53 protein-coding genes and 2 pseudogenes (1 of these 55 only partly in view) are annotated in these 56,670 nt (G+C 58.3%); 27 read left to right on the top strand and 28 right to left on the bottom strand.

Going from position 1 to position 56,670, the window contains the following annotated elements:
• Nucleotides 1-80: the start of a hypothetical protein gene (locus BXA01_RS27115; protein ID WP_177345029.1), read on the bottom strand. Its footprint begins 316 nt before the window's first position; only the first 80 of its 396 coding nucleotides appear in the window; it begins with the start codon at nt 78-80; its stop codon lies beyond the left edge, outside the window.
• 78 nt (nt 81-158) lie between these two features.
• Between BXA01_RS27115 and chrA the strand changes: the two genes are divergently transcribed.
• From chrA to BXA01_RS11970, 6 genes are all read left to right on the top strand, one after another.
• Entirely contained in the window at nt 159-1,364 is a 1,206-nt protein-coding gene (gene chrA / locus BXA01_RS11995; protein ID WP_076564214.1) for a chromate efflux transporter, read from the top strand.
• A 10-nt stretch (nt 1,365-1,374) separates the two neighbouring features.
• Nucleotides 1,375-1,680, top strand: coding sequence for a PadR family transcriptional regulator (locus BXA01_RS11990; RefSeq protein WP_076564213.1), 306 nt, complete (start codon nt 1,375-1,377; stop codon nt 1,678-1,680).
• A 34-nt stretch (nt 1,681-1,714) separates the two neighbouring features.
• Nucleotides 1,715-2,257, top strand: a complete 543-nt coding sequence (locus BXA01_RS11985; protein WP_157115963.1) for a hypothetical protein — start codon at nt 1,715-1,717, stop codon at nt 2,255-2,257.
• Complete coding sequence (locus tag BXA01_RS11980) at nt 2,254-2,574, top strand: hypothetical protein (RefSeq protein WP_231991031.1); 321 nt, start codon at nt 2,254-2,256, stop codon at nt 2,572-2,574. The genes BXA01_RS11985 and BXA01_RS11980 overlap by 4 nt, the downstream gene beginning before the upstream one ends.
• Nucleotides 2,567-3,082, top strand: a complete 516-nt coding sequence (locus BXA01_RS11975; RefSeq protein WP_076564211.1) for a hypothetical protein — start codon at nt 2,567-2,569, stop codon at nt 3,080-3,082. The genes BXA01_RS11980 and BXA01_RS11975 overlap by 8 nt, the downstream gene beginning before the upstream one ends.
• Before the next feature lie 254 nt (nt 3,083-3,336).
• On the top strand, nt 3,337-3,822 hold the full coding sequence (locus BXA01_RS11970; RefSeq protein WP_076564210.1) for a GIY-YIG nuclease family protein: 486 nt from the start codon (nt 3,337-3,339) through the stop codon (nt 3,820-3,822).
• Between the two features lie 166 nt (nt 3,823-3,988).
• Here the strand turns inward: BXA01_RS11970 and drt4 are convergent, their stop codons facing one another.
• The 5 genes from drt4 to BXA01_RS11945 form a co-directional block, all read right to left on the bottom strand.
• The gene (gene drt4, locus BXA01_RS11965) at nt 3,989-5,638 is read right to left on the bottom strand and encodes an antiviral reverse transcriptase Drt4 (protein WP_231991030.1); all 1,650 of its coding nucleotides are present in this window, start codon (nt 5,636-5,638) and stop codon (nt 3,989-3,991) included.
• 781 nt (nt 5,639-6,419) lie between these two features.
• Nucleotides 6,420-7,865 carry a site-specific integrase gene (locus BXA01_RS11960; protein WP_076564209.1) on the bottom strand — a complete coding sequence of 482 codons (1,446 nt, stop codon included), beginning with the start codon at nt 7,863-7,865 and terminating at the stop codon, nt 6,420-6,422.
• Nucleotides 7,862-8,461, bottom strand: coding sequence for a hypothetical protein (locus tag BXA01_RS11955; protein WP_076564208.1), 600 nt, complete (start codon nt 8,459-8,461; stop codon nt 7,862-7,864). The genes BXA01_RS11960 and BXA01_RS11955 overlap by 4 nt, the downstream gene beginning before the upstream one ends.
• On the bottom strand, nt 8,448-10,601 hold the full coding sequence (locus BXA01_RS11950) for a site-specific recombinase (RefSeq protein ID WP_231991029.1): 2,154 nt from the start codon (nt 10,599-10,601) through the stop codon (nt 8,448-8,450). Before BXA01_RS11950 ends, BXA01_RS11955 begins: the two co-directional genes overlap by 14 nt.
• A complete protein-coding gene (locus BXA01_RS11945; RefSeq protein ID WP_231991028.1) occupies nt 10,555-12,717 on the bottom strand; it encodes a hypothetical protein in 2,163 nt (720 codons plus the stop codon). The genes BXA01_RS11950 and BXA01_RS11945 overlap by 47 nt, the downstream gene beginning before the upstream one ends.
• Before the next feature lie 165 nt (nt 12,718-12,882).
• Here BXA01_RS11945 and hrpB point away from each other — a divergent pair.
• Nucleotides 12,883-15,030, top strand: a pseudogene (gene hrpB, locus BXA01_RS11940) (ATP-dependent helicase HrpB); the annotation flags it as partial.
• A 29-nt stretch (nt 15,031-15,059) separates the two neighbouring features.
• Here hrpB and BXA01_RS11935 read toward each other — a convergent pair.
• The 5 genes from BXA01_RS11935 to BXA01_RS11915 form a co-directional block, all read right to left on the bottom strand.
• Entirely contained in the window at nt 15,060-16,253 is a 1,194-nt protein-coding gene (locus BXA01_RS11935) for a hypothetical protein (RefSeq protein ID WP_076564204.1), read from the bottom strand.
• 113 nt (nt 16,254-16,366) lie between these two features.
• Complete coding sequence (locus BXA01_RS11930) at nt 16,367-17,641, bottom strand: aminotransferase class V-fold PLP-dependent enzyme (RefSeq protein WP_231991027.1); 1,275 nt, start codon at nt 17,639-17,641, stop codon at nt 16,367-16,369.
• Between the two features lie 92 nt (nt 17,642-17,733).
• Entirely contained in the window at nt 17,734-18,630 is an 897-nt protein-coding gene (locus tag BXA01_RS11925) for an EamA family transporter (protein ID WP_076564203.1), read from the bottom strand.
• 115 nt (nt 18,631-18,745) lie between these two features.
• Nucleotides 18,746-18,916, bottom strand: a complete 171-nt coding sequence (locus tag BXA01_RS11920) for a hypothetical protein (RefSeq protein ID WP_231991026.1) — start codon at nt 18,914-18,916, stop codon at nt 18,746-18,748.
• A gap of 203 nt (nt 18,917-19,119) precedes the next feature.
• Complete coding sequence (locus BXA01_RS11915) at nt 19,120-20,382, bottom strand: MFS transporter (protein WP_076564202.1); 1,263 nt, start codon at nt 20,380-20,382, stop codon at nt 19,120-19,122.
• Between the two features lie 148 nt (nt 20,383-20,530).
• Here BXA01_RS11915 and BXA01_RS11910 point away from each other — a divergent pair, with 148 nt between their 5' ends.
• Nucleotides 20,531-20,986, top strand: coding sequence for a winged helix-turn-helix transcriptional regulator (locus BXA01_RS11910; RefSeq protein WP_076564201.1), 456 nt, complete (start codon nt 20,531-20,533; stop codon nt 20,984-20,986).
• Nucleotides 20,987-20,999: 13 nt separating this feature from the next.
• Here the strand turns inward: BXA01_RS11910 and BXA01_RS11905 are convergent, their stop codons facing one another.
• Both BXA01_RS11905 and BXA01_RS11900 read right to left on the bottom strand, forming a co-directional pair.
• Nucleotides 21,000-22,079, bottom strand: coding sequence for an endonuclease/exonuclease/phosphatase family protein (locus tag BXA01_RS11905; protein ID WP_076564200.1), 1,080 nt, complete (start codon nt 22,077-22,079; stop codon nt 21,000-21,002).
• A gap of 75 nt (nt 22,080-22,154) precedes the next feature.
• Entirely contained in the window at nt 22,155-22,829 is a 675-nt protein-coding gene (locus tag BXA01_RS11900; RefSeq protein ID WP_016773061.1) for a YciC family protein, read from the bottom strand.
• Nucleotides 22,830-23,006: 177 nt separating this feature from the next.
• Here BXA01_RS11900 and BXA01_RS11895 point away from each other — a divergent pair, with 177 nt between their 5' ends.
• The 5 genes from BXA01_RS11895 (at nt 23,007) to BXA01_RS11875 (ending at nt 27,828) form a co-directional block, all read left to right on the top strand.
• A complete protein-coding gene (locus BXA01_RS11895; protein ID WP_076564199.1) occupies nt 23,007-23,768 on the top strand; it encodes a DUF2076 domain-containing protein in 762 nt (253 codons plus the stop codon).
• Between the two features lie 285 nt (nt 23,769-24,053).
• Nucleotides 24,054-24,533, top strand: a complete 480-nt coding sequence (locus BXA01_RS11890) for a LabA-like NYN domain-containing protein (protein ID WP_056790604.1) — start codon at nt 24,054-24,056, stop codon at nt 24,531-24,533.
• A gap of 35 nt (nt 24,534-24,568) precedes the next feature.
• Nucleotides 24,569-25,174 carry a 3'-5' exonuclease gene (locus BXA01_RS11885; RefSeq protein ID WP_076564198.1) on the top strand — a complete coding sequence of 202 codons (606 nt, stop codon included), beginning with the start codon at nt 24,569-24,571 and terminating at the stop codon, nt 25,172-25,174.
• A gap of 325 nt (nt 25,175-25,499) precedes the next feature.
• Entirely contained in the window at nt 25,500-26,435 is a 936-nt protein-coding gene (gene yedA, locus BXA01_RS11880) for a drug/metabolite exporter YedA (protein WP_076564197.1), read from the top strand.
• Between the two features lie 52 nt (nt 26,436-26,487).
• Nucleotides 26,488-27,828 carry a DEAD/DEAH box helicase gene (locus BXA01_RS11875; RefSeq protein ID WP_024014423.1) on the top strand — a complete coding sequence of 447 codons (1,341 nt, stop codon included), beginning with the start codon at nt 26,488-26,490 and terminating at the stop codon, nt 27,826-27,828.
• Nucleotides 27,829-27,897: 69 nt separating this feature from the next.
• Here the strand turns inward: BXA01_RS11875 and BXA01_RS11870 are convergent, their stop codons facing one another.
• Nucleotides 27,898-29,145: a TIGR03862 family flavoprotein gene (locus tag BXA01_RS11870; RefSeq protein WP_076564196.1), complete on the bottom strand. Its 1,248-nt coding sequence runs from the start codon at nt 29,143-29,145 to the stop codon at nt 27,898-27,900.
• A 293-nt stretch (nt 29,146-29,438) separates the two neighbouring features.
• Nucleotides 29,439-30,359, bottom strand: coding sequence for a histone deacetylase family protein (locus tag BXA01_RS11865; protein WP_076564195.1), 921 nt, complete (start codon nt 30,357-30,359; stop codon nt 29,439-29,441).
• 82 nt (nt 30,360-30,441) lie between these two features.
• Between BXA01_RS11865 and BXA01_RS11860 the strand changes: the two genes are divergently transcribed.
• The 3 genes from BXA01_RS11860 (at nt 30,442) to BXA01_RS11850 (ending at nt 32,582) form a co-directional block, all read left to right on the top strand.
• Nucleotides 30,442-31,011, top strand: a complete 570-nt coding sequence (locus tag BXA01_RS11860; RefSeq protein WP_024014420.1) for a GNAT family N-acetyltransferase — start codon at nt 30,442-30,444, stop codon at nt 31,009-31,011.
• Nucleotides 31,012-31,122: 111 nt separating this feature from the next.
• Nucleotides 31,123-31,992 carry an acyl-CoA thioesterase II gene (tesB, locus tag BXA01_RS11855; RefSeq protein WP_076564194.1) on the top strand — a complete coding sequence of 290 codons (870 nt, stop codon included), beginning with the start codon at nt 31,123-31,125 and terminating at the stop codon, nt 31,990-31,992.
• The gene (locus BXA01_RS11850) at nt 31,989-32,582 is read left to right on the top strand and encodes an HAD family hydrolase (RefSeq protein WP_076564193.1); all 594 of its coding nucleotides are present in this window, start codon (nt 31,989-31,991) and stop codon (nt 32,580-32,582) included. Before tesB ends, BXA01_RS11850 begins: the two co-directional genes overlap by 4 nt.
• Nucleotides 32,583-32,698: 116 nt before the next feature.
• On the opposite strand, the gene BXA01_RS11845 is transcribed toward BXA01_RS11850, so the two are convergent.
• Together BXA01_RS11845 and ypfJ are read right to left on the bottom strand one after the other, a co-directional pair.
• Entirely contained in the window at nt 32,699-33,652 is a 954-nt protein-coding gene (locus BXA01_RS11845) for an alpha/beta fold hydrolase (protein WP_076564192.1), read from the bottom strand.
• Nucleotides 33,653-34,537, bottom strand: coding sequence for a KPN_02809 family neutral zinc metallopeptidase (gene ypfJ / locus BXA01_RS11840; RefSeq protein ID WP_076564191.1), 885 nt, complete (start codon nt 34,535-34,537; stop codon nt 33,653-33,655).
• Nucleotides 34,538-34,928: 391 nt separating this feature from the next.
• Here ypfJ and BXA01_RS11835 point away from each other — a divergent pair, with 391 nt between their 5' ends.
• A complete protein-coding gene (locus BXA01_RS11835; RefSeq protein WP_016773077.1) occupies nt 34,929-35,807 on the top strand; it encodes a DMT family transporter in 879 nt (292 codons plus the stop codon).
• A gap of 131 nt (nt 35,808-35,938) precedes the next feature.
• Here the strand turns inward: BXA01_RS11835 and BXA01_RS11830 are convergent, their stop codons facing one another.
• Nucleotides 35,939-37,276, bottom strand: a complete 1,338-nt coding sequence (locus BXA01_RS11830; RefSeq protein ID WP_056790566.1) for an MFS transporter — start codon at nt 37,274-37,276, stop codon at nt 35,939-35,941.
• A gap of 274 nt (nt 37,277-37,550) precedes the next feature.
• Between BXA01_RS11830 and quiC the strand changes: the two genes are divergently transcribed.
• Both quiC and BXA01_RS11820 read left to right on the top strand, forming a co-directional pair.
• On the top strand, nt 37,551-39,452 hold the full coding sequence (quiC, locus tag BXA01_RS11825; protein ID WP_076564190.1) for a 3-dehydroshikimate dehydratase QuiC: 1,902 nt from the start codon (nt 37,551-37,553) through the stop codon (nt 39,450-39,452).
• 101 nt (nt 39,453-39,553) lie between these two features.
• The gene (locus BXA01_RS11820) at nt 39,554-40,231 is read left to right on the top strand and encodes a TetR/AcrR family transcriptional regulator (RefSeq protein ID WP_076564189.1); all 678 of its coding nucleotides are present in this window, start codon (nt 39,554-39,556) and stop codon (nt 40,229-40,231) included.
• A gap of 117 nt (nt 40,232-40,348) precedes the next feature.
• Here the strand turns inward: BXA01_RS11820 and BXA01_RS11815 are convergent, their stop codons facing one another.
• The 4 genes from BXA01_RS11815 to BXA01_RS11800 form a co-directional block, all read right to left on the bottom strand.
• Nucleotides 40,349-41,203, bottom strand: coding sequence for a shikimate dehydrogenase (locus BXA01_RS11815; protein ID WP_076564188.1), 855 nt, complete (start codon nt 41,201-41,203; stop codon nt 40,349-40,351).
• A gap of 5 nt (nt 41,204-41,208) precedes the next feature.
• On the bottom strand, nt 41,209-41,649 hold the full coding sequence (gene aroQ, locus BXA01_RS11810; RefSeq protein ID WP_076564187.1) for a type II 3-dehydroquinate dehydratase: 441 nt from the start codon (nt 41,647-41,649) through the stop codon (nt 41,209-41,211).
• Nucleotides 41,650-41,844: 195 nt separating this feature from the next.
• Entirely contained in the window at nt 41,845-42,924 is a 1,080-nt protein-coding gene (trmA, locus tag BXA01_RS11805; protein WP_076564186.1) for a tRNA (uridine(54)-C5)-methyltransferase TrmA, read from the bottom strand.
• Nucleotides 42,921-44,216: an NCS2 family permease gene (locus BXA01_RS11800; protein ID WP_016773083.1), complete on the bottom strand. Its 1,296-nt coding sequence runs from the start codon at nt 44,214-44,216 to the stop codon at nt 42,921-42,923. Before BXA01_RS11800 ends, trmA begins: the two co-directional genes overlap by 4 nt.
• Nucleotides 44,217-44,436: 220 nt before the next feature.
• On the opposite strand from BXA01_RS11800, the gene BXA01_RS11795 reads away from it, so the two are divergent.
• A complete protein-coding gene (locus BXA01_RS11795; protein ID WP_076564185.1) occupies nt 44,437-44,883 on the top strand; it encodes a DUF4879 domain-containing protein in 447 nt (148 codons plus the stop codon).
• 66 nt (nt 44,884-44,949) lie between these two features.
• Nucleotides 44,950-45,501, top strand: a complete 552-nt coding sequence (locus BXA01_RS11790; RefSeq protein WP_076564184.1) for a DJ-1 family glyoxalase III — start codon at nt 44,950-44,952, stop codon at nt 45,499-45,501.
• 4 nt (nt 45,502-45,505) lie between these two features.
• Here BXA01_RS11790 and BXA01_RS11785 read toward each other — a convergent pair whose 3' ends face one another.
• The 3 genes from BXA01_RS11785 to BXA01_RS11775 form a co-directional block, all read right to left on the bottom strand.
• Complete coding sequence (locus BXA01_RS11785; protein WP_016773085.1) at nt 45,506-45,793, bottom strand: HigA family addiction module antitoxin; 288 nt, start codon at nt 45,791-45,793, stop codon at nt 45,506-45,508.
• Nucleotides 45,794-45,807: 14 nt separating this feature from the next.
• Complete coding sequence (locus BXA01_RS11780) at nt 45,808-46,086, bottom strand: type II toxin-antitoxin system RelE/ParE family toxin (RefSeq protein ID WP_041477766.1); 279 nt, start codon at nt 46,084-46,086, stop codon at nt 45,808-45,810.
• A 100-nt stretch (nt 46,087-46,186) separates the two neighbouring features.
• The gene (locus tag BXA01_RS11775; protein WP_076564183.1) at nt 46,187-47,422 is read right to left on the bottom strand and encodes an MFS transporter; all 1,236 of its coding nucleotides are present in this window, start codon (nt 47,420-47,422) and stop codon (nt 46,187-46,189) included.
• Between the two features lie 471 nt (nt 47,423-47,893).
• On the opposite strand from BXA01_RS11775, the gene BXA01_RS11770 reads away from it, so the two are divergent.
• The 3 genes from BXA01_RS11770 to BXA01_RS11760 all read left to right on the top strand — a co-directional run bounded on the left by BXA01_RS11770 (nt 47,894) and on the right by BXA01_RS11760 (nt 50,602).
• The gene (locus tag BXA01_RS11770) at nt 47,894-49,339 is read left to right on the top strand and encodes a cytochrome ubiquinol oxidase subunit I (protein ID WP_076564182.1); all 1,446 of its coding nucleotides are present in this window, start codon (nt 47,894-47,896) and stop codon (nt 49,337-49,339) included.
• 3 nt (nt 49,340-49,342) lie between these two features.
• On the top strand, nt 49,343-50,350 hold the full coding sequence (gene cydB, locus BXA01_RS11765) for a cytochrome d ubiquinol oxidase subunit II (RefSeq protein ID WP_076564181.1): 1,008 nt from the start codon (nt 49,343-49,345) through the stop codon (nt 50,348-50,350).
• 84 nt (nt 50,351-50,434) lie between these two features.
• Nucleotides 50,435-50,602 (top strand): DUF2474 domain-containing protein, encoded by a 168-nt coding sequence (locus tag BXA01_RS11760; RefSeq protein ID WP_016773090.1) that lies wholly within the window; start codon nt 50,435-50,437, stop codon nt 50,600-50,602.
• A gap of 72 nt (nt 50,603-50,674) precedes the next feature.
• Here BXA01_RS11760 and BXA01_RS11755 read toward each other — a convergent pair whose 3' ends face one another.
• Together BXA01_RS11755 and BXA01_RS11750 are read right to left on the bottom strand one after the other, a co-directional pair.
• Nucleotides 50,675-51,799 carry a methyltransferase gene (locus BXA01_RS11755; protein ID WP_076564180.1) on the bottom strand — a complete coding sequence of 375 codons (1,125 nt, stop codon included), beginning with the start codon at nt 51,797-51,799 and terminating at the stop codon, nt 50,675-50,677.
• Between the two features lie 174 nt (nt 51,800-51,973).
• Nucleotides 51,974-52,684 (bottom strand): annotated as a pseudogene (locus BXA01_RS11750) (autoinducer binding domain-containing protein).
• Nucleotides 52,685-52,997: 313 nt separating this feature from the next.
• Between BXA01_RS11750 and BXA01_RS11745 the strand changes: the two are divergent.
• Entirely contained in the window at nt 52,998-53,774 is a 777-nt protein-coding gene (locus BXA01_RS11745) for a ferredoxin--NADP reductase (RefSeq protein ID WP_076564179.1), read from the top strand.
• 43 nt (nt 53,775-53,817) lie between these two features.
• Here the strand turns inward: BXA01_RS11745 and mscL are convergent, their stop codons facing one another.
• Nucleotides 53,818-54,231: a large-conductance mechanosensitive channel protein MscL gene (mscL, locus tag BXA01_RS11740; RefSeq protein WP_024014404.1), complete on the bottom strand. Its 414-nt coding sequence runs from the start codon at nt 54,229-54,231 to the stop codon at nt 53,818-53,820.
• A gap of 285 nt (nt 54,232-54,516) precedes the next feature.
• Between mscL and katB the strand changes: the two genes are divergently transcribed.
• Together katB and BXA01_RS11730 are read left to right on the top strand one after the other, a co-directional pair.
• Nucleotides 54,517-56,058 (top strand): catalase KatB, encoded by a 1,542-nt coding sequence (gene katB, locus BXA01_RS11735; protein WP_076564178.1) that lies wholly within the window; start codon nt 54,517-54,519, stop codon nt 56,056-56,058.
• Between the two features lie 58 nt (nt 56,059-56,116).
• The gene (locus BXA01_RS11730; protein WP_076564177.1) at nt 56,117-56,662 is read left to right on the top strand and encodes an ankyrin repeat domain-containing protein; all 546 of its coding nucleotides are present in this window, start codon (nt 56,117-56,119) and stop codon (nt 56,660-56,662) included.
• The last annotated feature ends 8 nt before the right edge of the window (nt 56,663-56,670 follow it).

Here is a 56,670-nt window from a genome sequence, read left to right as displayed (position 1 = left end):
ATCGTGCCCAGCCCGGAACCGGAGAACAAGGTCAGTCCAGATGCCAGCAGGGCCGCAATCCCGATTAGTACGAGTTCCATGGTGCTCACCCTATATCGTGTTTCGATATCGTAATACGATTATTAGCGTCCAACACTGCTACAGATGAAGGAGTAACCATGGCCGATACCACTGGAATTGACCGCAGCCCTTGGGCTGTCTTTCTGATCTTCTTACGATTGGGCCTTACCTCTTTCGGTGGCCCCATTGCCCACTTGGGCTACTTCCGCGATGAATTCGTGACGCGGCGGCAGTGGCTGAGCGAGCGCAGCTATGCGGATTTGGTAGCTCTCTGCCAGTTCCTGCCAGGGCCAGCCAGCAGCCAGGTCGGGATCGCACTCGGGCTTTCCCGATCTGGCTATGCCGGGGCGTTGGCCGCGTGGGCGGGCTTCACTCTGCCGTCTGCGATTGCCCTAATTCTGTTTGCTCTGGGCATCGCCAGTTACGGCGATGCGATGCCTACTGGCGTTCTGCATGGTTTGAAGGTGGTGGCCGTAGCCGTAGTGGCACAAGCTGTATGGGGGATGGCTCGCAATCTTTGCCCGGATGCGCCGCGCATCACTATCATGGCTGCTGCGGCCTGCTTCGTTCTTCTAATGCCGACTGCATTGGGACAGTTAGGGGTCATCGCCATCGCAGCGATAATTGGGCTCTCGCTGTTCAAGCCTCAGCAAGACTCAGTGCATGATCCTCTGCCGATTGTTGTCAGACGTCGAATTGGCCTCCTGTGGTTGACGCTGTTCTTTGCCCTGCTGATGGGATTGCCGTTGCTGTCGGCCGTGTTCCCGAATCAGACGCTGTTGATGGTGGATGCTTTCTACCGTGCAGGGGCACTGGTATTTGGTGGCGGGCATGTCGTGTTGCCACTGTTGCAAGCCGAGGTCGTGCCTACCGGCTGGGTCAGCAATGAATCATTTTTGGCGGGCTATGGTGCGGCGCAGGCCGTCCCTGGGCCTCTGTTCACCTTTGCGGCGTTTCTCGGTGCCTCAATGAACAATGCCCCCTCCGGCTGGTTGGGTGGCCTGGTCTGTTTGCTAGCGATCTTCGCGCCATCCTTTCTGCTGGTAGTGGGGGCGTTGCCATTCTGGGAGCGCCTGCGCCGTAACGTCCGCACACAAGCTGCACTTTTAGGCATTAATGCTGCCGTGGTTGGCCTGCTGCTGGCAGCCCTTTATAACCCTGTATGGACAAGTGCGATTCACGCTCCACAAGACTTTGGATTAGCACTTGTGGCTATGGTCGCCCTGATGTTCTGGAAGCTGCCGCCGTGGCTGGTTGTGGTCGGTAGTGGCGTCGTGGGCGGGCTGTTGAGTATCGTTTTGTGAGGTGCAACGAATGACCGACAAAGACCTTTACGGCGGGCTGATCCGTTTGCACATCCTGCACCACGCCGCAGAGGAACCCATCTTCGGACTAGGCATCATCGAAGAGCTGCGACACCACGGTTACGAACTCAGTGCGGGTACGTTGTATCCGATGCTGCATAGCTTGGAGAAGAAGGGCTACCTGCGCTCGCACCATGAACGCACCGGGCGACGTGAGCGGCGCATGTACGAAATAACCGATGAAGGTCGAGTCGCGCTGGCGGATGCCAAGGTCAAGGTCAGAGAGTTGTTTGGGGAGTTGATCGAGGGGCACTAATGGCACTTATCCAGAAGTGCCTGGGGCTAGTTCCTTGTATCAACAAAAAAGCGTATCTCGGAAAGCATTGCAAAATCAGCAGAATGTGGAAGTGATGAAGAAGATCAAATGGCTAGCGGTTTCAGCTTTGACAGTCGCCCTCGTGGGAGGAACGGCATGGTACATATTTAGCTTGGAGAAGCGGCTCACGCACAGCTTCCGCATGGTCGATGTGATGGCCGACTACCAGCGCTATGCGGACAAGCTCTACTTTGCCGGAACAGAAGAAAACTGGGAGCTGGCGGGGTGGTACCTCTGGAAGCTGCGCAAGGCGTCTTGGGTAGTAGCCGATGGCTCCGTCATCGAATATCGCGGCGTGGAAGATTACGATGTAGCCACCCTGACTCAATCCATGTTGTGGCCTGTCCTGAATCATCTGGACAGCGTCGTTGAGGCGAAAGATCCAACCGCATTTCGGAACGCTTATGAGACCCTTGTCAACACCTGCAATGCGTGTCACCACGTAACCCAGCATGGCTTCGTAAAGATCGTGAAGCCCGAAACGCCGACTTATGGGAATCAGCAGTACAGCAAGTGATTAGCTGGGTCAAAGACAGTGGTTTCGGAGAGGTAAACGACCAGAGAATTCGCTCCAGTGGCATTGTAAAACCTCGCGATGCGGAGGTAATTATCTTCAGTGCCATCAAGGGTTATAAGATTTCTCAAAAACGTGCGGACATTAATGATTTCCTACAGCAAGCATCAGGCGTAGTCGTCCCTCTTCTCGAACGAGTTAAAAAGGCACGAGAGGTGTATCGGATGAGTAGTCGAGGAGAATATGACATCGTGACGGCAGCCAACCTGTCTGAGCTTGCCAAGCTGCTCACTGCGCTCGAGGCGTTTGCAGATGACTGAACTCAGTCATGGCAACGAACCTCAGCAGGCTGCATTGATTCAGGATGAAATCCTAGAGATCTTGAAAGAGGCCAAGGTGCTCGCGCGTAGATTCTATCGCCTGACCGGCAAGCCGCTGGGCGTGACAGGCGAGATCGCAGAGTACGAAGCTGCTACAAGACTCGGCCTGTTACTACATCCTGCAAGGCAGGCAGGTTACGACGCTACAGAGACGCTGGAAGTTGGCGTCGCGAGAATCCAGATCAAGGGGCGCTGTATCCTGAACCCGCAAAAGATTACGGGCCGTATGGGTGCAATTGATCTACGACAACCCTTTGATACTGTGCTCTTGGTACTGCTTGATTCTGAGTTCAACGCATTTGCAATGTACGAAGCGACTCGTGCCAAGGTAGAGGTAGCACTGACCTTGCCTGGCTCGAAAGCCAGAAATGAACGGGGAGCGCTGGCGATTAGGCAATTCATGTCGATAGCTGCGTTGCGCTGGGCTCGTCATGAGCCTAGCGACTAAGAGTATTAACCGCCGTCTGGACGCCGAGTGCTGCGGATATGTCCCGTGTGACGAGCCAGGCTAACGTCCCTAATACGGCACATTAACCATAATTTTTGGGCTTAATGGCCCTATTTGGGGACATTAAACTGAGCGAATAACGCGGCCAATAATGACGATGGCCCCTGCTGCGTGCACTAATACATCACCAGGGCAGAAGATCTCTTTGCCGATGCTGAAAGACAGGGAATCGCAGGCGTAAGAAAGGAGCGGAAATGATCTATTTTTTCATTGAAGATAGTAATGAGAAGGTCAAGATAGGTCGGGCCAAGGACATCGAGCGCCGCAGAAAAGGCCTTCAAACCGGGAATCCGAGGAAGCTTTTACTTCTGGGGTGGATTCGTACAGATGATGACGTGCGACTGGAGAAGGAGATCCATCAGAACCTCTCTCACCTTCGTCGTACTGGCGAATGGTTCGATCTGGATCCTTCCGACATCTTGCCGATCCTTGAGCATTTCGGCATCGATGGTTTTGTCGGTACGACCGACGATTCTTTCGAAGTCATCGGTAATGATCGGGATGGCGTGCCCGAGTATCTCGGCGTCTGGAGTTGGGGCAACCAGGAATGGAACGAGTGCTGCCCTTTCTGCGGAAGTTTCTGCGGCATGCACTTTCAAGACGCGTCGAGTATGTACCACTGCCTAAACTGCGACACGCTTACCACCTTTGATTTTCTGAGTCATCAGGAGGAGGAGTGACAGCTTGAATATTAGCCATATTGGATGAATTCTCGAACAGCTATGCAACGTCGGGCGAGAAGCGACAGGGGAGGGCGCTTCTCACATTGGCAAAGGCCTCTTCGGGCCAAAGCCTGACGGCAGAGGGGGCACGGCAAGCGTGCCTTGGTTGTGAAAAAAGCAATGGTCAATACTTCCCGTCTAGGTAATCCTGGAACCCTACCGGTAATTCATTTTCTTCTCTAAATGGGTTCGAGTAATAAAAGCAATAGTCTTCAGCCTTGGAAGCTTTCTTAGGAGGGTTGAGGAACTGGACGTCATGCTTTTTAAGAATTTCGAAGGTAGGATCATCCATGTAGGGATTCTCTATTTTTTCATAGAGGAAAAGCTGATAAAGCAGAATCCAATTTTGATCAAGTTCGTACAGGGTGCAGTTTTCAATCACCTGGCGAGCATGCGCAACTACAGCATCTGTAGCGGATTCGAAAATACTGAGCAGAGCAATCGCTGTTGCATCACTCGTCTGAATAACCAATTCGATGTTTTCAGCAGTTGGGCGTGAGCTTAGCTGCTTCAAATAATATAGCGCCCAGCACATACCGTCCGAACGGCGATGTAACGCATTGGTTTCGAGGATTCCATTTAGCTTTGCAGTGACGGCCTCTTTGTCATAGTAGTCCGAAGTAGCGTCGATCTTTTCAAGAAGTGGCAAGAGTATTGGGTAGTGCCAGCTTAGGCTGAGAATGTATTGAAATACTGTGGCGGCTGTATCACCCTGAGCTCTATGGCAAATTAGTCCTGCAGCTAGCTTCAATACACTACCATCAGGCACTGCCCTGTTTAAATGTACGGCATAGTCAAGAAAATTTATGGCCTCATGAGTGAAGAGGGTCAAGACTCCGTTGGAATCGGTTCTCCACGGGGTGGCATTAGCTAATTTGGTAACCCAGGAGTCCACCAGCGGTTCCGGTAGCTCGGTTATTTTTGTTTTGCTGAGATTTAGCGTTAAACGGTATCGAGACAGGGCGATGCTCAGGGCACGAATGAATTCCTGAGCCTGAATATGTGTTTCGCAATAGGCCGTATAATCATCAATGTAACGTACAAAGCGAAACTTTCCCGCGAGCTCTCTATCAACCGCAGCCAGAACTATTTCCACCGCAATGCTTGAGGAGCTAGGGCCAACAGGTAGGCCGGAAGTCTCGTTGCGTTTCGCGTTGCGCAGCGATATGTCGAGGGTCGAGCTCCAGTGCTTTTCTCCTCCACGTTCTTGTAGCCGCTCTTTGGCCTTTTCATAACCTTGAATGGCCCATTCTAGAGAGTGTGTGTAGATAGAACCAAAGCAATTGGCTACGTCAGCATGAGCTCTAAAACTCGCACCAAAACTAATTTCCAAAGTGTTTTTTGTTTTTGTTTCATGGTCTTCATAATTCATGATAAACATGCGGCCATCATTATGCTGTTCGGCAGTGATGATGCTGTTTTCATCTTTCATTGATTCGAGTATTTCTAGCCTGTTTTTCTTCAGGTTTGAATATATCCTTGCGTAGGCGAGGGGATGTATAAGGCTGAGCACCCGTGGAACATTGTTAAATCGTGTGGCCTTGTATTCCACAAGGTCGAACCAGTAGGTTTTTCTCTCTCGGCTTAAATTTATGGCTGCTAGCTCCTCAGCAATTTCTGGAGTGAATCTACTTGTTGAGAAGCATGGAGGTAATTCAGTTGCGGAATCTTTTTGATTTGGAAAATAATTCCAACGTGTCAAGGCCTCTAGGAAATGTCTTTCCTCATCGTGAAATACGGCAATATTTGACACCAGACTGGTGAATTCTTTCACTGATTTTATTGCTCCTACGATTTTTGATCGGCAATCGGCTAGAGTTGCACGGCAACACTTGGTAGTTCGGCTGCCATTCTAAAAACAGCCGTACGCGGAGTTAAGATAGTCGCTCGTGCTTGCTGGATTGTCGATCTGGTATGAGTGAGATCGAGAATCCTAGCCCACAGGTGGCTATCACATCACGAAGCGTTAAGGCTCTATGTAGGGGAAGTCTCTAAGTCTCTTTTTGAGCAAATTCTCGCTTAGATTAAGTGCAGGCTTGGTGGGCGCGTAACGTTGTGAGTCAGAGCTCATTTCTCATTTTATAAGGATGTCGGAGTCATCCTGTCGCATACCTACCGTGACGAAGTGTCAATCCTGTCCCGCCTATGCCGGAGGTCGCGCTGGATCGAGTGTCAATCAGGCGGCGTGCCTATTAGATTTCTGTCAATCAGTGTCGCATGGGTTGACGGTCAATCAGTGTCGCATATTGATTCGGCAATGGCCTTATTTTTAAGGGGTTGCAAGCTGTCAATCTATAGAGCGGTCAGTTGATACCAAGCACTATTGGCCCGAAAATCCCCTTGTGGCAGAGGCCACGGCGCGGGCGAAGCCTCGCGGGACGTAATCGTTCTCGTATGTGATTTTGTCGGGGGGAATGTCCACGTTCCGAGGATATTTACCATGCTATTCAGTCGCCGCAGAGGGTTCTGCTCAGGCAGCTTTTAACCTTAGAAAGGCCCTCCGGTGTTCCTAGGATGAAGAAATGAGTTCAATGGGGGGATTGTCGGTAACGACACTACTCTGGGAATAGCGTGCCGGAGGTGCCATCTCTGAACCTGGTCTCTAGTTCTTCGGCGCCCTCGTAGTCAGAATCGCGTGCGGCTCTTAGCGTGGCCAGTGCACTATAGAACTTATCTTTGGACATTCGGCCATCGGTGTAGTCTGAAAGCAAACGATCAAAATAATCATCGAATTGTCTATGGATTCTTAACAGATCAGCAGCAGATACGGATGCTGTATAGTTATTGACACGTGCGAAGGCTATATTGATGTAGGTGTCTAATGCCGCGAGGGTCTTTTGCCCCGTCAATTGAAGGATTTGATGTTTGAAGAACGTATCGCTTATGAACTGGTTCTTGAAACTACCCTCATCTTTGAAACGGTGCCTCTCGATCATTAGCGCAAATAGATTTGTAATGAAGGCGTGTCTAAATAGGTGAGCAGTGGCCGGCTCGCTTATATTTGCCTTTTTCCTAAGTAAACGGATTTCATTGGTGATGCTATCCGGGCTGTAGGGCTGTCCAGTGGTCTCGGCAACCAGAAGAAAGCCGTGATCTTTTCCCTTTAGACACCTGTCAATGACGTCTATCCTATACAGCTCAATATAGTTGTATACTTCATTCAGCAGCATGCGACTGACCGGCACTGTTCTGACATGTGGCTTGCCCCGCTTGAGTGTGATCATTTTCAGGCTGGGAAACTTCATTGTCATGGCCTCTAGAACGCTTTCTACTAATACTTCCGCTAATTCATCTCTACGGCACCCGAGGTTCTCAAGCATCGATATTATAAGTTGCGTTCGCGCGGCAATATGGTCAGATGTTGGAAGTTTGTTTGCTGTTTCACGTAAATCTTTTACTGTTCGCTGATCTATAGGTTTACGTTTCTCACCTGCCTCGCCAGAACTGAAAGAGTGATGTCTCCAGACAAATATGTCGTATCCTGCGGGATTTTTGACCTTTTCTTGGTAGGCTTTGATAATCCCATTTTTTGCGACGAATCTGTCATTCTCAAATAGGGAGCCTATAAATTCAAGAAAATAAAGGCACGCGCTGCCTATGTCGTGAAGAGTGTTTTCGTTCCTGGCGAGTTCAGAGGTGTATCTTTGGCTTTTTTCTACTCTAAGATCTTCAATGAAGTCGCTAAACAGTCCGTCATTCAAATCAGTCAGATCTATTCCTAGATAAAAAGCAAATTTCAGTAATTTATTTATTTTGTGTGCATATCCACCGATCGTACCACCTCCTTTACCTCGACGCGCCAGTCCGCTTCTGCGGCCCATGCTGACGCGATTTCGTAGCGAGATCATGTAGAGATTAGCGAGGTGGCAAGGCTTACCGTTGGGCCAGTAGAGAAATGTGAGATTATCAGCTTCCTTGACGGCAAGACGGTTCAGGGAGTAATGGCCGAAGAGCGTAACTTTCTTGACAATTCTTCGGGTCTTAATCGAGTCTGTGCTCATTTCTTTGCCCGCCCTTTCCCGATGGGGGTCACGTTAGTGTCTGATACGGGGGAGTTAAAAGGTGGCTTGTTTATGCTGAGTGCTGCTCTCAATGTTGCACTCGTATCAAGAATTATTTTTTCTCGTTGTTGCCTATCTTGTTCTGTTCGAACAGATTCGAGAGCACCCATGGCTATAGAGACGCACTGCAAAAGGACAAAGTTTGAATTTATCAGCGATTCAACTTCACCCTCAAGGGTCGTCTTTTGTCTCTTCAAGCCCTCTTTGGTCAATTTCTTTGCAGGAGCGGCAGCCAAGGCTGAAAGTGTTGAAAGGGCTTCAGCTCGAAGCTTTTCAAGGGTTTCAAAGCCTTGAGGTAGACAAGTGGACGCATGTTTTTTAGCGGTGTTGAGTGACATGGGGACTAGCTTGATCGATCCCTTTTTTGTGTCGATCTGGTCGTTGAGCGAAACCATGCCCCCTTGGCTCCCAAGGGCCTTAACAAGGTCTGCACGGGCGTTGAATTCCTCCGGATTGGAAATAACGTAATACAAGAATTCCCTGAGTGAATTGATTGCGGCCTGGCCCTCGGCTCTGTATTTCTCAGTCCTGTTCATGAATATTTCTCCGGACTGTCGTCACAATTCTCAATTTGGTGCCACCTGGTTGCAAAATGAACTCAGGTTCAGCATCGACCAAGCCGTTGTTCACCAACTGCTCGATGCGCTCTTCCAGCTTCGCCGCATCACCTTTGATATAGGTCTGCGTGCCGTAGGTTTCATTGATCAGATCCATGAGGTCTGTGTAACCCTCTTCGCCTTTTGTATAGATCTGTTGTGCGAGGTGGTGCGCCTTGGCGCCGGCCAGAATCGTGCCATCAATATTTTCGTTGATATAGTGCCACAGGTGTTCCAGGTCAACGTGCCCCAGCATCCATCGGATTGTCGACTCATCGCCATCTTGGGCGCAGTGAAAGAACAACATGGCGAAGAACCGACGGAGCTGGTGTTGACGCAGGTAGTAGCGTTTGCCGTCGCAAAGGGCCGTCTCAAAGTAGTCGCAGAACAGATCAAGATTTCTCAGGTAGGCGGACACTCCGGAGCTGATCGTGCCCTTTGCAGTCAACGCGGGAGACGAAAACAGCGGCAGGTCTTTATCGGTGAAACCAGTCTCAAGAAGCGTCTGATGATACGCTTCGAGATTGCCAATCATCTCCGCAGCCACAGGCTCAACGGGGCGCATGATGCTTTTACGCCGCCCCATCATTCCTCGACTGCTTTTGCGCAGCCAAAACTTCAACCATTGCCGACTTTTGTCCAAGCTCCCTTTGGCTGGGAGATCGGTCAACTCCCCAAGCCGCCGGGCGGTCATTGCCCCAGTGACGATTTGTACGCAGCCCACATAGACGCCGAATAGCTCCAGGAAGCCAACATTCGCCCTGAGCTTCTTGTAATAGTTTGTTCGACTGCCCTTTCGGTTGGCCGAGACGGGGCCATAGGGTGAGCCTACGTTTAGCGCGGTGATACCCAGCTTTTTTACTCCCAGCGCCATCAGTGACTCGGGGCAGAGGCTCATGACATCTTTGTCGGTGATCTTGTTGAGAGTCACGTTTTCCGATTGGCATTTTTTAAGCAGTCTGTTCATCAACAAGACAATGTCACTGCCATATTTATAATGGAATTCGATAGCGTTTTTAACGCTGCTTAGCACCACCTCTGAAGGGGCTGTTCGAAAAGACCCTCCAACCTTGCTATTGTGAGCAACGAACTTTTGGACTGCTTGTAAGCTTTTAGGTGACGGTGCATCGGCTCCGAGCTTGTGAAGTGTACCCATGGAGTACAGCACTTTTCGATACGCCAGGAAAATATTGTCGGTCATTTTGCTGCCTTCGGTCGTGGATACCGGCATTGCCTCGTATTCTGTACGGTAGAAGTCATCGTTATCTATATCTAAAATCGAATAAATAGGTTTTTTAACATCCTTTGCTTTCACAGTTGATGATAAAATGTGATGGCTTATTTTTGGTATGTTGACGAACGAGGCTTTCGCCTCTGGTGGCCAACTAGATGCATAACCATTGAGAATTAAACTGGCCCGGATTGCAGGTACTTCATCCATCGGAATTGGAAGGGGGCTCAGTTCAATTTGCTGCTCGGTGACCACCGAAAGGTGAGGGTAGGATGCGAGCAGTTGGTTGATCGCACTATCGGAGGTAGCCGAGCGGAGTTTTAGCAAAAATGAGGCGAGACGTTCAGGCCATTCATATACCGACTCTGCAGACGAGCTACTCTGAGCAAACTGATTCAGCATCCCCGTGAGATTCTGGTCACTAAGTCCAGCCAGTCCTGTCACTAACAGGCCATAGGCCTCGGCGTTGAGCAGAAGATGATCGATTATCTTCAGGGCAATGCTGTAGCTGCGCACTTGGGTTTTAAGGCCATTGGTGTGTGCGTCATAATAGCCATAATTACTCGTGGCGATAATCACGAAGTGCTTGAAGCTACTCAGAAGTCGCTCATGTTTCGGCTCAGTTAGCACTGTTCCATCATATAACTTCACGCACCAGTTTAGGTGTTTAGGTTCCTTGTATTCAAAATTCACATGCCAAATGTTTTGACTGAAGTCATTCAACAGCCAGGGGGCTTTTCGATAGCCTTCGGAGGAAGGCCTCTTTAGCAGCTTCAGGAATGAGAGCTTCTCCGGGATTTCCCTATGCGGCTTCATAAATAAACTCTTCAGCCAGGTCAGCGTTTGCATGCGTACGTGCAGTCTCCAAGTAACCCTTCAACACTCGGTCATGACTTTTGTTGATGTCATTCACAAGCGCTTTGCAAAACCGAGTCCAGTACGCAGCGTAGCCACTGATGACATGTGACGCTGTAACGGTATCTTTCCTTGCTCGCTCGACAGCCTTTTCGAGGGACAATAGGATAGTGAGAACGCCGACGCTGACATGAACGTAAACGGTATCGGGGATTGTCGTCGCGGACTCATTCCTTTCGGGATCTTTCATGTGATAAGGGATTTCGCTCAGCGCGTGATTCTTCAGGAACGTGTCGAGCTCTTCCATATTTTTGAAATGGCTGGCCTGCAAGAGGTAAGGGCTATCCTCCATCGCCAGGCATACCATGTTTCGTTGGAATATGCGCACCCACCGGACTTCAAAAAAGTCAAGAATCGCCTTTGGAAGATAATGGCCCAGCGTCACAGTACGAGATGTGTGGCCAAGGGCTTTCGCCATTTTTGAAATACTGCCCGTTTCGATGTAGACGTTTAAGCCAACTGTGGCCCGTACACTGGCCAAGCTAACCCTGCACAAGAAATTGAAAAGCTCCTCGCCCCGTTTGGCAGTAAAATACGAGAATTGCGAGAGGAATTTTTGCCCGGTAGAGGTTGAAAGAGTCACCTTGTTGAGCTGGGTGGGGGATAATTTTTTCGGGTACTCCATGGCCGTGCCGCAGGTGAGGAACAAATATCGCCAAGCGTAATTGCCATCTTTTTTGAGTCGGTCACGTAGCGGCTGAGTGATCCGGATCACCTGCATGACAAGTTTGGCAGCGGCAGTAGTTAGTTCTAGGGTTTGTTCGGCCTTCTTAGGCCCTAGGCGATCCTTCCGGCCAGTTAAATAATATACGCCGTCAATACGTCTGAAGCCGTAGGGGTCTCCGTTTGGTTTGAACAATCGCAGGTCATAAAGAAAAGTTGGTGTTATTGCAGGTTGCTGATTAACAAGTAGCAATTGAAAAGGGAAGAGGCTATGGCTGATGGGAAGACCGAAGTTGCAGGACAGCTCTGCCTTCAGATACTTGCCATATGTGGCGTTGATGTAATTAGTCTCGCTGCTGAAACCGTCGGTTTCAAATGTCCGGCACTCAGAGATGTACCCAGGGCTGTGATCTGCCAGCACCGTATTGGTGTCTGATCTTGTCCCGATATACCTACGAAGCACAGCACGCTCTCTCAGGTTATGGGCTCTGTCTTGCGCCCAGTCCAGCACGGTTTTCAGGTCAGACTGAACGTCCTCGAACAAGATTTTCATGGCTTGCTCATCGGTGACCTCGACGGGAACACGAGTGATCGTTTTGCCAATGAACTCGCCGCCGTCTTTACCTACGCGGTGCCAGTGGCGAGTGTCGCTTCCGTTCATCGGGGCTCTGGGTAAGCCATCGTAGGGGGCCGCCCAGATGTCTCGGGCGATTAGCGACTGCTCAAAGCACAACATGCTGGTGTTCCAGATGCGGGCGTACGCATCGGTATCACGCTCACGGTCATACATGTCCAGGAACGAGTCGTTCATCACGTCCGTGAAAAGCTCGCTCACCCTGTCGGGGTCTTGAAACGCATCTACCGGCCATTTGTCTTGGTTCAGGGCGATGTGATTGAGGACTCGGTTGTGAACCGCGATGGCGGGCCTTGCCTGTTTCAGGTAGTAGCTGTGCAGGGCTCCGTAGACTTGCTCGGCGAAGGCGCTGCCATGGGAAATCCAGACCTGCTGGATGTTCAAGTACTTGGTGTGGCGCTTCCGGCTGAACAAAGGCCAACCATTCCAGTACCGCAGAGTGTCTTTCGGGCAGGCAGCAAGCATCTGTTCCCAGTCTTCTGTAGCCCCGTCTGAGAGGTGCTCCGAGTCGAATGAGCTGTCATTGCTCGGATCAGTCACGAGTAGCGATGTGAATTTTTTAATGTACCTGCGGCGTATCAGCGTGCCTAACTCTACGAGGCTGCCGTCTTTAAGGGCCGCCACAAGCAATCCAACCACCTTTTCAATGGAGCCATCAGTCAGGCAGGTCGCACCCAGTGGTGTCTCCGACACGTGGGCGACGCACTCGATCAGGCGTAGAGCTTGGCTGTCCGAGGCGTCTGCATCGACCATCTGCGCTCCGATTATCTCCTCAGCTTCCGCCGATACCCACTGGAGAGGGTAGTTGGGTAGAGATCTTGAGTATTTGATGACTGTCATTGAAATTGGTAGCCCATAGTTCTATCTTGTGGCCATACTAGACGGGTTTGCTAGGTTGACAAGAAAAGACATTGTGGGGAAATGTGCGAACGCAGCCTCGACGCCGATCTGGCGCTGGCGCTCAGTCTGAACGGTCGCGAGCTGTTTCGCGCTGAACAGCCGCTGAAGATTCTGCTGATGTCGGCCACCCTCGAAGGCGAGCGTCTGGCCGGGTTGCTCGATGACGCGCCGATCCTGCGCAGTGAAGGGCGCATGTATCCGGTGACAATGCGCTGGGGCCGGCCGTTCCAACCGGGTGAATACATTGATCAGCGCGTTACCCAAATCGTGCTCGAAGCGCTGCACGACGAGACCGGCAGCCTGTTGGTGTTCCTGCCGGGACAGGCGGAGATCCGTCGCGTGCATCAGCAATTGGCCGACGCCATTGGCGAGCGCAAAGACATCTTGCTGTGCCCGTTGCACGGCGAACTCGACCTCAATGCGCAACGCGCGGCAATCGATCCGGCGCCGCCCGGTCAGCGCAAAGTGGTGCTGGCAACCAACATCGCCGAGACCAGCCTGACCATCAACGGCGTGCGCGTGGTCATCGATGCCGGGCTGGCGCGGGTGCCGCGTTTCGACCCGGGCAGCGGCATGACCCGCCTTGACACTCAACGCATCTCCAAGGCCAGCGCCACCCAGCGTGCCGGCCGCGCCGGGCGATTGGAGCCGGGCGTGTGTTATCGCCTGTGGTCACAGGATCAGCACGAACAACTGGCGGCCTATGGCAGCGCGGAAATTCTCTCGGCGGATCTGGCCAGCCTCGCTTTGCAACTCGGGCGCTGGGGCGTGACCCCGGGCGAACTGGTCTGGCTCGACATACCGCCCGCCGCCGCGTATGCCCAAGCGCAGGATCTGCTGCAACGCCTCGGCGCCGTGCACGGCGACACGCTGACGGCCCACGGCCAGGCCATGGCCGAACTGCCGGCGCATCCGCGCATTGCGCATTTGCTGTTGCGCGGTCAGGCGCTGGGGCTGGCGGCGATGGCCTGCGATGTGGCGGCGCTGCTCGGCGAGCGCGATATCTTGCGCGGTGCCGGTGCGGATCTGCACAGCAGGCTGGTGCTGCTTTCCGGCGAAGAGCGCGCCGGTCGTGGCGCGCAGGGCGGGGTGCAACGTGCCCGGCAATTGGCTCGGCAATATCGCGGCTACTTGCGCGGCAAGCCGAGCGAGCCGGTCAGCGATGCCGAGCATCCGCGCTGGCTCGGCGCGCTATTGGCGCTGGCCTACCCGGATCGCGTCGCCCAGCAACGGCGTGCCGGGGGTGCCGAATACCGGTTGGCCAACGGTCGCGCCGCGCTGTTCGCTGAGGCCGACAGCTTGATGAAGCATGAGTGGATTGTCATCGCCGACCTCGGCAGCCGTCAGGGCCAGCGCGAAGAACGCATCTATCTGGCGGCGGATTTCGATCCGGCGCTGTTCGATTCGGTGCTCGCCGAGCAAGTGCGCAGCGTTGACCAACTCGATTGGGATGAACGCGAAGGCGTGCTGCGTGCCGAGCGCCAGCGCAAGGTCGGCGAGCTGATTTTGAGCCGCGAACCGTTGACCGGTCTGGATGAAAACGCGCGCAGTCAGGCACTGGTCAATCTGGTGCGACGCAAGGGGCTGGAATTGTTGCCGTGGACGCCGGAACTGCGCCAGTGGCAGGCGCGAGTGGCGATGTTGCGCCAGCTCGATCTGAGCACTCAGGACGACAGTCAATGGCCGGATGTCAGCGATGCAGCGCTGCTCAATACCCTGGAAGACTGGCTGATGCCCTATCTGGGCAAGGTCTCGCGGCTGAGCCATTTCGCCAACCTCGACCTGTCGAACATCGTGCGCAATCTGCTGCCGTGGCCGCTGCCGCAGAAGCTCGACGAACTGGCGCCGCATCATTTGAGCGTGCCGTCGGGTTCATCGATTCGTCTGGATTACAGCGAACATCCACCGATTCTCGCGGTGCGCTTGCAAGAGCTGTTTGGTCTGGCCGATACGCCACGGATTGCCGGCGGCCGGCAAGTGGTCAAGCTGCATCTGCTGTCGCCAGCGCGGCGGCCGGTGCAGGTCACGCAGGACCTGGCCAACTTCTGGCGCAGCACCTATGCCGAGGTGAAGAAGGATCTGAAGGGGCGCTACCCCAAGCATTACTGGCCGGATGATCCGCTGGTGGCTGAAGCCACAGCGCGGGCGAAACCCCGGGGCACCTGACCGGGGTTACGCCAATGCCGGGCGCTGATTCAGGCGCCTGCGGCAGCGGTGTCTGCCTGACCTCGGGCGAAACGTGTAGCCGAGGTCTGCAACAGCAACGCGGCACTCAATGTCACCAGCAGGAAGGGCAGCAGCCAGGCGTTTTCGATCATGGCCAATTGCAGGCTGAGTATCAGCAGCAGCACGGGTGTCGCCAAGGCGTTCGCCCGGCTGACACACAGACCCACCGCCGCCTCGCTGTACCGGCAGGCGATGGCGACGCGGATATGCACGCGCGCACCGCCAAATGCCATACCGAGGATCAACAGGCTCAGCGACTTGAGCATCAGGTTGTCCGGCAGCAGCAACCACATCGAAGTGGCGATCAGCGCCAGTGCAATCAGGCCTGACAGATAGGCCGTCAGGTTGCGACCGGTATTGGCAATGATTACCAGCACCCCGATTAGCGCCATGCCCAGGCCGAAGACGGCATCGAGTATGCCCAGTTCGAACAGTGCCCAGCCGTGGCTCGCCACATACACTGGCAGCATGAAGTTGAATGCGCCGAGGATCGGCCAGATCAATACCATCGGCACAAACAGCGTCAGCGGCAACCTGGCAGGTGCAGCAACGTCGGCCGTTGCCTGCACCGCTATAGGTTGACTGTCGCGGGTGAAGCAAATCGCCGCAACCATAAAAAAGCCAGCGCTGAGCACTGTCGAGAAACCCATGCCGGGTAGAATCGGCATCAAGCCTGCCGCGAGCAAAGGTCCGATCATCAGCGCGGCCTGACTGGTAGCCGTGGTTGCACCACTGATTCGCCGGACCTTGGTTTCATCCATGCCGCGTTGAATCTGGGTGAACCACATATCCAGGCTGGCTTCGAGCGACATGACCATCAGCCAGGCAAACAGGTTGGTGATCAGCAAACCGACAGTAAAATCTCGCGACACGCCCGATATCAGCGCGATGCCGGTCAGCCCAAGCACAAACCAACTGCTCATCTGCCGACCGTTCATGCGCAGCGACAGGCGCCTGATCATCGCAGGCGTGATGAACGCCGGAATGAACGAGCAAAAAATCGCTAGGGCCAGTGGCAGATATCCGCCTTCTTCCTGGTTGAGGATGGTCCATGTCAGCGAGACCATCAGCGCACCGGAAAACAACCGATATACCGTCGAGCAGAACAGGAACATGGCCAGCTCTTTTGCAGCTTTTTGGGGGACGGCGTTTATTTCATTCATTTGATCGATCCTTGCCCTTGAGTACGCGGCGATTCTTCAACTGGAAGGCGGACGCGAGCGACCCGCACCGGCCTTGACCAGGTGCAGGCAACTGACGTCGGTTCGGGCGGATGTCAGACCAGAGTGCGCATCACTTTGAGGGTCTTTTCGATGTCTTCGGGCGTATTGATGATCCCGGCGGAAAAGCGCACGGTCGAATGCCGATAGGGCGTGGCGCTGGCGATGATTTTCTGCTCTTTGAGCCTGGCGACGATCTCTTTGGGGTCGCGGTCTTTGACATCACAGCAGACAAACCCGGCCGAGAACTCTGCAGACCGCGGCGTGTGCAAATACACGTTGGGCAGCTTCGCCAGTCCCTCCTTCAACTGCCCATTGAGTTCGGCGACCCGGTCGGCAATGCGCTTGCGGCCGATCTGCTCGATGAACTTGAACGCCTCGATCATGGCCCACTGGTTTTCGAACGCGAGAAAGCCACCGGGACTGACCCAGGCTGCCTGCGTCTGGCCCTGTGGATCGCGCTGTTGGCGCCAGGCATTGGCGGGTTCGGCGGCCATAATGGTGGGAATGGTCGGTGTGATGTGCGCCCACTGACCTTCGCGAGCCCAGACCAGACCGGTCCCGTGCGGGCCGAGAATCCATTTGTGTGTACCGGCGCTGAAAAAGTCGCAACCCAGGCTCGCCACCTGCGCCTCGGAACAGCCGAAGCCGTGCACGCCGTCGATCACGTAGATGATTCTGTCCGCTTCGGACCGATCACGGTTGATCCTCGCTACCAGTGCACCGATTTCTCGCGCCGGCAAGCGTACGCCAGTGCCCGAATGCACCCAGGTCATGGCAAGAATGCGGGTTGCCGGTTTGATGGCTTTTTCAATGCGCGCGACGATGGCGTCGACACTGACATCGTCTGGTCCTTCATACAGATCGATCCGGCGAATGCTGCCGCCCCACTTGAGGACAGCCAGACGCATCGCTTCGTCGTGGGTGTACCACTCGTGGTTGGTCGTCAGGATTTCCTGGTGGGGGGCCAGTTTCAGTCCGTTGTAGATCATCGACAGACCCTGCGTGGTGCTGGTCGTCAGTGCGATGTCCTCAGCGCGTCCGCCGGTATAGTCGGCAGCCGCGGCGCAGACCTTGCGCCAGACCATGTCCTGCGGTCTGGCGAACATGTTGTCTTCGAGGTAGGTGTACGGATTTTCGTCGAATGCCTGCCGGTGGCGCGCCATGGCATCGCGAACCGGCTTGGGGTTGGAAGCGAGAAAAAAGTTGGAAATGTGCACGAATTCAGGCGACAACTTGAACTGCGCTCGCACGGATGCCCAATCGTTGGGGTCCAGCACCGTCATCACGTCATTCTGAACAGGCTTGTTACCCGCCTGTGCGTTCGTCACACCTGCAATCATGCTGCCTCCAACCAGGGTCGCGCCAACCGAGACCCTCACGAATTCACGTCTTCCCAGACTCATACCTACTCCCTGTCGATTCATATTGAAGTGCGCGCAGGACGCGCAAACATAGCATTGAAAATACGCTGCCCATAGAGGCCGACGGCCAGGCCGAGCACAATCAGTACCACCGCCATCACCTTGCTCGCCGGCACTTGCTCATGAAAGATCAAGACCGAGCCGAGCATGCCGAAAATCGGCACCAGCAGCGACAGTGGCGCGACGGTGGAAACCGGATAGGTTTTGAGCAGCGAGTTCCATATCCAGTAGGCGAACAATGTGTTCGGGTAAACCTGAAACAGGATCGACAGCACGGCGGTCGTATCGACCTGATTGACAAACGTGGTGTAGCCGGAGCTGCCGTTCACTGCGTAGTCGAGCGCGAACAACGGGATTGGTGCGAAGGCGCTGGACCAGACCAGAAACGCGAAGACCTCTTTGGTGCTGGCCTTTTTGTTGATGATATTGGCGACGCTCCATGAGGCTGCGGCCACCAGCACCAGCAGCACACCCGGCAGACTGACCGAACCGTCGCTGATCATGATGATGCACAACAATCCACCGAGTGCGATCAGCATGCCCAGCACCTGAAAGCGTGTCAGCGCTTCCTTGAACACCCAGCCGCCCAGCAGAATCGTGAAAAACGCGCTGAATTGCAGCACCAGCGAAGCGATGCCTGCCGATAGCCCGGCCTTGATGCCCAGGTTCACGATGCCCCACAGGCCGATGCCGAACACCAGTCCGTAACCGATGATGTAGCGCCACGGCACATTCGGTTTGCGGATGAAAAAGATCGCCGGTAACGCACAAAGACTGAAGCGGATGCCCGCCAGAATAAAAGGGTCTACTGTGGCCAGTCCCAGCTTGATGACCGAGAAGTTGACACCCCAGATTGCCGTGATCAGGACAGCCAATACTACGTGCAGTGGTTTCATTGCTGTGTCGCCTTCATGAGGGTGGGCGGTGTCATGCGACGGATGTCAGGTTTGCCGTCAGGCGTACCCGGGAAAACATTTCATGCAAGCGGTCTCGAAGCGAAAAAGACAGGGATCAGGACGCAAACTTGAGGAGCAACCCGGACGATAGATTGCGCTCCAGCACAAGTAGCCACTGCTCGCGCAGCACTCGCACCAAGTCGCGGATATCTACCGATGAGTCATGCAGGGCAACGCAGGCATGGGCGACGAAGTCACTGTTGTCGCGGGGAGTGGCATGAATCAACCGCGTCTCACCAGCGACCCACGCCGTTTATCGGTGAATGGGGAATTAGTCGGCAACACAAACTCAAGTTGATGCGATGTGATCGTTAATGTGTGCAGTGCCATACATGCCTCATGTCATTATTAAAGTTTGTGTGGCAGGCACACAGTTTCTCACCACGTATATTCGGGCTATGCAAGAACGTTTCAGGGGGTGGCTGGAACTTAGCCGGAAGTTAGCTCCAGATATAACCAGTACAACAATGCTGTTGCGCTGAAGGCTGCGCCTAACAGGCAAACTGCAACCCAGCCCAAGTGCACATACGTGTAGGTCGCCGTAATTGCGCCAACACCGCTGCCCACGGAGTAAAAGCACATATAGGCGCCCACCAGCCGGCTTTGCGCATCGGGCCGGGCGGCGAAGATCAGGCTTTGGTTGGTCACATGCACCGCTTGCACAGCGAAGTCCAGCAGTACCACGCCGATGACCATGGCCAGCAGTGAGCTTTCAACAAACGCGGTGGGCAGCCATGACATGGTCAACAGCGCCAGCGCGATGCCTGTCGTGCGATTACCCAGGCCTTGATCGGCCAGCCTTCCGGCCCGTGCTGCAGCCAGCGCGCCGGCTACCCCGGCCAGACCGAACAGGCCTATCTGAGTGTGTGACAGCGACAGGGGAGGTGCGCTCAACGGCAATACCATTGCGGTCCACAGTACGCTGAATGCGGCGAATATCAGCAGGGCGAAGGTGCCCCTGACGCGCAGCGTCCGTTCGGTGAGATACAACTGCAGGACCGACCGCAGCAACTGCAAGTAACTGCCCTTGGCCGGTGGTGTGGTCGATGCTGGCATGGTGCGATACAGCACCAGTGCCATGCCGATCATCAAGGCTGCCGATACGAAGTAAACGCCGCGCCATCCAGCCAGATCGGCTACCGCGCCCGATACGAAGCGCGCAAGCAGAATGCCCAGCACGACGCCACTGGTCACCGTGCCAATGGCTTCGCCACGTTGTTCCGGGCTGGCCAGCGTCGCAGCGTAGGCAACCACCACTTGCACGACGACCGCCATCAGCCCGACCAGCACCATCGCGCCGAGCAACATGCCCCAATCCTGTGCCAGCCCAACCGCGCACAAGGCAATGGCCGACAGCAGCATCTGCGTCAGGATCAGTCCCTTGCGATTGAGCAGGTCCCCCAGCGGGACGATGAACAAAAGGCCTATTGCGTAACCAGCCTGAGTGGCGGTGACCACCACACCGATAGTGCCGGGCGACACCGACAGGCTCGCAGCCATCGACTCCAGCAGCGGTTGTGCAAAGTACACGTTAGCCACGGCCATGGCGCAGGTGATTGCGAAGAGAAATGTCTGGTAACGACTTAATCCGGTATTGGCCGCCTGTGTCAGAGGTGCTCGAACGCTGCCGCTGCTGGCTGATTTTTCGGCTTCGACGTCCATTTTCGAAGGCTTTTGAGGGTTCAACGTCATCATTCCATCCTTGGGAATCTGGTTTCCAAAGAAAACCGGTGCGTTGATTTTTATCAAAACTGGTTTTAATCTACAACTAGTTTTTACAAAATATTTTCTTCTGACGTTAGATCCTGTCTAACGCGCTCTTTTTCAAAATTGGAGACTCATGGCCAGACAGTTGCTACTGGCACAAAGCGAATGTCCCGTGGCCCGCACTCTCGAGGCCATCGGTGATCGTTGGGTGTTGATGATCATCCGTGATGCTTTCGATGATGTGCGTCGTTTCAGCGAATTCCAGAAACGTCTGGGGCTGGCGAAAAACATCCTCACGGTGAAACTCAAGAGATTGGTCGAGCTGGGCGTGTTCGAGGTGCAGCCAGCCTCCGATGGCACCGCTTACAAGGAATACGTGTTGACCGAGATGGGCCGTTCGGTTTTCCCCATTGTCATCAGCATGCGCCAATGGGGCGAGCGTTTCCTGTTCAGTAAGGGTGAGAGTTATTCGGTGTTGCTGGACAACGAACAATCGGAGCCGGTCGAGACCATTACGGTACGCTCCCGCGCGGGCAAGGTCTTGGGCCCGGCGGATTGCCATCGGCGCGTGGTCCGGCGCCGAAGTTGATGGCTGTCATTGTCTATGGCGCGGCAGGAAGCAGGAATCGCGCAATCACCGGCAAGTGGTCGGAGATGCGCAAGGTATCGTCCTGCCGCACCTGTGCTTGCAGGCGTTTGAGCTTCGGGCTGTAGAACAGATAATCCACCGTGCGATCCGGGCCGTTGAGGCCGGGGTCGTTGGGGTAATGGGTCAGCCATTTGGCCCGATCGATACCGCCGGCCTCGTTGTTGGTCGGGATCATCGGGTACTTGTCCCACAGCAGATGCAGTTCGCTGTCGGCAGAGTAGGGCGTGCGTCGCTCGACGGGCAGCCGTCGATATTGGCCAAGCGGCAGCAGATTGAAATCGCCACCGATCAGCCAGGGCAGGCCCTGGCTTTCATACTTGTCGAGCACTTTGGCCACGGCAGCCACTTGCGCCTGCACGTTGCCGTCCGCCTGGCTGGCGCGCTGCAAGTGGGTGTTGAACACGGTCAGTTGTCCGCCATCGCTGAGCGGCAGTTTGACTGCGAGCAAAGCGTCTTTGGGCTGGAACTGGCGGCTGATGAAGTTGCTCGGGGCCACGGGCAGTTGCAGGCGTTCGGCGTGTTCGATGCGATAGCGACTCAACGTCGCCAACTGGCGGCCGACGCTGCCGTAGATATGGGGCTCGGGGACGAAATCGGCTTTCCAGTCGAAGGCGCTGGTGCTGCACGGGTACAGATCGGCGACACGTTCCTGCAACAGTTTGAGCTGGTTCTGGTAATCGCTGGCCTTGGCGCCGTCGTCGAGCTCCTGCAACAACACCACATCGGGTTGTTCGTCGCGGATCACCCGCGCCACTTCGTCGAGGCTGAAGGCCATGTCTTCGGCGGTCGGCGCTTCGTCGTCGCCCTGAGCCAGGTCATTCCAGAATACGTAGCGCTTGCCGGCGAGGAACTGCACGTTCCAGGTCATGACTTTCAGTGCTTGCCCGGGCACCAGCGACGGCGCCGTGGCGCTGCAACGGACCGGCAGGGTTTCGCGGGCATCGGGGCGCCAGGTCAGGCTGAACAGCAGTACGCCGAACAGGACGACGGCAAGGATGACGAGGAGCAGGGTGTAGCGCAGCAGACGGGTCATGGCTCGGCTTATAGCGTTACAGAAAGTGGCCCCGAGCATACCTGACGGCAGCCGCGAAGCCCAAGCACGGCGCGGTCAGACCGCTCCGTTACGTTTGTCAGGCAATTCGCTGATCAGCATGAACAGGCGGAACAGCACCACACTGGTGAACAGTTGCAGAAAGCTGTGAGCGCTGTCGATCAGCCCGGCAATCAGCGGATTCTGCGGTTCGGGGTACACCGCCAGCGTCGCGCCCTTGAGCAACCACAACGGAGTCATCACGCAGAGAATGCACAGCAGGATGCGCCAGAAGTGCCCGCGCGTCAGGCGCAGACTTTCCTTCATTGCCTGCAACGGCCCGAGGCCGCGCAGCACCAGCAGATATTCAGCGAAGGCGAGCATGACCATCAGCATCAGGCCCGGCAGGAAGTACAGCGACAGGCCCAGCAGAATCAGCAAGGTATTGAGCGCGGTCAGCACGGCGAAGCGTGGCCACAGGGTGGCGGCCATCGCCAGCAGGTCGCGGTTGCGCGGCGACTCGCCACGGCTGCGTGCATCGAGAAACAGGATCAGCGCGGCGGTGTACAGCGGATACACCAGCAGGCCGACGATGATGCTGACCCCGGCAAAGGTGTCCGGCCCGGTGGCGTGATCGACCGCCTGCTGCAAGAAAGCTTCGACAATCACCAGCGGCAGGCACAACTGCACGATGCTGCCCAGATGGCGTTTGAAAAAATACAAAGAGTCGCGCAGTACTTCGAGGGCATTCATCAGTCGGTATCGCAGGTCGAAAACAGTGGCTCACTTTAACCGATGCAACGCGGGCCGACACAAACGTAAACATTCGGTAAAGGTCATTGAAACGTTTTGTCACTGTCTCCATTACAGGAGAGCACCCCGCCCAGAGTGGGCGCGGGCACGTTATTACCGGCAATCTACGAGGTCGCCATGAACAGCGAAGAGCAAACCCTGATCGATGGACTGTTTTCCCGGCTGCAACAGGCCGAGACGGAGGCAGCCCCCCGCGACGCCCAGGCCGAGGCGCGGATCAAGGAACACCTGACGCGCCAACCGGCGGCAGGTTATTTCATGACCCAGGCGATTCTGGTGCAAGAGGCCGCGCTGAAAAGCCTCGACGAGCAGAACAAGCAACTGACCCAGCAGGTCCAGCGCCTGCAGGCCGAACTGCAATCGGCCAAGGCCCAGAGCGGCGCGCCAGCGGCGAGCGGCGGCGGTGGCTTCCTGTCGAGCATTTTTGGCGGCGGCAGTTCGCGTCCGGCGCCGAGCCAGAGCGCAGCGCCGTCGTCCACCGGCGGCTGGCGTGAACCGGCGCCGCAGCAGAGCTACCAGGCTCCGGCACCGCAACAGAACTTCGCCGCTGCGCCGCCCAACTATGCGCAGCAGGCAGCCCCGGCGGCGGGCAACAGCTTTCTCGGCGGTGCGCTGAAAACCGCCGCTGGCGTGGCGGGTGGTGTGATGCTGGCGCAGGGCATCAGCAGCCTGTTCCACCACAATCAGCAACCGGAAGAAATCGTCGAGGTCATCAAGGAAGAACCGGCGCAGGTCGCCGATCAAAGCAACAACGGCTGGGGCGATGATCAGCGCGTGGCGGACAACGGCTTCTCGGGCAATGACCAGGGCGGTTTCAGCGACGCCGATTACAGCAGCGACAATTCGTCGTTCTTCGATGACGACGACTCCTTTGTCTGACATAGCCTCTGAAGGCTGACATGCACCCTGTGGCGAGGGGATTTATCCCCGTTGGCTGCGCAGCAGCCCCGCTTTTCCTGGTTAAAGCGAGGACTGCTGCGCAGCCCAGCGGGGCGGTGCGACGTTTCGCTAAATCCCCTCACCACAACACCGTTTGTCAGGGACACCTCGGCGCCAGCCGGTGATTATTCGCTGAATCTTTCTCTTGGCTGGCATACTGAGCGCCTTTTTCGGGCCTGATCGCCTGACCCCGCTTCGTGCGCTTGCGCGCCCACAGGAACTCCGGTGAAAAAAATCGCAGTGTTCGCCGATGTGCAGAACCTCTACTACACCGTGCGTCAGGCCTATGGTTGCCACTTCAACTACGCCGCATTGTGGGCGGACATCAGCAAGAACGGGCAGATCGTCGAGGCCTACGCCTACGCGATCGACCGTGGCGACAGCAAGCAGCAGCAGTTTCAGCAGATCCTGCGCAACCTCGGTTTCACCGTGAAGCTCAAGCCCTACATCCAGCGCAGCGACGGCTCGGCCAAGGGCGACTGGGACGTGGGCATTACCTTGGACATCATGGACGCCGCCGACCACGTCGACGAAGTGGTGCTGGCCTCCGGTGACGGCGATTTCGACATGCTGCTCGAACGCATCATCAACAAGCACGGCGTGCAAGCGGTGGCCTACGGCGTTCCCGGCCTGACCGCCAACTCGCTGATCCGCGCAGCCAGCCGCTACGTGCCGATCGAAGGCGCGCTGTTGCTCAAGAGCTGAGCTGAACAATAGATTTGAACGGAGTACACCCCGGTTTGGAACGCATTGCAGTCATCGACTTTGAAACCACCGGCCTGTCGCCGAACAGCAGCTGCCGCGCCACGGAAATTGCCGTGGTGATGCTGGAAAACGGCCGCATCGTCGAGCGTTACCAGAGCCTGATGAACGCTGGGGTACGCGTCCCCGCGTTCATCGAGCAGCTGACCGGCATCAGCAACGCCATGCTGCGCACCGCGCCGCCGGCCGAGCGGGTGATGGAAGAGGTCAACGAATTCGTCGGCTGCACGCCATTGCTCGCACACAACGCCTCGTTCGACCAGAAGTTCTGGGATTTCGAACTGGGGCGGATCAAGCGCACACGCCTGCAGAATTTCGCCTGTTCACTGCTGCTGGCGCGGCGCCTGATGCCGGCGGCGCCGAATCACAAGCTCGGCACCCTCACCACTTTCGCGCGGTTGCCGCATACCGGCCAGGCTCACCGGGCCATGGCCGATGCCGAGATGGCGGCCAATCTGATGGCGCATTTGGCGCAAGAGTTGCGGGGCAAGCACGGGGTGCGCGAGTTGAATCACGACCTGCTGTGCAAATTGCAGAAAGTCCCTGCCGCAAAAGTCGGCGAGCATTTGCAGCGTTATCGCTGATCCCGGGTACTCCGACTGATCATTCCCACGCTCTGCGTGGGAATGAAGCCCGGGACGCTCCGCGTCCCTTTCAAAGCCGAACGCAGAGCGTCCGTTGAGGCATTCCCACGCGGAGCGTGGGGACGATCCATGCGGTGTGTCATTCAACGCAACTGTGACTGATACACCGCTTTCGCGAGCAGGCTCGCTCCCACAAGGACCTTGGCGGTCTCAGTTGCTTTCATGCAAAAGTGTACCGGCGCGAAAAACAGGTTTTGTAACTTATTTTTGCGCGGCGGCCTTTCTAGAATGACCGGTCCACAGAAATCTGACTGTCGAGCTGCCCATGCCTGCCTTGCGCCGTTTTTCCCTGCCGTTGATTGCTGCGTTTTTTGCGTTGTACGTGATTTGGGGATCGACCTATCTGGTGATTCGCATCGGCGTCGAATACTGGCCGCCGCTGTTGCTGGCCGGGGTGCGCTTTGTCATTGCCGGCAGCTTGATGTACGCCTGGCTGCGCTGGCGCGGGGCGCCGGCGCCGACCTGGGCGCAGTGGAAAGCAGCGGGGCTGATCGGCATTCTGCTGCTCAGTTTTGGTAATGGCGCGGTCAGCGTGGCCGAGCACACTGGTGTGGCTTCCGGCGTTGCCGCGCTGGCGGTGGCGACGGTGCCACTGTTCACCTTGTTGTTCGGCTACTTCTGGGGCGCGCGCAATACGCGGCTGGAGTGGGCCGGTGTGGCGTTGGGGATTATTGGCATCGCCATGCTCAACATGGGGTCCAACCTGCAATCGAGCCCGCTCGGCGCGATGTTGCTGATCTTCGCGGCGGCGAGCTGGGCGTTCGGTTCGGTGTGGAGCAAATACCTGCCATTGCCGGCGGGGGCGATGGCCAGTGCGGTGGAAATGCTCGTCGGCGGCGTGGTCTTGCTGATCGGCAGTGCGCTGAGTGGCGAGCATCTGCAAGCCATGCCGCCGCTCGAAGGGTGGCTGGCGCTGGCCTATCTGATCTTCTTTGGCTCAATCATCGCCTTCAATTCCTACATGTATCTGCTCAAACACGTGCGCCCAGCGGCGGCGACCAGTTATGCCTACGTCAACCCGGCGGTGGCGGTGTTGCTCGGCGTGGTGTTTGTCGGCGAGACCATCGGCATCGAAGAAGCGCTGGCGATGCTGGTGATCATCAGCGCGGTGCTGCTGATCAGCCTGCCGCAGTGGCGTCGACCTGCGCAGCCACCCTTGGAAGAGGCGAAAGCCGTTCCGACGGAAGCGCGTACGAATTAGGGTAAACTGCGCGGCATTGCATCCCCGCGTCATTTTTTCCTACGGTACTCCCATGACTTTCGCCTCCCTTGGCCTGATCGAACCCTTGCTGCGCTCCCTCGAGACGCTCGGCTACCAGACCCCGACGCCGGTGCAGGCGCAAGCCATTCCGGCGGTGCTGGCCGGTCGCGACCTGATGGCAGCGGCCCAGACCGGCACCGGTAAAACTGCCGGTTTCGCCTTGCCGCTGTTGCAGTTGCTGGCCATGGAAGGGCCGAAAGTCACCGCCAACTCGGCGCGTGCGCTGATTCTGGTGCCGACCCGCGAACTGGCCGAGCAGGTCCACGAAGCCGTGCGCCAATACGCCGAGAACCTGCCGCTGCGCACATATGCGGTGTACGGCGGTGTCAGCATCAACCCGCAGATGATGAAGCTGCGCGGCGGCGTCGATGTGCTGGTCGCCACGCCCGGTCGCTTGATCGACCTGTTCCGCCAGAACGCGCTGAAGCTCAATCAGCTGCAAACGCTGGTGCTGGATGAAGCCGACCGTATGCTCGACTTGGGCTTCTCTGAAGAACTGGCGAACATTTACCGCATGCTGCCGAAAAAGCGCCAGACCCTGCTGTTCTCCGCGACCTTCTCCGATGACATCCGCCTGCTCGCCGGGCAGATGCTCAATGATCCGCTGAGTGTCGAAGTCAGCCCGCGCAACGTCGCCGCCAACACGGTCAAGCAGTGGATCGTCACCGTGGACAAGAAGCGCAAGGCTGAACTGTTCGTGCACCTGATGCGCAAGAACAAGTGGAAGCAGGTGCTGGTGTTCGCCAAGACCCGCAACGGCGTCGATGCGCTGGTGGAAAAACTTCAGGGCCTCGGTGTGAATGCTGACGGCATCCATGGCGACAAACCGCAGGCTACGCGCCAGCGCGCGCTGGACCGTTTCAAGCTCAGCGAAGTGCAGATTCTGGTGGCGACCGACGTCGCCGCCCGTGGTCTGGACATCGAAGATCTGCCGCTGGTGGTCAACTTCGATCTGCCGATCGTCGCCGAGGATTACATTCACCGCATCGGCCGGACTGGCCGCGCAGGTGCCACCGGTGAGGCGATTTCGCTGGTGTGTGCCGATGAAGTGAACATGCTTTCGGCCATCGAAATGCTGACTCGGCAGAACCTGAAGCGCCAGAACGAACCGGATTTCGAACCCGAGCACCGCGTGCCTGACACCGATGCCAGCGGTCAGGTGATCAAGAAGCCGAAAAAACCGAAGAAGCCGAAAGCGTCGGGCGGTGGCGGTGGAAAACGCAATCTGGGCAAGTGGGTCGACAGCGGCGAGACCTCGGCACCGGAGCCATCGATCAAGCCGGTGCGCAAAGTGCCGGTGTTCAATACTGGGCCGCGTAAGCGCAAACCCTGAAAGCAGCTTCGAGCGTTCAGCTGCAAGCTGCAAGTTAGAAGCGCTTTGCTTCGGCTTGCAGCTTGCAGCTCAGAACTTGCTGCTGCTTTTGAACCACTGGACGATTCCCAACCCTGCCGCCCGCCCACTGGCAAAACACCCAGTCAGCAAATATCCTCCCGTCGGCGCTTCCCAGTCGAGCATCTCGCCGGCGCAAAACACCCCCGGCAGCGCCTTGAGCATCAAGCGCTCATCCATCGCCTCGAATCTCACGCCACCAGCACTGCTGATCGCTTCATCCAGCGGACGGGTTTTCACCAGTGTCAGCGGCAACGCTTTGATCGCTCGCGCCAGGAGCGCCGGATCGGCGAAGGTTTCGGCGTCGGTCAGCTCGCGCAACAACGCTGCTTTAACCCCATCAATCCCCACCTGACTGTGCAGATGCTTGGCCATCGAGCGCGAGCCGCGTGGTTTGCTCAGGGCTGCCTGTAATTTATCCACAGGGCGACCTGGCAGCAGATCAATGTGGATAACCGCTGCGCCATAGCAGTTGATTTCCTCACGAATCGGCGCCGACAGCGCATAGATCAGGCTGCCCTCGATCCCGGTCGCGGTGATGACGCATTCGCCCAGACGCGGGATATCGTCGTTTAACCCGATGGCGATGTTTTTCAGCGGCGCGCCGGCGAATTTGCTCACCATCAGCTCGCTCCAAGCTTGCACCTCGAAGCCGCAATTGCTTGGCTGCAACGGCGCCAGATCCACGCCGCGCTGCTCCAGCGGCAACATCCACGCGCCATCCGAGCCCAGGCGCGACCAACTGCCGCCGCCGAGGGCGAGCAGGGTGGCGTCGGGGTTTACGCTGATTTCGCCTTCCGGGCTGGCGATGCGCAGTGCACCGCTTGCGTCCCAGCCGAGCCAGCGATGGCGGGTGTGGATAACTACGCCGCTGTCGCGCAGGCGCTTGAGCCAGGCGCGCAACAGTGGGGCGGCTTTCATGTCGGTGGGGAACACGCGGCCGGAGCTGCCGATGAAGGTTTCGATGCCCAGTTCATTAATCCACTGGCACAGCGCATCGGCATCGAATGCGCGCAGCAGCGGGGCGATCTGCGGTGCGCGTTCGGCGTAACGGGAGAGGAACGCCGGGTAGGCTTCGGAATGGGTGATGTTCATGCCGCCGACCCCGGCCAGCAGGAACTTGCGCCCGACCGAGGGCATGCCGTCGTACACGTCGACGCGGACTCCGGCCTGGCTCAGCACCTCGGCGGCGATCAGGCCGGCGGGGCCACCGCCAATGATGGCGACGTGGGTGTTGGCGGGAGCGGAGTTCTGGGTCATGGGCGTGCGCTGCGGTATGGCGGAACAAGGCGCGCATTCTAACAGCGCTGAACCCTGTGGGAGACACCATGTGGGAGCGAGCCTGCTCGCGAACGCGGTCTGTCATTCAATTAGATGTTGTGGGTGCTAAAGCTTTCGCGAGCAGGCTCGCTCCCACCGGGGCTGCGGTGTATTTCGAGGCTGGTTAAAAAATAAACAGTGCGCTGGGCGCCATGCCCAGCCTGGCCTGCAGTCCCTTTCGCTCAGGTTATCCACAGGCAGTTCCACAGCGATTGTGGGTAACGCAGCATGTTTCAATGACAGCCGTGTGAATCCCAGACCCGTTGCGCGCTGTGATGGAGGATGCCGTGGCGGCGGGCGAGGGCGTGGCGGTCCTTGCTGTAGCCGCCGCCGATTACCCCGACCACCGGGATGTCGCGGCCCAGACAATGGCGCATGACCCGTTCATCGCGCTCGGCCACGCCGGAGTCGGTCAATTGCAGATAACCAAGGGCATCGTCCTTGTGCACATCAACGCCAGCGTCGTAGAGCACCAGATCCGGTTGATACAGCGGCAACAGGTAGTTGAGCGTGTCATCGACGACCTGCAGATAATCGGCGTCACCCATGCCTTTGGGCAGCGGAATATCCCAGTCACTTTCTGCCTTGCGTGCGGGAAAATTCTTTTCGCAGTGCAGGGAAACGGTAATCGCCTCCGGCGTGTCGTGGAGAATCCGCGCGGTGCCGTCGCCTTGATGCACGTCGCAATCGAAGATCAGCACGCGATTGACCCGGCCGCTCTGCAACAGGTACTGGCTGATGATCGCCAGGTCATTGAAGATGCAGAACCCGGCGGGGTAATCGTAGTGAGCGTGATGGGTGCCGCCGGCCAGATGACAGGCCAGACCATGCTCAAGGGCTTGCTCTGCCGCGAGGATCGAACCGCCCACCGCGCGTACGGTGCGCCGCGCCAGCGCTTCATTCCACGGCAGGCCGAGGCGCCGTTGGTCTTCGCGGGACAACTCGCCGCTCATGTAGCGTTCGATATAGCTGCGGTCATGGGCGAGGGCGAGGATGTCGTTGGGGCAGATCTGCGGGCGCAGCAGGTCGGCGTCGCGGGTCAGGCCGCTGTCGACCAGGTGATCGCGCAGCAGCCGGAACTTGTCCATGGGAAAGCGGTGATCCGCGGGAAACTCGGGGCTGTAGTCTTCGTGATAGATCAACGGCAAGGGCATGGCTTGTTTCGCGCAGAACCAGGGAAAGAATGAACGATCCTACCAGCGATGTAGACTCAACGGCATGGAAATGGAGGGGACGATGGAGCCGATACTGGAGCTGCAAAGCGCGCGTTTGTTGATGCGTCAGTGGCAGGACGAGGATTTGCCGGCATTCGCCGCGATGTGCGCCGATCCACAGGTGATGCGCTACTTTCCAGCGCCGTTGACCCGGCTCGAAAGTGCCGCGCTGATCGGTCGCGTGCGCGGGCATTTTGCCGAGCATGGCTTTGGCCTGTGGGCGCTGGAGCGCAAGGACACGGGCGAGTTCATCGGTTTCACCGGGTTGGGCGTGGTCGGCTTCGATGCGCCGTTTACCCCGGCGGTGGAGATCGGCTGGCGTCTGGCCAAGGAACACTGGGGCCTGGGTTACGCCAGCGAAGCGGCGTGGACGGCACTGCGCGCGGGTTTCGACCAATTGAAACTGGAGGAAATCGTCTCGTTTACCGCCGGGCAGAACGCGCAGTCGGAGAAGGTCATGCAGGCGATCGGCATGCATCACGATCCGCAGGATGATTTCGATCACCCCAAGCTTGCGCTCGATCACCCGTTGCGCCGCCATGTTCTGTATCGCATCAGCCGCGAACAATGGCTGCAAACCTTGCATGAATAAGCCGACACGGACGTTTACAATGGCCGCCATCGTATTTGGCCCGTGCCAGAACCTGAATCGTCCGCCGCAGCCAAGACTGCGCGGCCATTGCTTTGTGTGAGGAGAGTCTGAATGAGCCAAGTGCTGGAAGATCTGGTCGATCTGCTGACCCTGGAACCGATCGAAGAAAACCTGTTCCGTGGTCGTAGTCAGGATCTGGGGTTCCGCCAGTTGTTCGGCGGTCAGGTGCTCGGCCAGTCGCTGTCGGCCGCCAGTCAGACGGTGGAAGAGGCGCGCCATGTGCACTCGCTGCACGGTTATTTCCTGCGCCCGGGCGATGCCAAGTTGCCGGTGGTCTATTCGGTTGATCGCGTCCGTGATGGCGGCAGCTTCAGCACTCGCCGCGTGACGGCGATCCAGAAGGGCCACCCGATCTTCACGTGCAGCGCTTCGTTCCAGTACGACGAAAAAGGCTTCGAGCATCAGGGCCAGATGCCGGCGGTGGTCGGCCCGGAAAACCTGCCCTCGGAGCTGGAACTGATCCAGCAGCGAGCGCACCTGATTCCCGAGCACATGCGTGAAAAACTGCTGTGTCCGAAACCGATCGAAGTACGCCCGGTTACCGAAAAAGACCCGTACAACCCGCAACCGGCCGATCCGCTGAAGTACGTGTGGTTCCGCGCCGACGGCGCCTTGGCCGACATCCCGGCGCTGCACAAATACCTGCTGGCGTATGCCTCGGACTTCGGCCTGCTGACCACGTCGATGCTGCCCCACGGCAAGTCGGTCTGGCAGAAGGACATGCAGGTCGCCAGCCTTGATCACGCGCTCTGGTTCCACAACGATCTGCGCGCCGATGACTGGTTGCTCTACGCGATGGACAGCCCGTGGGCCGGCAACTCCCGTGGTTTTTCCCGTGGCAGCGTGTTCAATCGCGCCGGGCAACTGGTCGCTTCGGTGACTCAGGAAGGCCTGATCCGCCATCGCAAGGACTGGGTATGAGCCTGACCGCGGTTCGTCATTGGGTGTTCGATATGGACGGCACGCTGACCGTCGCCGTGCATGATTTCGCGGCGATTCGTGTGGCGCTGGCGATTCCGCCAGAGGACGACATCCTCACCCATCTAGCTGCATTGCCAGCGGATGAAGCAGCGGCCAAACATGCCTGGTTGCTTGAGCATGAACGCGATCTGGCGTTGGGCTCGACCCCGGCCACCGGCGCGGTGGAGCTGGTGCGCGACCTGCATGCGCGCGGTTATCGCCTCGGCATTCTCACGCGCAATGCGCGGGAGCTGGCACATGTCACGCTGGAGGCGATCGGCCTGGCCGACTGCTTTGCGGTCGAGGATGTGCTGGGTCGCGACGAAGCACCGCCGAAGCCGCATCCGGGCGGTTTGCTGAAACTGGCCGAGGCCTGGCAAGTGCCGGCCAGTGACATGGTGATGGTCGGCGATTACCGCTTTGATCTCGATTGCGGCCGAGCAGCGGGGGCGCGGACGGTGTTGGTGAACCTGCCGGATAACCCGTGGCCGGAGTTGACCGATTGGCATGCGAAGGATTGTGTCGAGTTGCGGCGGATGCTTCAGGCTTAAGAGATTTGCTGTTATTGATGCCCTCATCGCGAGCAGGCTCACTCCTACAATTTGGAATGCGTTCCCCTGTAGGAGTGAGCCTGCTCGCGATAGCTTCGGCACAATCAGCACAAACCCTACTGATCAAACAACGCCTTCTGCCCCTCCGCCGACGTCAGCATGCCATCCCCGTCATGCCCGACCCCGGGCACCTCCACCAGCCGCTGATTGACCCCCTCAGGATGGCGACGCAGCAAGTAACCGAAATACAGCTTCCCGCGCATCAACCGGTAAGCCCCTTGCGCCTCGGCCGCGCAGCTCTTGTCCAGCGCCGGATGTTCCGGGTCGACGTCCTGCTGCCCGAGCAGATAAATCACCTCGCGTTTGACGTAAGCGCTCTCGACCTGCAACGGCGTTTGCCCGCCGGCATACACCGGCATGTCCGCCAGGCCGTACTTCCAGCGATTGAAGCCAGGGCATTGCGCGTGATCGAACGCCACTGGCCGCTGCTCGTTGAAATATGCATAGGACGAAGGATTGGCCACCACATAGCGCAAGCGAATGCCGTTGGCCTTGAGCGCCGGCTGATCCTTGGCCAGCAGGGCGTAACGCTGCACCACCTGACCACCGCCGGAGTGGCCGAAGATCACGATCTGCTTCACGTCCGGAAACTGTTTGCGATCGCTGAGCCGCGCGACGATTTCGTCCAGCGCCGCGTAGGAGCTCAGCGGATTCGGCCCGGTGGACAAGCCGCCGCCCATCCACTCGTTGCCCTGCCAGCGCAGCACCGTCGGCGGCAAGGAATACAGGGTGACGTCGCTTTCATTGAGAAACTGCGGAGCGATCACCAGCGTGTGCGCGGTCTGCCCGGCGAGTTCGGCGGCGCTTTCCGCGCTTTTGCGGTAGGTCTCGGCGTTGCGCAGGCGACCGTGAATGACGATCAGCACCCGCTCGATCTTCTCCGGTGCCGGGCCGATGCCCACCGCCATTTCCCCGGCCTTGAGTTGCAGGCGACCGGGGCTGATCGCATCGACGCCGGCCGCTTGCGCGGTGCCGGCGATCAACAGTAACGCCACAAGCCATTTATGCATTTACAGGGTTTTCGCCGCGAAGGTGTCGCACTGGCTTACCTGGCCTTGCGCGAATCCGGTTTTGAACCAGCGCACTCTTTGCGCTGACGTACCGTGGGTGAACGAGTCCGGCACCACGCGGCCCTGACCCTGTTGCTGCAAGCGATCATCGCCGATGGCGTTGGCGGCATTCAAGGCTTCTTCGATGTCGCCGGGCTCCAGCCAGTTCAGGCGTTTCTGCGCGTTATACGCCCAGACGCCAGCGAGACAGTCGGCCTGCAATTCCTGACGAACCAGCAAGCCGCCGTCGCCTTCCATTTGCCGGCCTTGCTGACGCGCCGTCTGCATCTTCGCCGAGACGCCCAGCAGCGTCTGCACATGGTGGCCGACTTCGTGCGCAATCACATAAGCCTGAGCGAAATCGCCGGCGGCTTTGAAGCGCTGCGACATTTCCTGAAAGAACGCCATGTCCAGATAGACCTTCTGGTCTGCCGGGCAATAGAACGGGCCGGTCGCAGAAGTGGCCATGCCGCACGCGGAGTTCACCCGATTGCTGAACAGCACCAGTGTCGGGTCTTTGTATTGGCGACCGGCCTGCTGGAAGATCGGACCCCAAGTGTCTTCGGTGTCGCCGAGAATCGAGCGGACGAATTCGGCCTGTTCATCATTGGCCGGTGGCGCCTGGCGGGTTTGCGAGGAGGGCGCCGGCTGCTCCATCTGCCCGGTCAACTGGCCGAGGATCTGCATCGGGTCCTGGCCGGTGAGCCAGCCGATGCCGACAATCAGCACGATGGCCGTCAGGCTCAGGCCCTTGCCGCCACCGAAGCGCATGCCGCCGCCACCGCCGGCATCATCACCCCGGGCGTCGACGACGTTGTCACTGCGTCGGCCTTTTTTCCATAGCATGTGGGAATCCTCTTTTATTGCCGGTGATGAATCTGCTGGTGATGAGTGTTGCCGCTGTGTGAGTGTGGCGCCAGTCCGGTCGTCCGTCCATGCACACGCGCCCACATGGTGCGGGCCTGGTATTGACGGTCGAGCGGGCCGTGAATTCAATCCCGAGTGGAATTTCTTCCGTCGAATTCATGAACCCGCTGTTTCGACGGCAGTCTGTGATGTTGCACACTGGCCGGGCGCCGAAGTGGCGGGATTCTTGCCTCAAGGTTTTGCCTGGCGGCGGTTTCCCGGCGAAGAAGAGTGCAACCTGTGCGGTTGCTGAAAGCTCAGCCGACTATGATTGCCACAACGATTGCCGCCAGCGCGAACGCTCGCCCGGATTTTTTTTCAGAGATTGCCAATGACCGTCAGCACCCCGCTCTCCGGTGTCAACCAGCCCTTCAAGGGGATTCTGCTGATTGTCGTGGCGACGTTCCTGTTTTCCAGCCACGACGCGTTGTCGAAATACCTCTCCGGTTTTTATCCGATCGTGATGGTGGTGTGGGCGCGCTATGTGGTGCACACCTTGTTGATGGCGGGGATTTTCCTGCCGCAGTCCGGCTTGCGTGTTCTGCGCACCAAGAAGCCGTTATGGCAGCTCGCCCGTGCCCTGTGCCTGCTCGGCACCAGCCTGTTTTTCACCACGGCGCTGCTGTACATCCCGCTGGCCGAAGCCACGGCGGTCAACTTTCTCGCACCGGTATTGGTCACCGCATTGTCGGTGCCGCTGCTCAAGGAACGCGTGACGCGCGGGCAGTGGATCGCGGTGATCTGCGGCTTCATCGGCGTGCTGATCATCGTCCACCCGGGCGGCGAACTGTTTACCCCGGCGATCCTGCTGCCGTTCTGCTCGGCACTGTTCTTCTGCTTCTACCAACTGCTGACGCGCAAGCTCGCCGAAGTGGACAGCCCGACCACCAGCAACTTCTTTGCCGGGCTGTGCAATACCCTGGTGATGAGCGCGCTGGTGCCGTTCTTCTGGCAGGTGCCGACGTGGACTCACGCCGCGCTGATGCTGGCGCTGGGCAGTTGCGGGATGACTGCGCACTTGTTTCTGACCCAGGCCTTCCGTCACGCCGCGCCGGCATTGCTGGCGCCGTTCGGCTATTGCCAGATCGTCTTTGCCGGGTTGTTGGGCTGGCTGCTGTTCAATCACACCCCGAGCGGGTTGACGGTGATCGGTATCGCGGTGATCTGTTGCAGCGGATTGGCGGCAGCGTGGCAGCAGAGCCGGCGCTGAAGAGCGGATCCCGGTTCAACTTGTGGGAGCGAGCCTGCTCGCGAAAGCGGTGTGTCAGTCGCCATATTCAGCGGCTGACGTGACGCCTTCGCGAGCAGGCTCGCTCCCACAATGGGATGTATGCAGGCAGGTTATTCGGTAATCGTCGGAATCTTGCGCGGTGCCATGAAGTACATCCACGTCAGTGCGAGGAAGTACATCGCCGGGATCAGCGTGAACAGCACCGTGTAGTTGTTGTTGGTGACGGTGAGAATGTGGCCGACGATCTGGGTCATGAACATCCCGCCGATCGCTGCGCACATGCCGCCGAAGCCGAACACCGTGCTCATCATGTGCTTGGGCGTGTAGTCCATCACCAGGCTCCAGATGTTCGCAGTCCAGGCCTGATGCGCGCCGATCGCCAGCGAGATCGCCGCCACCGCCACCCACAGATTCGCCGAGCCGGCGGCCATCACCACGCCGATGATGCAGCAGGCAAACAGCAACATCGACAGCAGCCGCGCCTTGATCGAGTTCATCCCGCGACCGATCAGGAACGAGGACAGAATCCCGCCGCCGACACTGCCGAAGTCAGCCGTGACATAAATGATGATCAGTGGAATACCCATCTGCGTCACGTTGATGCCGAGGTTGTATTGCTGATTGAGAAACGGCGGCAGCCAGTACAGATAGAACCAGAACACCGGCGCGGTCAGCGAGTAGGCAAGGGCGAAGGCCCAGGTGCCGCGCATGCGCAGGATCTTGCTGAACGGCACGCGGGCCTGTTCCGGTTCGACTTGCTGCTGGATGTAATCGAGTTCCGACTGTTTCACCGTCGGATGGTCTTCTGGATTGAAATACTTCAAGCCCCAGAACAACAGCCAGATGCCACCCAGTGCCGCCATGCACAGGAACGCCGCTTGCCAGCCCCACACATGCAGGACCAGTGGCAGGAGCATCGGCGTGAACATCGCGCCGACGTTGGTGCCGGCGTTGAAAATGCCGGTAGCGACAGCGCGTTCACCGGCCGGGAACCACAGGCGCGTGGTTTTCACACAGGCCGGGTAGTTGGCCGCTTCCGTCAGGCCGAGGATGAAGCGGCAGACCATGAAGCCGACCGCCGAGGTCGCCAGGCCATGGGCGCCGGTGGCCAGGCTCCAGAGCAGTACGGCGCAGAAGAACACGCGCTTGACGCCGACCCGGTCGATCAGGCGTCCCTGCAGGACAAACCCGATCGCGTAGCCGACCTGAAACCAGAAGTTGATGTTGGCGTAATCCATCGCCGTCCAGCTCATTTCCTTGGCGAGGATCGGCTGCATGACGCCGAGAGCGGCGCGGTCGATGTAGTTGAGGGTGGTGGCGAAAAACACCAGCGCCAGCATGCCCCAGCGGGTCTTGCCGACAGCCATGGCGCCGCGGATCTTGTCGCCTATGCCACCCGTGGCAGTGCTCATGGCCGGAGCCATGCGGGAAGTCTGTGAAGGAATCATGTGTTCCACCCGTTTTTGGATTTGTTATTTGGTGTTCTTTTCTGTCGAACACCTTGCCCGGCGGTTAGTGGCCGGACTCGATGTGCAACCGATGTTGGGCAGTGAACAAAAAATCGTCAATTCGCCAAATCGCCTTAGTGTTCGATAATCGCACGCAAAACTAACCGGGTAGTACACTTTAAATTGCTGCGCGCAGGGATGCAGCCAATAATTTGTTCATCCTATAAAAGCGGCGCGGCTCACGCAGCCGCCGTCTCCAAACGGGAGTTGAAACATGCAGCGTTCCATTGCCACCGTTTCCTTGAGCGGCACCCTGCCGGAAAAACTCGAAGCCATTGCCGCCGCCGGGTTCGACGGCGTGGAGATTTTCGAAAACGACCTCCTGTACTACGACGGCAGTCCCCGGGAAATTAAACAGATGTGCGCCGATCTGGGGATCGCCATCACCCTGTTTCAGCCGTTCCGTGACTTCGAAGGCTGCCGCCGCGATCGCCTGGCGCGTAACCTGGAGCGTGCCGAGCGCAAGTTCGATCTGATGCAGGAACTTGGCACCGACCTGGTGCTGGTCTGCAGCAACGCCTCGCCGGACAGTGTCGGCGATCAGCAAATCCTCGTCGATGATTTGCGCCTGCTGGCCGAACGCGCCGGCGCCCGTGGCTTGCGCATCGGTTACGAAGCGCTGGCGTGGGGCCGTCACGTCAATACTTATCAACAGGTCTGGGACATCGTCCGTCAGGCTGATCACCCCAACCTCGGCGTGCTGCTCGACAGCTTTCACACCCTGTCGCTGAAGGGCGATCCCGGCGCAATCGCCGACATTCCCGGCGACAAGATCTTCTTCGTGCAAATGGCCGACGCGCCGATCCTGGCCATGGACGTGCTGGAGTGGAGCCGGCATTTCCGCTGTTTCCCGGGGCAGGGCGAATTCGATCTGCCGGGTTTCCTCGCACCGATCATCAAGAGTGGTTATACCGGACCGTTGTCGCTGGAAATCTTCAACGACGGCTTTCGCGCCGCGCCGCCACGGGCCAACGCCGCCGACGGTTTGCGCTCGCTGCTGTATCTGGAAGAGAAGACCCGTCAGCGTCTCGAGCAGGAAGCGCCGCCGGTGGCCAACCGTGAAATCCTTTTCGAAACGCCGCCGGCCAGCGAATACAACGGCGTTGAATTTCTCGAGTTTGCCGTCGACGAAGCGCTGGGCGCGAAGCTCAGTCACTGGCTGCAACGCCTCGGTTTTGCCAAGGCCGGGCAGCATCGCTCCAAGAGTGTCAGCCTGCTGCGTCAGGGCGATATCAACCTGATCCTCAACTCCGAGCCGTATTCGTTCGCCCACAGCTTTTTCGAAGCCCACGGCCCGTCGCTGTGCGCCACGGCGGTGCGGGTCAAGGACAGCGCCAGTGCGCTGGCCCGGGCGGTCGCTTACAAGGGGCAGCCCTATCGCGGCCTGGTCGGGCCGAATGAACTGGAGCTGGCGGCGGTGCGCGCACCGGACGGCAGCCTGATTTATCTGGTCGATGCGGACGCCGACGTGTACGGCACCGATTTCAATCTGTTGCCGGACGCGCAGACCGGCGGAGGCCTCAAGCGTATCGATCACATGGCCATGGCGCTGCCGGCGGACAGCCTCGACAGTTGGGTGCTGTTCTATAAAAGCCTGCTGGATTTCGAAGCCGACGATGAAGTGGTCTTGCCCGATCCGTACGGTCTGGTGAAGAGCCGCGCACTGCGCAGTCGCGACAGCTCGATCCGGCTGCCGCTGAACATCTCCGAGAACCGCAACACCGCCATTTCGCATGCGCTGTCGAGTTATCGCGGCTCCGGTGTGCACCACATCGCCTTCGATTGTGACGACATTTTCGCCCAGGTCAGTCGCGCCAAGGAGGCCGGTGTGCCGCTGCTGGACATCCCGCTGAACTATTACGACGACCTCGCCGCGCGTTTCGATTTCGACGATGAATTCCTCAGCGAACTGGCCTATTACAACGTGCTCTACGACCGTGATGCCCAGGGCGGCGAGTTGTTTCATGTCTACACCGAGCCGTTCGAGGGGCGGTTCTTCTTCGAGATCATCCAGCGCAAGAATGGCTATGCCGGCTACGGCGCGGCCAACGTTGCGGTGCGGCTGGCGGCGATGGCCAAATCCCGCAGCGGTGCGGTGCGTCAGGCGAAGTTGTAGGGAATTCGTAAACGCGGGATTAAACACCGGCTGCGCGGCTTCCTTCACTGTCCCGCGCGGCCCATAATCGCCGCTTGTGCAGTGATGGCCGTGAGCCCGCGATGACCATGAATTCAGAACTTTCCGCCGCTGCTGTCGAGCCCGACGCAGTGCCGCGCAAGAGTCGCAAGAACAATCCGGAAAAGACCCGCGAGAACATTCTGCAGGAGGCGATCGTCGAGTTCGTCCAGCAGGGCTTGTCCGGCGCTCGCGTCGACGCGATCGCCGAGCGCATCCACACCTCCAAGCGCATGATTTATTACTACTTCGGCAGCAAGGAGCAGTTGTACGTCGAGGTGCTGGAGAAGCTTTACAGCGATATCCGCAGCACGGAAAACCGCCTGCACCTGGACGAACTGCCGCCTGAGCTGGCGATCCGTCGGTTGGTGGAATTCACCTTCGACCACCACGATCACAACGTCGATTTCGTGCGCATCGTCAGCATCGAAAACATCCACAACGCCGAATACGTAAAGCGTTCCGATGCGATCAAGGCGCTGAACAACACGATCCTCGACACCTTGGGCGGGATTCTGCAACGGGGCGCGGACGAAGGTCTGTTCCGGCGTGGCATCGATGCGCTGGACGTGCACCTGCTGATCAGTTCGTTTTGCTTCTATCGCGTGTCGAACCGCCACACGCTGGGAGAAATCTTCCAGATCGACCTGCCGGACGAAACCATCAAGCAGCGCCACCGCGAGATGATCTGCGAATCGGTGTTGCGCTACCTGAAGACCTGACTCGATCTCCCTGTGGGAGTGAGCCTGCTCGCGAAAGCAATGTGTCAGTCGCCCTGTTCGTTGACTGATCCAGCGCCTTCGCGAGCAGGCTCGCTCCCACAGGGGCCACTTTGAAATTCAGCCATTCATGCTCTGAAAATGCTCAAGCATGCGCTGCGCATCCGCCACCACGCCGCTGAACAATTCAAACGCCTTCACCGCTTGAAACACCGCCATGTTGCCGCCATCCAGGGTGCGGCAACCCAAGGCGCGGGCATCGCGCAGCAGTTCGGTTTCCAGCGGGAAATACACGATCTCCGCGACCCACATTTCCCTGCGCAGCAACCCGGCCGGCACCGGTGAACCCGGCAGCTTGGCCATGCCCATCGGCGTGGTGTTGACCAGACCATCGGTCTGCGCCAGCGCCCTGGGCAAATCCGCTCCGGCCTGCGCGCGACTGGCGCCAAAATGTTGATTCAGATTGTTTGCCAGGCTCTGGGCACGCTCGCGGTCGACATCAAAAATCGTCAATTGCCGTACGCCTTCGCTGAGCAGCGCGTGGGCCACCGCCGCGCCAGCCCCGCCTGCGCCCATCTGGACTACACGTTCTCGGGCAGCGTCTGTCAGACCCCGGCGAAAACCCTCGGCGAAACCGAGGCAATCGGTGTTGTGGCCGACACGCCTGCCATCCTTCAGCACCACGGTGTTGACCGCGCCGATACCGCGCGCTTCCGGGGACAATTCGTCGAGCAGCGGGATGACCGCCTGTTTGCACGGGAAAGTGATGTTCAGTCCGGTGTAATTCATCCGCTCCGCCGCTTGCAGCAGGTCGGGCAGGGCCGTGCTGTCGAGGTGCAATTGATCGAGGTCGATGAGTTGGTACAGATAACACAGGCCCTGCGCATCACCTTCGTGCTCATGCAGTGCCGGTGTACGTGAAGCCTGAATCCCGGCGCCGATCAGCCCGGCGAGTATCACCTTGGAACGCGACATGGTTCTTACCTCTGCAACCGCTGACCGAAATGCTCCAGCGCCAGGCGGTAGCCATGGCTGCCGAACCCGCACATCACGGCCGTGGCGATGCCGGAAACAAACGAATGATGACGAAACGGCTCACGGGCGTGGACATTGGACAGGTGCACCTCGATCACCGGCAATTCACTGGCGACCAGTGCATCGCGAATTGCCACGGACGTATGCGTCCACGCCGCCGGATTGATCACGATCCCGGCACAACGACCACGCGCGGCGTGAATCCAGTCGAGCAGCTCGCCTTCATGATTGGTCTGGCGAAATTCCACGGTCAGGCCGAACTCGTCAGCCGCGCGACCACACAGCGCCGAAATATCCGCCAGGGTTTCATGACCATAAGTCGCCGGCTCGCGGGTGCCGAGCAGGTTCAGGTTCGGGCCGTTAAGCACCAGAACGATAGGGGGCATGGGGGCAACTCCAATTATTGTTTTTGGCATGGGCCGAGAGGTTCCGGCCTGTGGAGATAAAATGTACTAGATGGTTACATCGGTCAATTGAACAGAAATGACCGAGGCGTTTTGTGTTCGGTGATCGCACGGATCAAAAGATTCCCACAAAAAAGCCGTCAATCACGACGGCTTTTCCGTATCCGCTACCCGCAATCAACGCCGGGTCAGCAGCACACCGGATTCCATGTGGTGGGTCCACGGGAACTGGTCGAACAATGCGCACTTGGTAATGCGGTGGGTGTCATGCAACTGGGCGATGTTGGCCGCCAGGGTGTCCGGGTTGCAGGAAATGTAGAGGATGTTGTCGAAGCGCCGGGTCAGTTCGCAGGTGTCCGGGTCCATGCCGGCGCGTGGTGGGTCGACGAAGACGCTGCCGAATTCGTAGCTCTTCAGATCGATGCCGTGCAGGCGGCGGAACGGGCGCACTTCGTTGAGCGCTTCGGTCAGCTCCTCGGCGGACAAACGCACCAGCGTGACGTTATCCACAGCGTTTTCGCTGAGGTTGCTCAGGGCCGCGTTGACCGAAGTCTTGCTGATTTCGGTAGCGAGCACTTTGCGCACGCGCGTAGCCAGCGGCAGGGTGAAGTTGCCGTTGCCGCAGTACAACTCGAGCAGATCGTCGCTGCGATCGCCCAGCGCTTCGTATGCCCAATTGAGCATCTTCTGGTTCACCGTGCCGTTGGGCTGGGTGAACGCGCCCTCGGGCTGGCGATAGCTGAAGGTGCGGCCGCCGACTTCGAGTTTCTCGACGACATAGTCCTGACCGAGCACTTCGCGCTTGCCCTTGGAACGGCCGATGATGCTCACGCCGAGATCGGCCGACAGCTTCGTTGCTGCCGCATGCCAGTGCTCGTCCAGCGGACGGTGATAGCACAGGGTGATCATCGCGTCGCCGGCCAGCGTGGTCAGAAATTCGACCTGGAACAGCTTGTGGCTCAGCGCTGAACTGGCTTGCCACGCGGCCTTCAACTGCGGCATCAACTGGTTGATGCGCAGACTGGCAATCGGGAATTCTTCGATGAAGATCGGCGTGCGTTTGTCGTCCTGAGAGAACATCGCGTAGTGGCGTTCGCCGCCCTCGCGCCACAGGCGGAATTCGGCGCGCAGGCGGAAGTTCTGCAACGGCGAATCAAACACCGTCGGCGCAGGTGCATCGAACGGTGCCAGCAGATCACGCAAGCGCGTGACCTTGGCTTCGAGTTGTTCGGCGTAGGCTTGGGAATCGAAACTCATGCGTTGAACCAACCCAACTTGATCACAAACAGAATCGACAGAATCACCAGTGCCGGGTTCAGCTCACGGGCACGGCCGGACAGCAGCTTGATGGCGGTCCAGGCGATGAAACCGAACGCGATGCCGTTGGCGATCGAATAGGTGAACGGCATGGCCAGCGCGGTAACCACAACCGGCGCAGCCACGGTGATGTCGTCCCAGTCTATTTCCGCCAGGCCGGAAGTCATCAGCACGGCGACGAACAGCAGCGCTGGCGCAGTGGCGAACGCCGGAACGCTGGCCGCCAGGGGCGAGAAGAACAGCGCCAGCAGAAACAGGATCGCCACGACGATGGCGGTCAGGCCCGTGCGGCCACCGGCACTGACGCCGGCAGCGGATTCGATGTAACTGGTGGTGGTCGAAGTACCCAGCAGCGAGCCGGCCATGGCCGCCGTACTGTCGGCGATCAGCGCGCGGCCCATTTTCGGCATGTGGCCGTCCTTGCCCATCAGGCCGGCGCGCTTGGCGACGCCGATCAGGGTCCCGGAGTTGTCGAACAGGTCGACGAACAGGAATGCGAAAATCACGCTGACCAGACCGATGTCCAGTGCGCCTTTGATATCCAGTTGCAGGAAGGTCGGCGCCAGCGACGGCGGCATTGACATGATGCCGCCGAACTCGGTGACGTTTAGTACGATCGAGGCGATGGTTACGGCGAGAATGCCGATCAGCACCGCGCCGCGCACTTTCAGCGCTTCGAGGGCGACGATCACGGCAAAGCCGACGGTGGCCAGAATCGGTGCCGGTTTAGTCAGATCGCCGAGGCCGACCATGGTCGCCGGGTTGCTGACCACGATACCGGCGTTGTGCAGGGCGATCAGCGCCAGGAACAGGCCGATACCCGCGGCGATCGCCGAGCGCAGTGGCAGCGGAATGGCGTTGATGATCCATTCGCGGATGCGGAAGATCGACAGCAGGAAAAACAGCACGGCGGAAATGAACACCGCACCCAGCGCCACCTGCCAGGTGTGGCCCATGTGCAGCACCACGGTGTAGGTAAAGAAGGCGTTCAGGCCCATGCCCGGAGCGAGGGCGATCGGGTAGTTGGCGATCAGGCCCATCACGGTCGAGCCGATTGCAGCCGCCAGACAGGTGGCGACGAAGATCGCGCCTTTGTCCATGCCGGTCTCGCCGAGGATGCTCGGGTTGACGAACAGAATGTAAGCCATGGCCAGGAAAGTCGTGACGCCCGCAAGAATTTCGGTGCGCACGTTGGTGTTGTGTGCCTTGAGTTGAAACAGCCTTTCCAGCATGTCTGCTCCCCGTGGCGCGCGTGGCGCCGTGAATGTATCGACCTCAACAGCAAAGCACAGACCGTCGCAAGCGCCTGGAAAATTGTCGTGGGCCGGAAAAAGCCGCGCATCATACCAGCCGCGTGAGGAATTTGGCGGATGTTGGTGTCGATCGTCGGCGAAGTTTTGCGCAGCCGACAACTGCGCCATACTGCGCGCTGATTTTTTGGAGTGGGCAGGCATGCGCAACGGTTGGATCAGGATTTTCGGATGGATTGCAGCACTACTGGTGACAGCTCCGGCGTTCGCGGCATCGGCGCCGCCACTCTCCGAGGTGAAGGTGATCAAAGTGCAGTCACCGTCCTGCGGCCTGGAAGATATTGCCGATAACCAGCCGCAAACCCAATGCAATCACAGCGGGCCGAATATCAAAGTCTTCGTGCTGGAAGTCGGCTATGGCCAGAACCAGCCACACGTGACTCTGGATGGCTTCGAGGTCAACGGCACCCGAGGTCCGGTGTGCGCCTTCGATAATGGCAACCTCACCGAATGCACGCCTGGTAGCAAAACCGTCGGCTCTCTTTATACCTTCGATCTGGCCGGCAAACAGCAAGGCACCTTCAACTTCAGCAACACCTCGATCAACGCTCCGCGCAACACGCTTTCGACTCAGCTTTACATCAAGTAACGGCTGTCTGCGAACAGGGTGGACAAAGCTGACTACGCTTGACTGACTATCCAGCGGAAAGCGCCCATGACTTCCAGAGCCCTGATTGCCCTCGCCGAGGGCATCGACGATTTGCAAAGCGTGACTCTGATCGACGTGCTGCGCCGCGCCGGCATCGAAGTGGTCGCCGCCAGCATCGAAGGCCGACGCATGCTGACCTGTGCGCGCGGCACCCGGCTGACTGCCGACGGCATGCTGGTCGATGTGCTGGCGCAGAGTTTCGACCTGATTGTCCTGCCGGGCGGTGCCGTCGGTTCCCTGCATCTGGCGGCGCATCAGCCCTTGCAGCAATTGCTCAAGGATCAAGCCAGCGCCGGCCGCCTGTTCGCCGCCATCGGCGAAGCCCCAGCCACCGCCCTCCAGGCATCAGGCGTGCTGCGCCAGCGACGCATGACCTGCCTGCCCGGCGCCAGCCATCAGTTGTCCGGCTGTACGTTTGTTGATCAACCGGTGGTGGTCGACGGCAACTGCATCACCGCCCAAGGCTCGGGCGCGGCGCTGGAATTTGCCCTGACCCTGGTCGAGCAGCTTGGTGGCAAGGCGTTGCGGGCGAGGGTGGCGGGGGAGTTGATGGCCTGACGGTTCAGCCGTGGGCTGCGAGGGGTTCTATCATTGGTTGCTCACGGTGCTCCGCTTGCCAAAGATCGTAGTCGGTTTGGACGCCTAGCCAAACGCGCGCCTTGCCGATCCCTGCACGCTCAAGTCGTACTGCCAGATCCGGGCTGATCGGCGCGTGTCCGTGCAGTACGCGCGAAAGATGCGGGCGTGCAAAGCCAAGGTGCCGGGCCAATTCGCTCACGCTGATACCAAGCTCGGGCAAGACATCCAGCAGCAGGGTTTCACCGGGGTGTGGCGGGTTGTGCATGGGCATGAGCCTGCCTCCTGTCAGTGGTAGTCCAGATAATCGACCAATTCGATATCCGAACCGACAAAACGAAAGATCACTCGCCAGTTGCCTGAAACGCTGAGCGACCAATATTCGCTCAGCTCACCTTTCAGCGGATGCAGGCGCCAGCCGGGCAAGTCCAGGTCTGCGGGAAGCGTCGCTCGATCCATGAACTGCAACATGCGCGAAAGCCGTTTTGCATGGTCGGCACGAATTCCACGAGTCGTACCTGTTTCATAGAAGCCACGAAGGCCTTTGTGCTGAAAGGATTTGATCATGGCGGCGAGTGTAAGGCGATACATTACACCTGGTGCGGTAACTATGTACCGCACGTTGTCGCTTGATAGGTGCTAAGCAGGTGAGTTTTTTCCAAAAAACTCAGACCTTCTCTTCCACCGGCACATGCATCCGATCCCGACTCGCCAACGTCGGAAACAGTTTGATCCACGTCCCCGTCACCACCAGCGTGCCGATCCCGCCCATGACCACCGCCGGCACGGTGCCGAACCAGTGGGCGGTGAGGCCGGATTCGAATTCGCCCAACTGGTTCGAAGCGCCGATGAACAGGCCGTTCACCGCGCTAACCCGGCCGCGCATTTCGTCGGGGGTTTCCAGTTGTACGAACGAGGCACGGATGACCATGCTGATCATGTCCGCTGCGCCGAGCACCACCAGCACCGCCAGCGAGAACCAGAACGAGGTCGACAAACCAAACGCGATGGTGGCGACGCCGAAGATGCCGACGGCGGTGAACATCACCCGGCCGACATTGCGTTCCACGGCAAATCGCGCCAGAAACAGCGACATCAGCAACGCACCCACCGCCGGCGCAGAGCGCAACAGGCCAAGGCCCCACGGGCCGGTCAGCAGAATGTCCTTGGCGAACACCGGCAGCAGCGCTGTGGCGCCACCGAGCAACACGGCGAACAGGTCCAGCGAGATCGCGCCAAGGATGTCCGGGCGGCTGCGGATGAAGCGAATCCCCGCCAGCAGCGAGTCCAGCGTGGCTTTACCTTTATTCAATGGCGTCTGGCGTGCCGGCAGGTTGAGCATCAGCGAACAGGCGATCACATACAGCAGCACGGTCGGGCCGTAGACCCAGACGCTGCCGAACGCGTAGAGCAAACCGCCAAGAGCCGGAGCGACGATAGTGGCCGACTGCTGCGCCGATTGCGCGGCGGCAACCGCACGGGGGAAAAGCGCACTGGGGACGATGCTGGGCAGCAAGGCCTGAGTCGTCGGCATCTCGAACGAACGGGCGGCGCCGAGCAGGAAGGCGAGGATGAAAATCATCTCGCGGGTGACATGGTCGGTGGCGCTGCCGATGGCCAGCGCCAAGGCAATCAATGCCTGCAATGACTGGCAGAGTGCGGCGACCTTGCGCCGATCGTAGCGATCGGCAACGTGCCCGGTGTGCAGCATGAACAGCACCCGCGGGGCGAATTCGACCAGCCCGACCAGGCCCAGATCCAGCACGTTGCCGGTCAGTTGATACAGATTCCAGCCGATCGCCACGGTGAGCATCTGGAAACCGCTGGCGGTGAAAATCCGCGCCAGCCAAAAAGCCATGAACGGACGATGGTGACGTAACAGCAGGGGCTCTTGTGTGGGCATCTGAAGGCAGGTCTTGGACGAGTGAACGGCGAGATTATCACCAGTCTGTAACAGGAAGTTGCTACGAGAAACAATTCAGTTAGGCCAGACATCGATCTTTCATGCTGACAATCAGCCCTGTGGTGAGGGGATTTATCCCCGTTCGGCTGCGCAGCAGTCGTCGCTTCGAGATTTTGGGGCCACTGCGCGACCCAACGGGGATAAATCCCCTCGCCACAGGGGAGTGAGGCAACTTGTCACGCGGCAAACCACCACGCAGTTCATTGGCAAAAATGGGACTACTCTTTCAACGTTGCTTGATCCAGATCAAGACCCCGACCGGAACTGATCTGGCGGCCATTTGGCCAGACTCCCTGCGTTGCGATGGTTGCAAAAAAAGAACGAATCCGAATTCGCCGCACTCCATATCCGTGGGGGCAGTGGTGCAGGCCTCCGGGCCAGCTACCCGTATTACCTGACAGAGGAAGCCATATGTTCGGTTTAGAGGCTCTCGATCTCGCCCGAATTCAGTTCGCGTTCACCATCTCGTTCCACATTCTGTTCCCGGCCATCACCATTGGCCTGGCGAGTTACCTGGCGGTGCTCGAAGGCTTGTGGCTGAAGACCCGCAACCACACCTACCGCGATCTCTACCATTTCTGGTCGAAGATTTTTGCCGTCAACTTCGGCATGGGCGTGGTTTCCGGGCTGGTCATGGCTTATCAGTTCGGCACCAATTGGAGTCGTTTTTCCGACTTCGCCGGTGCCGTCACCGGGCCGTTGCTGACCTATGAAGTGCTTACGGCGTTTTTCCTTGAAGCCGGTTTCCTTGGCGTGATGCTGTTCGGCTGGAACAAGGTCGGGCGCGGCCTGCACTTCTTCTCGACGGTGATGGTAGCGATCGGCACGCTGATTTCGACCTTCTGGATTCTCGCCTCCAACAGCTGGATGCAGACCCCGCAAGGCTTTGAAATCGTCAACGGTCAGGTCATCCCCACCGACTGGCTGGCAATCATCTTCAACCCGTCATTCCCTTACCGGCTGATGCACATGGCCACGGCGGCGTTCGTCGCGACGGCGTTCTTCGTCGGTTCGTCGGCGGCCTGGCACCTGCTGCGCGGCAGAGACAACCCGGCGATCCGCACCATGCTGTCGATGGCCATGTGGATGGCGTTGATCGTCGCGCCGATCCAGGCTGTGATCGGCGACTTCCACGGCCTCAATACGCTCAAGCATCAGCCGGCAAAAATTGCTGCGATCGAAGGCCACTGGGAAAACCATGGCGACGAAGCGACGCCGCTGATCCTGTTCGGCTGGCCGGACATGAAAGAAGAGCGCACCAAGTTCGCTGTGGAGATTCCCTACCTCGGCAGCCTGATCCTCACCCACTCGCTGGATAAACAAGTACCGGCGCTGAAGGAGTTCCCACCGGAAGACCGGCCGAATTCGACCATCGTGTTCTGGTCGTTCCGGATCATGGTCGGCCTCGGTTTCCTGATGATTTTCACCGGTTTGTGGAGTCTGTGGCTGCGCAAACGCGACTCGCTGTATACCTCGCGGCCGTTCCTGCATCTGGCCTTGTGGATGGGGCCGTCCGGTCTGATCGCGATTCTCGCCGGGTGGTTCACCACGGAAATCGGCCGTCAGCCGTGGGTGGTCTACGGCCTGATGCGCACTGCCGATGCTTCGTCGAACCACAGCTTCATGCAGATGAGCATCACCCTGATCATGTTCGTCGTGGTCTATTTCGCCCTGTTCGGCGCCGGTCTCGGCTACATGATGCGCCTGGTGCGCAAAGGGCCGAAAATCAGCGAAGGCAGCGAAACACCGGACGGTGGTCCAGGCAAGAAACGCACCCCGGCGCGTCCGTTGTCCGCAGCCGACGACCCGGCCGAGGGCGAGCACGAAGACAACACTCGCTTGACCAAGGAGATTTGACTCATGGGTATTGATCTTCCGCTGATCTGGGCCGTGATCATCATCTTCGGCATCATGATGTACGTGGTCATGGACGGCTTCGACCTGGGCATCGGCATTCTCTTCCCATTCGTGCCCGGCAAGACCGATCGCGACGTGATGATGAACACCGTCGCCCCTGTGTGGGACGGCAACGAAACCTGGCTGGTGCTGGGTGGCGCGGCGTTGTTCGGCGCCTTCCCGCTGGCCTATTCGGTGGTGTTGTCGGCGCTGTACCTGCCGCTGATCTTCATGCTCATGGGCCTGATCTTTCGCGGTGTGGCCTTCGAGTTCCGCTTCAAGGCCAAGGATGAAAAACGTCATCTGTGGGACAAGGCATTCATCGGTGGTTCGATCGCGGCAACGTTCTTTCAGGGCGTTGCGCTGGGTGCGTTCATCGATGGTTTGCCGGTGGTCAATCGCCAGTTCGCTGGAGGTTCACTGGACTGGCTGACGCCGTTCACGCTGTTTTGCGGCGCGGCGCTGGTAGTGGCTTATGCCTTGCTCGGTTGCACTTGGCTGATCATGAAAACCGAAGGCAAGCTGCAGGAACAAATGCACGACCTGGCGCGGCCGCTGGCGTTCGTCCTGCTGGCAGTGATCGGTATCGTCAGCCTGTGGACACCCCTGTCGCATCCGGAAATCGCCTCGCGCTGGTTCAGCATGCCGAATCTGTTCTGGTTCATGCCGGTGCCGATTCTGGTGCTGGTCACCTTGTACGGCCTGATCCGCGCGGTGGCACGTAACGCAAACTACACGCCGTTCCTGCTGACCCTGGTGCTGATCTTCCTCGGCTACAGCGGCTTGGGCATCAGCCTGTGGCCGAACATCGTGCCGCCGTCGATCTCGATCTGGGACTCCGCCGCGCCGCCGCAAAGTCAGGGCTTCATGCTGGTGGGCACGTTGTTCATCATCCCGTTCATCCTGGGGTATACCTTCTGGAGCTACTACGTGTTCCGCGGCAAGGTGACCCATGAAGACGGCTATCACTAATCCCATGCTGGGCTTGCCCTGTGGGAGCGAGCCTGCTCGCGAAGGCGTCCGCAGTGACGCCTTGGCTTATCGGAGATCGATGCAATGACCGGCAAACATTCCCTGCACGACATTGAAGAAGCCGAAAAAAAGCCGCTGTGGCAGCGGCTCGGCTGGTTGGCCCTGATCTGGGTTGGCAGTGTCGGCGTGTTGTTCATCGCCGCCAGCCTGATGCGCATGTTCATGAATGCCGCAGGTTTGACCACCCACTGAAATATCCCGTCCCGGCGCCTTCGGGTATGGACTTGCGACCCTCCTCACGGAGGGTTTTTTTATGCCGCAGATTTATTTGCGCGCTTTGAGGATGACGAATTTCGGCGTGGCCGCCACTTGCTCGACACCACGAAACAGGCGCGCCAGTTTGCTGTGATAGCCCAGATGCCGGTTGCCGACGATGTACAGCGCACCGCCGACCACCAGTGCCTCGCGCGCCTGCTGGAACATGCGCCAGGCGAGGAAATCGCCGACCACCTGTTGCTGATGGAACGGTGGGTTGCACAGCACCACGTCCAGCGACTGCGGCGCCTGCCCGGCCAGACCGTCGCCAGCGCGCACGATGACTTCGCGATCGCCCAATGCCGCGCGCCAGTTCTCGGCAGCCGATTGCACCGCCATGAACGATTCGTCGACCAGCGTGTAATGCGCATCCGGGTTCTGCAAGGCGCTGGCAATTGCCAGAACGCCGTTGCCGCAACCCAGGTCGGCGACTCGCGCGTGGCCAAGGTTCTTCGGCAGATGGGGCAGAAAGGCGCGGGTGCCGATGTCGAGGCCTTCACGGCAGAACACATTGGCGTGGTTGAGCAATTCGATCGCTGGTTCGTCGAGACGATAGCGAGTCGGGTAAGGAGACGTGGCGGGCGCTTTGGTTTCCGGCGTGGCGATCAGCAGTCGGGCTTTCTTGACGGCCAGCGACGCCTGCACCGGGCCAATGTAGCGCTCGAGCAGATCGCCGGCAGCGCGCGGCAGATGCTTGACCATGGCGGCGGCGATCACTTGCGCGCTCGGAGCGAGTTGCCCTTGCAGGCGGATCAACTGCTCTTCCAATAGCGCCAGCGTCTTGGGAACGCGGATCAGCACCCGGTCAAACGGCCCGACCAAAGGCTCACTGGCCGGAATCGGACGGATCGCGTCGAACGCTTGGCCATTGCGCAGCAGATTCTTTTCCAGCCCGACGAAACCGAGGAACGAGTCGCCGCTGCTGCTCACCTCGACCTTGCCCAGCAGGCTGATCGCCAAGGCGCCAAAGCTGTCATTGAGCACCAGCACGCGGGTGCTGCTCTGAGGTTGTTCGCTGGCGAGATGATTGAGCAGGTATTCGTCCGCCGCATCGAAGGCTTGCAGCGGTTCATTCTGCTGTTCAGGCTGGCGGATCAGGTCGAGCTGGGCGAAAGGCGTTTCGAGCAAGGGCATGGGGCGGGGACTCAGGATATTCGGCAGATATCCCGTTGCCGGCAGATGGTGCGACGGGATCCGACCGAGTGGACTGCGATGCAAGCAGGTTGCGTCATCACTCGGAAAGGCCTGAATGGTACGTTTTTTTGCGCGTAAATACTCGCAGGATTACCGTGCGATATCGCTCGTCAGTCAGATAATCCCGGCACGAGCGGCGGCAATCACTGCGGAAATCTTGTTGCAGACGTTGAATTTTTCGATGACGTTTTGTACGTGATAGTTAACGGTGCGTTCGCTCAGGCTGAGGATTCTCGAAATATCGTGAGCGGTTTTGCCCATGGCGGACAATTTCATGATCTCCAGCTCCCGGGACGATAGCCTCGGCTTGCTGGGTTTGGCCGGTGTGGGAACGGTGCGGGCATACAGGTCACTGAAGTGTCGGTTGGCAAAAAACAGATAACCGTAATGCTCATACAGTTCGAGCGGGCTGATCGGGCAGTGGGTTCGAGCCAGACTGATGATGCTGCACAAACCGCTGGTTTCGTCATGAAAGGCCTGCGACCAGCCATGCTGCAGCCCATTCTGTTTCAACGCCTGCCACAACTCGGGTGCATCGTTGAAGACTCTTTCTTCCCATACGATGGGTAATATTGAGTGATTGCAATGCGCTATTACCGGATCAATATTGCGGAAGTTCTCTTTGTTGTACTGGATGTTCCATTCTTTTGGATAGTTATTGATTTGCAAGGCATTCAGGTGGACATCACGATGAGGGGACGTCACTGCTATTGCACACTAGTTAAAGCCCAGATTCTCGGCAAATCTCAGCAGTATCGGGTACGCCGCTTCAATGCCTTTGGCAAATGTCAGTTGTTTCAATTGTGATTCCTTCCACGTTTCCATGAACTTTGCCTCTGTATCTTGATATCGGGGTGCGGAATGGATCCAAAAGATCCGGCACGAATCGAAGTGTAGGATCTTTCCTGCGAAACGCCTTACATTTTTTCGAGATTGAAACTTTGATGTTTTTTATAAAGTGTTCTTAGCAATACGCGCTGTTATATTTTAACTGCCATCTTAAAGTTATTACTCTAGATCTAACATTGACATCACATCGAATGTGCAGCGCTGATTCTGTCAATATCATTACCAATGGCAGGTGTTTGGCAGCGCGGTTTTGCGGGACACTGTAGGCAATCGTTTCAAGGAGTGCCTCATGACTGCCAGTGCCGAGAAGTACACCACCCAGACCTTGCTCGATGTGCAAACGTTGACGCCGAACCTGTTCACGCTGCGCACCAGCCGCGACCCCGGCTTTCGCTTTCGTGCCGGCCAGTTCGCCCGGCTGGGCGTGACCAAGGCCGATGGCAGCACGGTCTGGCGCGCCTATTCGATGGTGTCGTCGCCGTTCGATGAGTTTCTCGAGTTCTTTTCCATCGTCGTGCCGGGCGGCGAATTTACCAGTGAGCTGAGCCGGCTCCAGGTCGGCGATAGCCTGATGGTCGAGCGCCAGGCGTTCGGCTATTTGACGCTGGATCGTTTTGTCGACGGCCGTGACCTGTGGTTATTGTCGACCGGCACCGGGGTGGCGCCGTTTCTGTCGATCCTGCAGGACTTCGAGGTCTGGGAGAAATTCGAGCGAATCATTCTGGTTTACAGCGTGCGGGAGGCGCGGGAACTGGCTTATCAGGAGTTGATCGCCGGGTTGGCGCAACGTGACTATCTGAGCGAATACGCCCACAAGCTGCAATTCATCCCCACTGTGACCCGCGAAGCGCATCCAGGCGCGCTGCAGGGCCGGATTACCACGCTGATTGAAAACGGCGAACTGGAACGCGCGGCGGGCGTTGATCTCTCGCCAGAGCATTCGCGTGTGATGCTGTGCGGCAATCCGCAGATGATCGACGACACCCGCGCCTTGCTGAAACAGCGCGACATGCGCCTGAGCCTGACGCGCAAGCCGGGGCAGGTTGCGGTGGAGAATTACTGGTAACAAACGGCACCCGCGGGTGCCGTTTTGACGAGTACCGAATGCCTCAGGGCCGCTCGTTCTGCGCCTTGAGCAGGTCGCGAATTTCGCCCAGCAGTTGCTCTTCCTTGCTCGGGATCGGCGGCGCGGTCGGTGCTACGGCTTCTTCGCGCTTGAGGCGGTTGATGGCTTTGACACCCATGAAAATCGCGAAAGCGACAATCACGAAATCCAGCACCGTCTGCAGGAATTTGCCGTAAGCCAGCACCACTGCGGGCGCATCGCCCTGGGCGGCTTTGAGCGTGACAGCCAGATCACTGAAGTCCACCCCACCGATCAACAGGCCGATCGGCGGCATGATCACGTCGCCGACAAACGACGAAACTATCTTGCCGAACGCCGCGCCGATGATGATACCGACGGCCATGTCGACCACATTGCCTTTGACCGCGAAGGCCTTGAACTCGCTAAGCACGCCCATAGTTATTTCCTTGTTACAGATGAGTTTGGTGTAGGCAGTGTAAATCAGCGAAACGCCTCCTGCGCGAAACACCTTCTTACAATGCCCGTTTTTATCGACACATCGATTGACGATTAGTTTGCAAATTGCCAGCAATCGCGCGCGGAATACGCGCTAACCCGCTGACGGGAAAGCCAATTTCTTCAATCATGGTGTTACGTTCTTTCTATTTATGTTCTGCGGCACAGGCCTCTAGCCTTGGTGTGGCGCACCTGGATGCGCCCAATAAAACCAGAGGAACCTGATATGACATCCACTCCTGGACTGGGGGCTTTTCCCTTCCGCCGCACCTTCGGCGTACTGACTGCCGGGCTGCTGACCTTTTCGGTCAACGCCGCTCCGCTGACCCGCGATAACGGCGCGGCAGTCGGTGACAATCAGAACTCGCAAACTGCCGGCGCCAACGGCCCGGTGCTGCTGCAGGATGTGCAACTGATCCAGAAGCTGCAGCGCTTCGATCGTGAGCGCATTCCCGAGCGCGTCGTACATGCACGCGGCACTGGCGCTCACGGCACCTTCACCGTGACCGATGACCTCAGCGACCTGAGCAAGGCCAAGGTGTTCGCCGCAGGCCAGAGCACGCCGGTATTCGTGCGTTTCTCGGCGGTGGTGCATGGCAACCACTCCCCGGAAACCCTGCGTGATCCGCGCGGCTTCGCCACCAAGTTCTACACCGCGGACGGCAATTGGGATCTGGTCGGCAACAACTTCCCGACCTTCTTCATCCGTGATGCGATCAAATTCCCGGACATGGTGCACGCCTTCAAGCCCGATCCGCGCACCAACCTCGATGACGATTCGCGCCGGTTCGATTTCTTCTCCCATGTACCGGAAGCCACCCGCACACTGACCGAGTTGTATTCCAACTACGGCACTCCGGCCAGTTACCGGGAGATGGATGGCAATGGTGTTCATGCCTATAAGCTGATCAATGCCAAGAATGAAGTTCACTACGTGAAGTTTCACTGGAAGAGTCTTCAAGGCATCAAGAACCTCACGCCAAAACAAGTCAGCGAAGTTCAGGGTCAGGATTACAGTCATATGACCAACGACTTGGTGAGTAATATCAACAAGGGTAACTTTCCGAAGTGGGACTTGTACGTGCAAGTTCTCAAGCCACAGGATTTGTCCAAGTTTGATTTCGATCCATTGGATGCAACCAAGATCTGGCCGGGTATTGCCGAGCGCAAAGTTGGACAAATGGTCTTGAACCGTAATCCAGCCAATGTCTTCCAGGAAACTGAACAAGTTGCCATGGCACCGGCCAACGTAGTTCCGGGTATCGAACCTTCGGAAGATCGTTTGTTGCAGGGCCGAGTGTTCTCTTATGCCGATACGCAGATGTATCGCCTTGGTGCCAACGCTCTGCAATTGCCGATCAACGCACCGAAAATCGCAGTGAACAATGGCAATCAGGATGGCGCGATGAATTTTGGCGCCAGCCAGTCCGGCGTCAACTACCAGCCAAGCCGCCTGCAACCGCGTGAAGAAACGCCAGCGGCGCGTTACAGCCAGTCGGCGCTGGCGGGCAGCACGCAGCAGGCGAAGATCCAGCGTGAGCAGAACTTCAAGCAGGCAGGTGATCTGTATCGCTCGTACAGCAAGCAGGACCGTCGCGACTTGATCGACAGCTTCGGCGGCTCGCTGGCCACCACCGATGACGAGAGCAAGCACATCATCCTGTCCTTCCTGTACAAGGCTGACCCCGAGTACGGCAGCGGTGTGACCGAAGTGGCCAAGGGCGACCTCAGCCGTGTGAAAGCACTGGCGGCCAAACTGACCGACTGATAGCGATGCGGCGCACGCGAGGGCCTGTCCGGCCTCGCGTGCGCTCAAGGAGAGCCCGATGCGTATTTTTCTTTTATGCCTGGCCGGGTGCCTGTCGTTCAGCGCGTGGGCGGCACCGGTCGAGCAAAGCCCCGAGGCAATCAAGGCGCAGTTGCAGGATTACTATTTCGACGCCGCACGGCGTGGCGACGTGCCGATGCTCGAGACCTTTATCGAGTCCGGCTATTCCCTCGATACCCGCGACAGCAAGGGTTACACCGCGCTGATTCTGGCGGCCTATCACGGTCAGGCGCCGGCGGTTGAACGCCTGCTCGCCGCTGGCGCAGATGCCTGTGCTCAGGACCAACGCGGTAACACGGCGCTGATGGGCGCGATATTCAAAGGCGAATTACAGATCGCCCGACGCCTGATGGCCACCGATTGCAGCCCCGACCAGCGTAACGGCGCCGGGCAGACAGCGGCGATGTACGCCGGGCTGTTCAAGCGTCTGGAATTGCTTGATGCGTTGAAAGCCAAGGGCGCTGACCTCAATGCCGAGGATCCGCTGGGCAACAGTGCCGCACGTCTGGCCAGCGGAGAAATCCGCACCGCTGCGCCGCGCTGATCGGCGAT

Origin of the sequence: Pseudomonas sp. B10, assembly GCF_900156235.1 — a bacterium.
Taxonomy (GTDB): Bacteria; Pseudomonadota; Gammaproteobacteria; order Pseudomonadales; family Pseudomonadaceae; genus Aquipseudomonas; species Aquipseudomonas siliginis.
The sequence above is the reverse complement of the archived record's forward strand: the minus strand, read 5'-3'. Positions and strand labels throughout refer to the sequence as shown.

Bases quoted from the DNA above. Each gene is read 5' to 3' on its own strand.
- chrA (WP_076564214.1), top strand. From the start codon at position 159: ATGGCCGATACCACTGGAATTGACCGCAGCCCTTGGGCTGTCTTTCTG.
- BXA01_RS11875 (WP_024014423.1), top strand. From the start codon at position 26,488: ATGACTTTCGCCTCCCTTGGCCTGATCGAACCCTTGCTGCGCTCCCTC.
- BXA01_RS11975 (WP_076564211.1), top strand. From the start codon at position 2,567: ATGACTGAACTCAGTCATGGCAACGAACCTCAGCAGGCTGCATTGATT.
- trmA (WP_076564186.1), bottom strand. From the start codon at position 42,924: ATGAGTTTCGATTCCCAAGCCTACGCCGAACAACTCGAAGCCAAGGTC.
- ypfJ (WP_076564191.1), bottom strand. From the start codon at position 34,537: ATGCTATGGAAAAAAGGCCGACGCAGTGACAACGTCGTCGACGCCCGG.
- BXA01_RS11850 (WP_076564193.1), top strand. From the start codon at position 31,989: ATGAGCCTGACCGCGGTTCGTCATTGGGTGTTCGATATGGACGGCACG.
- BXA01_RS11820 (WP_076564189.1), top strand. From the start codon at position 39,554: ATGACCATGAATTCAGAACTTTCCGCCGCTGCTGTCGAGCCCGACGCA.
- aroQ (WP_076564187.1), bottom strand. From the start codon at position 41,649: ATGCCCCCTATCGTTCTGGTGCTTAACGGCCCGAACCTGAACCTGCTC.
- BXA01_RS11785 (WP_016773085.1), bottom strand. From the start codon at position 45,793: ATGCCCATGCACAACCCGCCACACCCCGGTGAAACCCTGCTGCTGGAT.
- mscL (WP_024014404.1), bottom strand. From the start codon at position 54,231: ATGGGCGTGCTTAGCGAGTTCAAGGCCTTCGCGGTCAAAGGCAATGTG.
- BXA01_RS11950 (WP_231991029.1), bottom strand. From the start codon at position 10,601: ATGCAAACGCTGACCTGGCTGAAGAGTTTATTTATGAAGCCGCATAGG.
- BXA01_RS11790 (WP_076564184.1), top strand. From the start codon at position 44,950: ATGACTTCCAGAGCCCTGATTGCCCTCGCCGAGGGCATCGACGATTTG.
- yedA (WP_076564197.1), top strand. From the start codon at position 25,500: ATGCCTGCCTTGCGCCGTTTTTCCCTGCCGTTGATTGCTGCGTTTTTT.
- quiC (WP_076564190.1), top strand. From the start codon at position 37,551: ATGCAGCGTTCCATTGCCACCGTTTCCTTGAGCGGCACCCTGCCGGAA.
- BXA01_RS11730 (WP_076564177.1), top strand. From the start codon at position 56,117: ATGCGTATTTTTCTTTTATGCCTGGCCGGGTGCCTGTCGTTCAGCGCG.
- BXA01_RS11755 (WP_076564180.1), bottom strand. From the start codon at position 51,799: ATGCCCTTGCTCGAAACGCCTTTCGCCCAGCTCGACCTGATCCGCCAG.
- BXA01_RS11815 (WP_076564188.1), bottom strand. From the start codon at position 41,203: ATGTCGCGTTCCAAGGTGATACTCGCCGGGCTGATCGGCGCCGGGATT.
- BXA01_RS11970 (WP_076564210.1), top strand. From the start codon at position 3,337: ATGATCTATTTTTTCATTGAAGATAGTAATGAGAAGGTCAAGATAGGT.
- BXA01_RS11955 (WP_076564208.1), bottom strand. From the start codon at position 8,461: ATGAACAGGACTGAGAAATACAGAGCCGAGGGCCAGGCCGCAATCAAT.
- BXA01_RS11935 (WP_076564204.1), bottom strand. From the start codon at position 16,253: ATGAATGAAATAAACGCCGTCCCCCAAAAAGCTGCAAAAGAGCTGGCC.
- BXA01_RS11895 (WP_076564199.1), top strand. From the start codon at position 23,007: ATGAACAGCGAAGAGCAAACCCTGATCGATGGACTGTTTTCCCGGCTG.
- BXA01_RS11865 (WP_076564195.1), bottom strand. From the start codon at position 30,359: ATGCCCTTGCCGTTGATCTATCACGAAGACTACAGCCCCGAGTTTCCC.
- BXA01_RS11845 (WP_076564192.1), bottom strand. From the start codon at position 33,652: ATGCATAAATGGCTTGTGGCGTTACTGTTGATCGCCGGCACCGCGCAA.
- BXA01_RS11925 (WP_076564203.1), bottom strand. From the start codon at position 18,630: ATGAAACCACTGCACGTAGTATTGGCTGTCCTGATCACGGCAATCTGG.
- BXA01_RS11905 (WP_076564200.1), bottom strand. From the start codon at position 22,079: ATGACCCGTCTGCTGCGCTACACCCTGCTCCTCGTCATCCTTGCCGTC.
- cydB (WP_076564181.1), top strand. From the start codon at position 49,343: ATGGGTATTGATCTTCCGCTGATCTGGGCCGTGATCATCATCTTCGGC.
- BXA01_RS11990 (WP_076564213.1), top strand. From the start codon at position 1,375: ATGACCGACAAAGACCTTTACGGCGGGCTGATCCGTTTGCACATCCTG.
- BXA01_RS11945 (WP_231991028.1), bottom strand. From the start codon at position 12,717: ATGGTCGATGCAGACGCCTCGGACAGCCAAGCTCTACGCCTGATCGAG.
- BXA01_RS11860 (WP_024014420.1), top strand. From the start codon at position 30,442: ATGGAGCCGATACTGGAGCTGCAAAGCGCGCGTTTGTTGATGCGTCAG.
- BXA01_RS11795 (WP_076564185.1), top strand. From the start codon at position 44,437: ATGCGCAACGGTTGGATCAGGATTTTCGGATGGATTGCAGCACTACTG.
- katB (WP_076564178.1), top strand. From the start codon at position 54,517: ATGACATCCACTCCTGGACTGGGGGCTTTTCCCTTCCGCCGCACCTTC.
- BXA01_RS11900 (WP_016773061.1), bottom strand. From the start codon at position 22,829: ATGAATGCCCTCGAAGTACTGCGCGACTCTTTGTATTTTTTCAAACGC.
- BXA01_RS11775 (WP_076564183.1), bottom strand. From the start codon at position 47,422: ATGCCCACACAAGAGCCCCTGCTGTTACGTCACCATCGTCCGTTCATG.
- tesB (WP_076564194.1), top strand. From the start codon at position 31,123: ATGAGCCAAGTGCTGGAAGATCTGGTCGATCTGCTGACCCTGGAACCG.
- BXA01_RS11830 (WP_056790566.1), bottom strand. From the start codon at position 37,276: ATGATTCCTTCACAGACTTCCCGCATGGCTCCGGCCATGAGCACTGCC.
- BXA01_RS11780 (WP_041477766.1), bottom strand. From the start codon at position 46,086: ATGATCAAATCCTTTCAGCACAAAGGCCTTCGTGGCTTCTATGAAACA.
- BXA01_RS11800 (WP_016773083.1), bottom strand. From the start codon at position 44,216: ATGCTGGAAAGGCTGTTTCAACTCAAGGCACACAACACCAACGTGCGC.
- BXA01_RS11960 (WP_076564209.1), bottom strand. From the start codon at position 7,865: ATGAGCACAGACTCGATTAAGACCCGAAGAATTGTCAAGAAAGTTACG.
- BXA01_RS11760 (WP_016773090.1), top strand. From the start codon at position 50,435: ATGACCGGCAAACATTCCCTGCACGACATTGAAGAAGCCGAAAAAAAG.
- BXA01_RS11910 (WP_076564201.1), top strand. From the start codon at position 20,531: ATGGCCAGACAGTTGCTACTGGCACAAAGCGAATGTCCCGTGGCCCGC.
- BXA01_RS11915 (WP_076564202.1), bottom strand. From the start codon at position 20,382: ATGACGTTGAACCCTCAAAAGCCTTCGAAAATGGACGTCGAAGCCGAA.
- BXA01_RS11835 (WP_016773077.1), top strand. From the start codon at position 34,929: ATGACCGTCAGCACCCCGCTCTCCGGTGTCAACCAGCCCTTCAAGGGG.
- BXA01_RS11870 (WP_076564196.1), bottom strand. From the start codon at position 29,145: ATGACCCAGAACTCCGCTCCCGCCAACACCCACGTCGCCATCATTGGC.
- BXA01_RS11745 (WP_076564179.1), top strand. From the start codon at position 52,998: ATGACTGCCAGTGCCGAGAAGTACACCACCCAGACCTTGCTCGATGTG.
- BXA01_RS11770 (WP_076564182.1), top strand. From the start codon at position 47,894: ATGTTCGGTTTAGAGGCTCTCGATCTCGCCCGAATTCAGTTCGCGTTC.